This is a genomic window from Geodermatophilus sp. SYSU D00867 (assembly GCF_054050315.1).
On sequence record NZ_JBJGZC010000021.1, the window covers coordinates 1 to 55,728 of the forward strand.

Genomic DNA, 55,728 nt, shown 5'->3' on the forward strand with positions numbered 1-55,728 from the left:
CGCCGCCGACGAGGCAGCCCCCACCACGAGCGCCGCGGGGGGCCCCCCCACGCCCCCCCCCCCCCCCCCCCCCCCCCCCCCCCCCCCCCCCCCCCCCCCCCCCCCCCCCCCCCCCCCCTCCCGTGTGCGGACGGCTAGCGGCGGGAGGACCGCTCGGCCTCGGCCAGCCACTCGCGGCGGGTCTCCAGGTCCGCCCGCGCCCGGGAGATCCGCTTCGCGTCCCCGGAGGCCTCGGCCTTGGCCAGCTGCTCCTCGGCCTTGGTGACGGCGGCCCGCATCGAGGCGACCATCGGGTTCTCCGGCGCGGTGCGCACCCGGCCGGCGGGGGGGGGGGGGGGGGCGGCCGGCGCGCCCCCCCCCCGCCCGCCGGCCCCCCCCCCCCCCCACCCCCCCCCCACCTCCCGCCCCCCCCCCGCCCCCCCCCCCCCCCCCCCCCCCCCCCCCCCCCCCCCCCGCTGCTCGACGGCCTGCATGCGGTCCTCCAGCGAGCGCATCGCGCCGCGCGGCACGTGGCCGATGGCGTCGTAGCGCTCCTGGATCCGGCGCAGCGCGGCCTGGGCGCCGCGCAGGTCGGTCGACGGGTCGAGCTTCTCGGCCTCGGCCAGCAGCTCCTCCTTCGCCTGCTGGTTGGCCAGCTGCTCGGAGTTGCGCGCCTTGTCCGACTCCGCGCGGGCGGTGAAGAAGACGTCCTGCGCGGCGCGGAACTGCTTCCACAGGTCGTCGTCGCCGTCGCGGCCGGTGCGCGGCACCGCCTTCCAGCGGTCCATGAGCGACCGCATCGCGGCGCTGGTCGGGCCCCAGTCGGTCGACGTCGACAGCCGCTGCGCCTCGGCGATGAGCTCCTGCTTGGCCGCGCGCGCCTCGCCGCGCTGGGCGTCGAGGGCGGCGAAGTGCGCGCCGCGGCGGCGGCCGAAGGCGTCCCGGGCGGCCGCGAAGCGCGACCACAGCGCCTCGTCGGTCTTCCGGTCGATCCCGCGGATGGTCTTCCACTCCTCGACGATCGCCTTGAGCCGGTCGCCGGCGGCCTTCCACGACGTCGACTCCGCGGCGATCTGCTCCGCCTCGGCGGCCAGCGCCTCCTTGCGGGCGACCTGCGCGGCGCGGGCGGCGGCCTTCTCGGCGCGCGACTCGGCGGCGGCTGAGTCGGCGGTGTCGACCATCGCGCGGGCGCGGGCGGCCAGCCCGTCGAGGTCGCCGACGGCGGTGGCCGCGGGGATGGTGTCGGCCAGCGCCTGCGCCTTGGCCTTGATCTCGTTCGGGTTGCCGGTGTGCGCCTTCAGCCGGGCCTCGAGCAGCCCGACCTCGGTCGCCAGGTCGTCGTAGCGGCGGGCGAAGTGCGCCAGGCCCGCGGCCGGGTCGCCGGCCTGCCAGGAGCCGACCGCGCGCTCGCCGTCGGCGGTGCGCACGTAGACGGTCCCGTCCTCGTCGACCCGGCCCCACTGCGCGGGGTCCGACGCCGCCTCGGCGGCCGGCGCGGTCACCACCCCGGCGGGCGGCGCGGCCTCGGGGGCGGCGGCCTCGGGGGTCGCGGTCTCGGCGGCGGGGGTCTCGGCGGCGGGGGTCTCGGCAGCGGGGGCCGCGGCGGCGGGGGTCTCGGCGGCGGGGGCCTCGGCCTCGGGAGCGCTCCCGCCCGCCGCCGGGTCGGCCAGCGCCGCCGCGTCGGGGGTGGGCGCGGCGGGCGTCCCGGCCTCCGGGGTGACCGCGTCGGGACCCGCCGTCTCGGGCGTGGGGACCTGCTGCGACCCGTCTCCGGGGTTCGTCGTGCTCGACACGCACCGCAGTGTCCCACGCCGCATCGGCGAGACTGCTCCGGTGAGCAGCAGTCCCGCCGCAGCCGTCCCGGTCGCGTTCTGCCCGTGCCCGCCGCTGCTGCTCCCCGAGGTCGCCGGACGGGCCGCCGCGGACACCGCCGCGCTGCGCGCCGCGTGCACCGACGCGGTCGCCGCGCTGGTGGCGGCCGCACCGGGCCCGGTGGTCATCGTCGGCCCCGACGCGGAGGGCCGGCACGGCCCGGGCGACGCCGGGGACCTGCGCGGGTTCGGCGTGGACGTCGAGGTGCCGCTGGACGGGGAGGTGCGGCCTGGCGGCCGGCGGTTGCCGCTGTCGCTGACCGTCGGCGCGTGGCTGCTGCGCCGCGCCGGGCACCCCGGCCCGCGCGTCGGCGTCGGCCCCGGCGACCTCGCCGCCGCCGTCGCGGAGCTGCCTGGTGCCGGCCTGCTGGTCATGGGCGACGGCTCCGCGCGCCGCAGCGAGAAGGCGCCCGGCCACCTCGACCCCGCCGCCGCGCCCTTCGACGCCGCCGTCGCCGCGGCGCTGGCCGCCGGGGACGCCGCCGCGCTTGCCGCGCTGGACCCGGCCGAGGGGGAACGGCTGCTGGCGGCCGGCGTGCCGGCCTGGCGGGCGGCCGGCGCGCTGCTGGCCGGCCGGGACGTCGCCGCCGAGCTGCGCTTCGACGACGCCCCGTTCGGCGTGGGCTACCTCGTGGCGTCCTGGACGGCCGCCGGGACCACCCCGTGACGGCGCCGCCCGTCGTCGCCGTTGTGGGGCCGACGGCGACCGGCAAGACCGCGCTCGCGGTGACGCTGGCGCAGCGGCTCGGCGGCGAGGTGGTCAACGCCGACTCGATGCAGCTCTACCGCGGCATGGACATCGGCACCGCCAAGCCCGACCTCGCCGAGCGGCAGGGCGTGCCGCACCACCTGCTCGACGTCTGGTCCGTGCGGCAGGCGGCGTCGGTGGCCGAGTACGCGCGGCTGGCGCGGGCGGAGGTGGACCGGCTGCGGGCTCGCGGGGTGCTGCCGCTGCTGGTCGGCGGGTCGGGGCTGTACGTGCGCGCCGTCCTCGACGACCTCGACATCCCCGGCACCGACCCCGCCGTGCGGGCCCGGCTGCAGGCGGAGCTGGAGGAGTCCGGCCCCGCCGCGCTGCACGCCCGGCTGGCCGCGGTCGACCCCGCCGCCGCGGCGGCGGTCCTGCCGTCGAACGGGCGGCGGATCGTGCGCGCGCTGGAGGTCGTGGAGATCACCGGCCGGCCGTTCCGCGCGACGCTGCCCGAGCCGCGGCCGCACTACCCGGCGGTGGTCGTCGGCCTGGACCGCGAGCCCGCCGAGCTCGACGAGCGGGTCGCCGCCCGGGTGGACCGGATGTGGGCCGCCGGGTTCGTCGCCGAGGTCGAGGCGCTGGTGGCCGAGGGTCTGCGCGAGGGCCCCACCGCCTCCCGGGCGCTCGGCTACGCGCAGGTGCTCGCCCAGCTCGACGGCGCGCTCACGGCTGACGAGGCGCGCGAGCGGACGGTGGGCACCACCCGCCGCTTCGTCCGCCGGCAGCGCTCCTGGTTCCGCCGGGACGCGGCGACGACGTGGTTCGACGCCGCCCGCCCCGACCTCGCCGACGCCGTCGGGGCGCTGCTCGCCGGCCGTACGATCGGGCGGTGAGCGACCGGTTCCTCCTCGGGCACGGCACCGAGAACGACTTCGTCGTCCTGCCCGACCCCGACGGGGACCGCTGGCCCGAGGCCCGCCTCGACGCCGCCCTCGTGCAGCGGCTGTGCGAGCGCCGTGCCGGCCTCGGCGGCGACGGCGTCCTGCGGGTCGTGCGCAGCCGGCACGTGCCCGACGCGCCCGCCGTCCTCGGCGACGCCCTCGACGCCTGCGAGTGGTTCATGGACCACCGCAACGCCGACGGCTCGCACGCGGAGATGTGCGGCAACGGCATCCGGCTGTTCCTGCACGCGCTGGTCACCGAGGGCCTGCTCGACCGCGCCGCCTGCGCCGACGGCGTGCTGGTCGGCACCCGGGGCGGCCCGCGGCGGGTCGGCGCGGGCGCCGACGGAACCTACTGGGTCGACATGGGCCCGGCCCGGCCGTTCGGCCGCGGCGAGGCCACCGTCGGCGGCCAGGCGTTCCCCGGTCAGGCGGTGTCGATGGGCAACCCCCACCTGGTCTGCCTGACCGACGCCGACCTCGACGCCCTGGACCTCGGCCGGCAGCCGGACTTCGACGCGGGCCTGTTCCCCGAGGGCGTCAACGTCGAGTTCGTGCGGGTGCTCGCGAGCCCGGCCGAGGGCGCCGACGCGCACGTGCGGCTGCGGGTGCACGAGCGCGGGGTGGGGGAGACCCGCTCCTGCGGCACCGGCGCCTGCGCCACGGCGTACGCGGCGCTGGCGGCGGGCGCGGACGACGCCGCGGTGCGCGGCACCGTCGTCGTCGACGTCCCCGGCGGCCGGCTCACGGTGGACGTCTCCCCGGAGACGACGGTGCTGCGCGGTCCCGCCGTCGTCGTCGCCTCCGGCGAGCTGACCCGGGAGTGGCTCGGCGCCTGACTAGGGGGTGTCCGGGGTGTCGGCGCGCGTCTCGGGCTCGTCGGTCGGCGCCTCGGGCTTGTCGCCGGGGCCCACGTTGCCGGTGCCGCGCGGCTTGCCGGCCCCGGTGTCCTGGTCGGCGCCGCCGAAGGGGTTGCGCGGCACCTCGAGGCCGGCGGGGTCGCGGCCGGGGTCGTCGGTGCCGGCGTCGCTGCTGGTGCTCACGGGAGTTCCTCCTCGGCTGTGGTGTCCGTCCCGCCCTACCCGCCTCCCGGCGGGATGCACCTGACCCGTTCCGGTGTTGTAGGGGACGTATGACGACTGCAGAGACGACAACCCAGGTGACCGGCGCGGCCTCGCGTGTCACGCTGGACGTGATGACGACCGCCCCCGAGAGCACCCCGCTCGACGACGACACGCTCGCCGAGACCCGTCCCGCGCCGGCCGGCCAGTGGGACGAGGACGACGACACGACCGGCTCCTACGCCCTCGAGGCCCGTGGCGCACTGCGCCGGGTCGCCGGGCTGTCCACCGAACTCGCCGACGTCACCGAGGTCGAGTACCGGCAGCTGCGCCTCGAGCGCGTGGTGCTCGTCGGCGTGTGGACCGAGGGCACCCAGGCCGACGCCGACCGCTCGCTGGCCGAGCTGGCCGCGCTCGCCGAGACCGCGGGCTCCCAGGTCCTCGAGGCGGTGAGCCAGCGGCGGGACAAGCCCGACGCCGGCACCTACGTGGGCTCGGGCAAGGCGAACGAGATCCGCGACATCGTGGCCGCGACCGGCGCCGACACCGTGATCTGCGACGGCGAGCTGACCCCCGGCCAGCTCAACGCGCTGGAGAAGATCCTCAAGGTCAAGGTGGTCGACCGGACCGCGCTGATCCTCGACATCTTCGCCCAGCACGCCACCAGCCGGGAGGGCAAGGCCCAGGTCGAGCTGGCGCAGATGCAGTACATGCTGCCGCGCCTGCGCGGGTGGGGTGAGTCGATGTCCCGGCAGGCCGGTGGGCGTGTCGCCGGCGGTGGCGGCATCGGTACCCGCGGCCCCGGTGAGACCAAGATCGAGACCGACCGGCGGCGGATCCGGTCCCGGATGAGCAGGCTGCGCCGGGAGATCACCGGCATGGCCACCGCCCGGGTCACCCAGCGGCAGTCCCGCAGCCGCAACGCCGTCCCGAGCGTGGCGATCGCCGGGTACACCAACGCCGGCAAGTCCAGCCTGCTCAACCGGCTGACCGGCGCGGGCGTGCTCGTGGAGAACGCGCTGTTCGCCACGCTCGACCCGACGGTGCGCCGCGCCATGACGCCCGACGGCCGCGAGTTCACGCTCACCGACACCGTCGGCTTCGTGCGGCACCTGCCGCACCAGCTCGTCGACGCCTTCCGCTCCACGCTGGAGGAGGTGGCCGGCGCCGACCTGCTGCTGCACGTCGTCGACGGCTCCGACCCCGACCCGCTCGGCCAGATCGACGCGGTGCACGTGGTGCTGCGGGAGATCGACGCCGCGGCGGTGCCCGAGCTGATCGTCGTCAACAAGGTCGACGCCATGACCGAGGACGACGTGCTGACCCTGCGCCGGGCGCTGCCCGGTGCCGTCTGGGTCTCCGCGCGCACCGGTGAGGGCCTCGAGCAGCTGCGCGAGGTCGTGGCCGCCCGGCTGCCGCACCCGGACGTCGAGGTCGAGGTGCTCGTGCCCTACGACCGCGGCGACCTGGTCGCCCGCGTGCACCGCGACGGCGAGGTGCTCAGCGAGGAGCACGAGGCCGCCGGCACCCGGCTGACCGCCCGCGTCGACGGCGGGCTGGCCGCCGCGCTCGAGCGGTTCGCCGTCCCGGTCGGCTGACCGCCACTGCACCCAGGGCCGCCCGGGTGCCCGGCTCCGCGCCGGGTGCCCGGGCGGCTCGCCGTTCCGGCCCGCCGAGGTCACGGACGGGTCACGGCCCGGTACCGTGATCCGGTGACCAGCGGCGTGGTGCGGCGCACTCCCGGCGCGCCGGCCGGGCGCCCGGAGCGGACCGCCCGGCCGCCCGCCGTGGTGCGTGCCGGGCGCCCGCCGTGGTGGCTGCTGGTCGTCGCGTTCGCGGTCACCGTCGGGGTGACCGTCGACCTGCTCAGCCGCGGGGTGCTCGAGCGGCTGGACCTCGAGGTCTCCGAGGTGGTCAGCGCCTGGGACCTGCGGAACTCCCCGGCCTACTGGCCGGTCTGGGCGGTCACCCAGATCGGCGGCCGCGGGACGATCCTCATCGTGCTCGCCGCCCTGGTCGGCTGGCTGTGCCTGCGGGAACGGACGCTGCTGCCGCTGGTGCGGGTGGTCACGGCGCTGGCGCTGCTCACCGTCGTCGTCTACGCGTTCAAGTTCGGCACCGGCCGCACCGCGCCCGCCTATCCCGGCTCCTTCTTCCACCGCGACGGCGCCAGCTACCCCTCCGGGCACGTGGCCAACGCGGTGCTCATGTGGGGCGTGGCGCGCTGGCAGGCGGTCGAGTACGGGCTCGGGCCGCGGGTGCAGCGCACGCTGTGGTGGCTGGCCGTCGTCGGGCCGGTGGCCACCGGGATCGCGATGGTCTCGCTGGACTTCCACTGGGTCACCGACGCCGTGGTGGGCGCGGCCGTCGGGCTGCTGCTGCTGGGCGTGGTCCACGCACTGGACGCGCTGGTGCTGTCACGCTGGGCGAGTGCCCGAGCCGGCCGCCCGTCCGCGTAGCGCCGCCCGGCGGGCACCGGCCGTCCTGCTGACCGCGGGCCTGCTCGCCCTCCCGGCGGCCCCGGCCGGCGCCGAGGAGCCGGCCGCCCCGTCGGTCCGCTGCCAGGTGACCGACCCGCGGCTGGCCGAGCTCTCCGGCCTCGTCGACGTCGGCGACCGGATGCTCGCCGTGGTCGACGGCGGGGACCAGGTGGCCGTGTACGTGCTCGACGACGCGTGCCAGGTGGTCGACGTGACCACCGCGCCGGTGGACCCCTACGACCCCGAGGACCTCGGCGTCGGTCCCGACGGCACCGTGTGGCTGGCCGACACCGGCGACAACACCACGGTCCGGACGACGGTCGCGCTCGTCGCGCTGCGCCCCGACGGCGGGACGGCGCTGTACCGGCTGACCTATCCCGACGGCCCGCACGACGCCGAGGCGCTGCTGCTGGCCCCCGACGGCACCCCGTACGTGGTGACCAAGGAGGTGCTCGGGGCCAGCCACGTCTACCGGCCCGCCGCTCCGCTGGTCGACGGCGGCACGGTCGCGCTGGCCGACGTCGGCACGGTCGCGTTCACGCTCACCGGCACGCCGGGCGGTCCCGTGGGCCGGGCCGGTCAGCTGCTGGTCACCGGCGGGGCGGTCGCCCGCGACGGCAGCCGCATCGCGCTGCGCACGTACACCGACGCCTACGTCTGGCCGCTGACCGGTGCCGACGTCCCGGGGGCGCTGGCCGGCGAGCCGGTGCGGATCGCGCTGCCCGAGGCGCCGCAGGGGGAGGCGGTGTCGTTCACCGCGGACGGCCGCGCGCTGCTGCTGGCGGGCGAGGGCGTGCCCGGGGACGTCACCGCGGTACCGGTCCCGGCGGGGTCCGCGCCGCCCGCGCCGGCAGGGTCCGACGCCGCCGACACCTCGCCGTCGGCGCTGCTCGGGGGGGACCCCGCGGGCCTCTCGCCGGTGACCGCGGGCGTGGCCGCCGCCGTCGTCGCGACCGCGCTGGTGTGGATCGGCGGGCGACTGCGCCGCCGCCGGTCCGGTGGTCCGCCCGCCGGCGCCTGAGCTCCGGCGCCGGCGGGGGACCTGCGGCTCAGACCCGCCGCAGGACCGTGACGACGCGGCCGAGGATGGTGGCCTCGTCGCCGGGGATCGGCTCGTAGGCCGGGTTGTGCGGCAGCAGCCAGACGTGCCCGTCGCGGCGCTTGTAGGTCTTCACGGTGGCCTCGCCGTCGAGCATCGCGGCGACGATCTCGCCGTTCTCGGCGGTGGGCTGCTGACGGACGACCACCCAGTCGCCGTCGCAGATGGCCGCGTCGACCATCGAGTCGCCGGCGACGCGCAGCATGAACAGCGTGCCCTCGCCGACGAGCTCGCGGGGCAGCGGGAAGACGTCCTCGACGGCCTGCTCGGCGAGCACCGGGCCACCGGCCGCGATCCGCCCGACCAGCGGCACGTAGGTCGGGGCGGCCGAGCCGTCGGCGGCCGCGGCGGGTGCCGCCGGGGCGGCCTCGCCCGCGGTCTCGCCGGGCAGCCGCACGTCGAGCGCGCGGGGCCGGTTGGGGTCGCGCCGCAGCCAGCCCTTCTTCTGCAGCACCGACAGCTGGTGGGCGACCGACGACGCCGACGACAGGCCGACCGCCTCGCCGATCTCGCGGACCGAGGGCGGATAGCCCCGCCGCTCGATCGAGTCGCGGATGACCTCGAGGACCCGGCGCTGGCGCTGGGTCAGGCCGTCACCGGCCTCCCCGCGGTCGGGGAAGGTGCGCACGGCGCCCGTGCCGTCCGTGCCGGCGCCGCGCTCCGCGGCCGGACGGCGGGTCGCCGTGCCGCCGCCCCGGGTGCCCTGGCCGGTCCCGCTCGTGCCCGCCACGTCTCCTCCTCGCCGGCCGCGTCCCCGCGGCCCGTCCGTCGCCCTCCCGGCCCGGGGGCCGGTCGGCGGGCGGTGCGCCCGCACGGACCGTAGCGCGCCGGCGCCGCAGGTTCAAACGTGTGTTCGAAGGACACGCCGCGCCGCTCTCGCACTCGTCGGACCCGTGCGGTAGACATCCGGACAGACGTTCGATCGAACACGCGTTCGAAGCGTTCGACCCGATCAGGAGGAGCGGTCATGGGCAGCGTGCGGCAGGCAGTGCTCGAGTTCGACGCGGCGGTCCGGGTCCCGTGGCGGCCGCCGCTCCGCGGGGAGGTCGCGACCGCGTCCGCCGGCGCACGCCGGTCCGCGTCCCCGGGTGGCGCCGGCCGGCCGGCGCAGCGCGCCGCCCTGCCGGGCTCCGGTCCCCGCGTCACCGGGCACCTGCGGCCGGTGCCCGACCGTCCCGCCGCGGCTCCCGCGCGCACCGCCGGCCCGGCCGCCGAGGGGCCGCGCACCCGCCGCGACCCGGCCCGCCCGAGCGGGCGGCCGGTGCGCTCGGAGCCCGCCCGGGCCGCCGTCCGCGCGCGGTGCGCACCGGCCCCGGCGCCGGTGCGGCTGACCCGCCGCGGGCGCCGCCTGGTCACCGTGCTGGTCCTCGCCGCCGGCGTCGGCGGCGCCGCCCTCGGCTGCGGATTCCTCGCTCCCGACGACGGCCTGCGCCTGGCCGGCGAGAGCAGTGTCGTGGTCGAGAGCGGTGACACGGTGTGGTCGATCGCCGCGGAGGTCGCCGGCGCCGGCCAGGACGTGCGCGCGGTGGTCGACGCGATCCAGGCGCTCAACGACCTGGAGGGGGCGGTCGTCGTCCCCGGGCAGGTGCTGCGCCTGCCGTAGGCGCTCCGCCCGGCGTCGTCGTCACGAGAAGTGACGAGAGCGCGCCGGTGACTTCGTCAACCCTCCGGGCCCGGTCGTTGACGGTCCGGAGTCATCAGGACACTTACGGTCAGGAGCGTGTCAGCAGCCGTGGACAGCAGCGCAGCGGTGACCTTCCGCTCCCCGCAGGACGTCGAGGTCCTCGTGGACGGCGCCTGGGTGCCGGGCGCCATGCTCGGCTGGCGGCACGACGCGACCGGCGGCTGCGAGGCCCGGGTCCGGCTGCGCGACGCCGGGGTGGCCGTGGGGGAGCAGGACGCCTGGGTGGACCTGGTCGCCGTCCGGCTGCCCGAGCGGCACCTGACGCTGGCGTCCGGCCGCGCGAACGGTGCCGCCGACGCGGCGGGGACGGTCGTGATGCCGGCCGTCGGCCCGCGCGCCGTCGTCCCGGGGGCGCGCCCCGCGCGCCGGGGCGTCCGCCGGCACGGTGGCGACGTCACCGCCGAGCAGCCCGCCGTCGCCCCGTCCGCCGTGGGCCGGCACCGTGCGCCCGGCGGTTCGGGCCGGCACCGCGCGGCGACCGCCGAGATGCCGGTCGTCACCTGCCCGGCCCCGGCCGGCGGTGCGGTCGCCGACGAGCCGGACATGCTGACCCGCCCGATCCGGCTCGGTGACCTGGTGCCCCACCCCCGCGGCGGTCGTCCCGCCGTCCGCCCCACCGCCTGACCCGTCGCCGGGGCGTGTCCCCGGCGGTCCTTCCGGCACACCTCCACCGGCGTCCCCGGGAGGCGCCTGCGCGCCCTCCGGGTGCCCGCCCGCGTCCTGCCGGCTGCGGCCGGGTACACCCGCACGACCCCTCCCGCGCGCCGACACGCGCGGTACCCCGGCGTGTCGTGTGACGGGAGGGGTCCCTGCTCGCGCCTGGTCACCACGGGGTCACGGCCGGATCTCGGTGGAAGAGACACGCGGGTTCTCGTCTTGCAGATGTAGTGGAGCGCGGCCTACTGTCCCCCTACATCTAGTAGTTGCACCGATGGAAGTCCTCCACAGGCCGTCCTCAGGACCTCCACGGGGTGTCCACCGGATGTCCCCAGAGGGGTCCACAGACAGACGCAGGCGGGCGGGTCCGGCAGGACCGGACGAGCCCGCCGGCACGAGCCGCCCGAACCGGGTCCCCGGTCCGGGCGGGTCTTCCGCGGAGGGAGGTGAACCGCAGTGCGCTGCCCGTTCTGCCACAACCCCGACAGCCGCGTGATCGACTCGCGCGAGGCCGACGAGGGGGCCACCACCCGTCGCCGCCGCTCGTGCCCGGCCTGCGGCCGCCGGTTCACCACCGTCGAGGAGGCGGTGCTCGCCGTCGTCAAGCGCAGCGGGGTGAGCGAGCCGTTCAACCGGACCAAGGTCGTCGCCGGCGTGCGGCGTGCCTGCCAGGGCCGGCCGGTCGACGAGGACCAGCTCCAGCAGCTGGCCCAGCAGGTCGAGGACGCCATCCGCGCCAGCGGCGTGGCCGAGGTCCCCAGCCACGAGGTGGGGCTGGCCATCCTGCAGCCGCTGCGCGAGCTCGACGAGGTCGCCTACCTGCGCTTCGCCAGCGTCTACCGCGCCTTCACCTCGGTCGAGGACTTCGAGAAGGAGATCACCGAGCTGCGGGCCCGCCACCACCGCGGCGGCACCCCGCCGCTGCCCGGGCTGCAGATCGAGCCGCCGGCGCCGCGCCGCCGGGGCTCCGCCCGCACCCCCTCCACCGCCCGCGACGGCTGACCGCCGCCCGCGCGACCAGACGTGCGCCGGCAGCGTCGCCGGCCCTCTCAGCACCACCGGAACCGTCAGCAGGACCAGATAGGAACAGGGTGGCTCTCTTCCCCAGCCGCCCGTACCACTCACCGAGGGAGAGCTCGTGACCGAGATCGAGGACCGCCCGGCAGGCCGTACGCGCCGGGCCGCCAAGGCGCCGACCAGGGGGAAGGGCCTGAAGGTCAAGCGGGTCTACACGACCGCCGGCGTCCACCCGTACGACGAGGTGACGTGGGAGCGTCGCGACGTCGTCATGACCAACTGGCGTGACGGCTCGATCAACTTCGAGCAGCGCGGCGTCGAGTTCCCCGCCGAGTGGAGCATCAACGCCACCAACATCGTCACCACGAAGTACTTCCGCGGCGCCGTCGGCACCCCGCAGCGGGAGACCAGCCTGCGTCAGCTCATCGACCGGGTGGTGCTCACCTACGGCGCGGCCGGTCGCGAGCACGGCTACTTCGCCACCGAGGGCGACGCCGAGGTCTTCGAGCACGAGCTGACCTGGATGCTGCTGCACCAGGTGTTCAGCTTCAACAGCCCCGTGTGGTTCAACGTCGGCACGAGCGCGCCGCAGCAGGTCAGCGCCTGCTTCATCCTCGCCGTCGACGACACGATGGACTCGATCCTCAACTGGTACCGGGAGGAGGGGCTGATCTTCAAGGGCGGCTCCGGCGCCGGCCTGAACCTCTCCCGCATCCGCTCGTCCAAGGAGCTGCTGTCCTCCGGCGGCACCGCCTCCGGCCCGGTCAGCTTCATGCGCGGCGCCGACGCCTCCGCCGGGACCATCAAGTCCGGTGGCGCCACCCGGCGCGCGGCCAAGATGGTCGTCCTCGACATCGACCACCCCGACATCGAGGAGTTCATCGAGACCAAGGCGCGCGAGGAGGACAAGATCCGCGCGCTGCGGGACGCCGGGTACGACATGGACCTCGGCGGCAAGGACATCACCAGCGTCCAGTACCAGAACGCCAACAACTCGGTCCGGGTCTCCGACGAGTTCATGCGCGCGGTGGAGGACGGCACCGACTTCGGCCTGCGCGCCCGCCTCGACGGCTCGGTCATCGAGGAGGTCGACGCCCGGGGCCTGTTCCGCAAGGTCACCCAGGCCGCCTGGGAGTGCGCCGACCCCGGCATCCAGTACGACGACACCATCAACGACTGGCACACCAACCCCGAGACGGGCCGGATCAACGCGTCCAACCCCTGCTCGGAGTACATGAGCCTGGACAACAGCTCGTGCAACCTGGCGTCCCTGAACCTCATGAAGTTCCTCAAGGACGACGGGACGTTCGACGCCAAGACCTTCGTCAAGGCCGTCGAGCTGGTCATCACGGCGATGGACATCTCGATCTGCTTCGCCGACTTCCCGACCGAGCCGATCGGTGAGACCACCCGCGCCTACCGGCAGCTGGGCATCGGCTACGCCAACCTCGGCGCGCTGCTGATGGCCACCGGCCACGCCTACGACTCGCGCGGCGGCCAGACCCTGGCCGCGGCCATCACCTCGCTGATGACCGGCACCGCCTACCGCCGCTCGGCCGAGCTGGCCGGCATCGTCGGCGCGTACGAGGGCTTCGCCCGCAACGCCGACGCGCACGCCCGGGTGATGCGCAAGCACGCCGCCGCCAACGACGCCATCCGCCCGGTCGGCGCCGACGACGCCGACGTGCTGCGGGCCGCCACCGCCCAGTGGCAGGAGTGCCTGGAGATCGGCGCGGACAACGGCTGGCGCAACGCGCAGGCCTCGGTCCTCGCCCCCACCGGGACCATCGGCTTCATGATGGACTGCGACACGACCGGCATCGAGCCGGACTTCTCGCTGGTCAAGTACAAGAAGCTGGTCGGCGGCGGGTCCATGCAGATCGTCAACCAGACGGTTCCGCGGGCGCTGAAGAGCCTCGGCTACCAGGACGAGCAGGTCGAGGCGATCGTCGAGTACATCGCCGAGCACGGCCACGTCGTCGACGCCCCGAGCCTGCGCCCGGAGCACTACGAGGTGTTCGACTGCGCCATGGGCGAGCGGGCTATCTCCCCGATGGGCCACGTCCGCATGATGGCCGCGGTGCAGCCGTTCATCTCCGGCGCGATCAGCAAGACGGTCAACATGCCGGAGACGGCGACCGTCGAGGACGTCGAGAACATCTACTTCCAGGGCTGGAAGCTCGGCCTCAAGGCACTGGCGATCTACCGCGACAACTGCAAGGTCGGCCAGCCGCTGTCCGACGCCAAGGCCAGGAAGACCACTGCCGACGGTGGGGCCAAGGCCGAGGTGGAGGCCGCCCCGGTCGCCGCGACGTCGCACCCGGTCCGCCGCCGGCTGCCGAAGAAGCGGCAGAGCATGACGACGTCGTTCAGCGTCGCCGGCGCCGAGGGCTACATGACCGCCGGGATGTACGAGGACGGCAGCCTCGGCGAGGTGTTCCTCAAGCTCGGCAAGCAGGGCTCGACCCTGGCCGGTGTCATGGACGCCTTCTCGATCGGCATCTCGATCGCGCTGCAGCACGGTGTGCCGCTGGAGACCTACATCCAGAAGTTCACCAACATGCGCTTCGAGCCGGCCGGCATGACCGACGACCCGGACATCCGGATCGCCCAGTCGGTGATGGACTACATCTTCCGTCGCCTGGCACTGGACCACCTGCCGGTCGAGACGCGCGCGACCCTCGGCATCTTCACCGCCGAGGAGCGGGCGGCGCAGGTGTCGGGCACCTACGGCGGCTCCGCCTCGACGGCGGAGGTCGTCGAGGAGGAGGAGGTCGACGTCGAGGCGCTGCGCGGCTCGGTGCCGACCGAGGCGCCCGCCAAGCCGGAGCCGGCCGCCGAGAAGCCGGTGAAGGAGGCCCACTCCTCGGCCGAGCTGCTCGAGCTGGTCACGGGCAACGTCACCGACGCGCCGCTGTGCATGACCTGCGGCACGAAGATGCGTCCCGCCGGCAGCTGCTACGTCTGCGAGGGCTGCGGCTCCACCAGCGGCTGCAGCTGACCTGACCGGTCAGCGACGTCCCGCACCAGGCGGCAGGACGTCGGTGACCGATGACCGACCCGTCCACCGGCCCGGTCCCCTCGCGGGGCCGGGCCGGTGGCGTTCCGTGGGTCCGAGGACCGCTGGGAGCGAGGTGGACCGGGTGCTCCGTCCCGCTCGGCTGGGAAGGCGAGCGGGCCGGAGGCTCCGCACGGGCACCACCCACCGCACGGCAGGTCTCCGGCATGACCAGGCGGCGCGCTGGGCCAGCCACGGGTCACCACACGCCGGGACCCGCCGGTCGACCGGGGGTCCGGGGGAACACGCACCGGTGTCCGGCCGCGGATCACGTGCGACGGTGCTCCATCGCTTCCCAGCGGTCACGGACCACCGGAGGCGATCTCGAGTCCGCAGGGAGTCACCATGCCGCTCGACCATGCTGTCCTCACCCGCCTGGCCCGGTCCGTCGCCGGTGAGGTGCTGCGACCGGCCGACCCCGGGTTCGCCGCGGCACGGTCCGGGGCCGTCTGGAACGGCGCCATCACGCGCCAGCCGGCGCTGATCGTGCGGCCTACGTCGGCCGAGGAGGTCGCGCGGACCCTCGCTGTCGTGCGCGAGGAGGGGGTGGACCTGACCGTGCGCGGTGGCGGCCACAGCGGAGCCGGGAACGCCGTGGCCGAGGACGCCGTCATGATCGACCTGTCCCGGATCGCCGGCGTCCGGGTGGATGCGGAGGCCCACCGGGTCCACGTGGGAGGCGGCGCGACGTTGGCCGCCGTCGACGCCGCGACCGCGCCGCTCGGACTGGCCGTGGCCGGCGGCACGGTCAGCCACACGGGCGTCTCCGGCCTCACGCTGAGCGGCGGACTGGGCTGGTTGACGTCCCAGCAGGGGCTGGCGTGCGACAACCTGGTGGCCGCCACCCTGGTCACCGCCGACGGGCGCACCGTGACCGCCTCCGAGGACACGGAACCCGAGCTGTTCTGGGCACTGCGCGGCGCCGGCACCAACTTCGGGATCGTGACCGAGCTCGTGTTCGCCCCGCACGAGCTCAACCCCTTGGCGAACGTGGGCATGTTCTTCTGGCGACCGGACGACGCCCTCGAGCCGCTGCGCTTCCTCCGTGAGTACCTGTTCGACCTCCCGGCCGGGATCACCGGTGCCGTGGTCGGGATGTCCGCGCCGCCGGAGCCGTTCGTGCCCGAGGAGCACCGCGGCGAGCGTGGCGTCGCGGTGATGGTCGCCGGCTGGGGCAGCGTCGAGGAGCACGCCGCGGCGATCCGGCCGCTGCGGGAGCGCGACCCGCTGTTCGAGATGGTCACCCCGATCCCGCACGTGGCGCTGCAGCAGATGCTCGATGACGCCAACCCGTGGGGCATCCGCTCCTACGACAAGGGGCTGAACCTCGACCACCTGGGCGATGACGCGCTCGCGGTCATCCTGGAGCGGCTCCCCCTCATGCGCTCGCCGCTCTCCTACGTGCCGATGTTCCCGCTCACCGGCCGGTACAGCGAGATCTCCGACGACGCGACGGCGTGGGGCAGCCCCCGACGTCCGCACTGGGCGCTGGCTCTCCTCGCCATGGCCCCCGACGACGAGTCCTATGCGGCCGACCGCGTCTGGGTCCGCGACCTCTGGAACGCCTTGCGCCCCTACGCCCCCGACGACGGGACGTACCTGAACTTCGAGGCCGACACCGACGACCGGCGGGTGCGAGCCTCCTACGGGGAGCGCAAGTACCGCCGCCTCGCTGAGCTCAAGGCCGTGTGGGACCCGGACAACGTCTTCCGGCACAACCCCAACATCCCGCCCGCCCCGGCCGGCATCCCCTCGCCCCGCGAGGCCGTGCCGGCGCGGACCGGCGGGACCGTCCGCTGACCCCGGCGGCGCTCGTCGTCCGGCACGTCGGATGGGGATCGTTCCGGACGGCGCTCCACGCGGTGACCGACGCCGCTCCCGGGTCCCGTCCTCCGGGCCCTCCGGTGGGTCCGTCCGGTCAGGGCAGCCGCGCGAGCAGCGCCCGGGCGAACGCCTCGGCCGCCGGGTCGGCCGGCTCGTGCGTCGCCGCGGCGCGCAGCCAGCCCGCGAGCGGCGCGGCCAGCGCGGGGGAGAGAGCCGCGATCCACGCGCCGGTCCCGGCCCGCGCCTCGGCCACGTGCTCGGTGCTCCCGTCGGGGAGGTGTGCGACCACCTCGGGGCGGGTCGCCAGCAGTCCGCCGGTCCGCCAGTCGCCGGGGGTCGTCCGGGCGGCGAGCGCCTCGAGGCGGTCGGCCGCCGTCCGCAGCAACTGCTCGGGGTCCACGGCCGGATGGTGCCCGACGCTGCGACCGGGGGGCCCGGGACCAGGGTCTCCTGCTCCGGCCGGGCGCCGGGTCTCGACTCCCTGGGCGCCGCCGGGCCGGACCATCGCCGAGCGTCTGGACAGCCCACACCCGGCGGCGGTGCACTACCGGTCCGCACAGGAGGCGCCATGACTGCGGAGCACGTCGTCGAGCCCGCCCGCGCCGGTGCACGCGGCGCCGCGGACTCCCTCGGATCCCCTCACGTCGCCGGCGGCACCCGGAGCTGAGGCTCCACGCTCACCGACAGGAGGACGTCCCGTGGACACCTTCCTCTCCACCGACCTCACCGACCTGCCCGAGGCCGTCGCGCCCGAGGTGATCGAGCTGCGGAACGGCGAGGAGCTGCGGCTGCGCCCGGCTCCGGTCGCCAAGCGGATCGGGAACAGCACGGTGCGGATGCTGGCCTACAACGGCTCGATCCCCGGTCCCACGCTGAGGGTCCGGCAGGGCTCGGAGGTCGTCGTGCACGTCGTCAACGGCACCGACCTCGACACCACCGTGCACTGGCACGGGCTGCGCCTGGAGAACCGCTACGACGGCGTGCCGCACGAGACGCAGACCCCGATCCCGCCGGGCGGGGAGTTCAGCTACCGCATCCAGTTCCCCGACCCGGGCCTGTACTGGTACCACCCGCACGTCCGCGAGGACGTCACCCAGGAGCTGGGTCTCTACGGCAGCATCCTGGTCGACCCGGCCGAGCCGGACTACTGGCCGCCGGCGCACCGCGACGTGGTGCTGACCCTCGACGACCTGCTGCTCGAGGACGGCGCGATCGCCCCGTTCAGCCGCACCGAGACCAACTACGCGGCGATGGGCCGCTACGGCAACGTGATGCTCACCGGCGGGGAGACCGACCCGGCGTTCACCGCACGGACCGGCGAGGTCGTCCGGCTGTGGCTGACCGACACGGCCAACAGCCGGGTCTTCCGGGTGGCCGTGCCCGGTGCCCGGATGAAGCTCGTCGGCGGCGACAGCGGCCGGGTGGAGCACGAGGAGTTCGTCGCCGACGTCGTGCTGGCCCCGTCGGAGCGGGCGGTCGTGGACGTGCTGTTCGACCGGGCGGGCGAGTTCGCACTGGAGCACCGCACCCCGAACCGGACCTACCGGTTGGCGACGATCACCGTCACCGGCGAGGTCGCCGAGCCGCCGCTGGCCGAGCGGTTCGAGGCGCTGCGGACTGCGCCGGAGCTGGTGGCCGAGCGGGAGCAGCTCGGTGCGTGGCTGGCCGCGGCGCCCGACGAGGTCCTCGCGATCGTCGCCGAGATGGACGACCGGGCCGCGCCCGCGACGGCGGGACCGGCGACCTACGCCTGCCCGATGCACCCCGAGGTGGTCAGCGACCAGCCGGGGCGCTGCCCGAAGTGCGGCATGAAGCTGATGGCGACCGCCTCGGGCGGGAGCCACGGTCACGACGCGGGCCACGGTCACGACGCGGGCCACGGTCACGACGCGGGCCACGGCGCCGACGCCGCGGAGACGTCGGCGACGGGTCACGACGCCGCGCACACCCACCACCCAGGTCCCGCCCCCGCCGACGGGATCGAGTGGGAGGACGAGATGGCCGAGACGAACCGGGCCACCACCACGGAGACGATGCGCTGGAAGCTGCTGGACCGCACCGCCGGCCGCGACGGGCTCCCCGTCGACTGGCACTTCACCGTCGGTCAGCGGGTCAAGATCCGGCTGGTCAACGAGATGGACTCCGACCACCCGATGCACCACCCGTTCCACGTCCACGGCGCCGGCCGCTTCCTCGTCCTCGCCCGGGACGGGACCCCCGAGCCCAACCTGGTGTGGAAGGACACCGTGCTCATCCCGACCGGTCAGACCGTCGACCTCCTGCTCGACGTCACCAACCCCGGCCTGTGGATGGCGCACTGTCACATCGCCGAGCACATGCACGCCGGGATGATGTTCAGCTTCACCGTGGACCGGGGAGCGACGCCGTGACGGCGCCGACCGAGCCGCTCGACGTCGTCGTCGTGGGCGGCGGTCAGGCCGGCCTGGCGGCCGCCTGGCACCTGCGCGAGCGGGGACTGCGCTTCCTGGTCCTGGAGGCCGCGGCGGAGATCGGGCACACCTGGCGCACGCGCTGGGAGTCGCTGCGGCTGTTCACCCCGGCCGAGCACGACGCGCTGCCCGGCCTGCCGTTCCCGGCACCGGCCGGCACCTACCCGGGCAAGGAGGCGGTCGCCGACTACCTGCGCGACTACGCCGCCGCCTTCGACCTGCCGGTGCGGCTGGACGCGCGGGTGACCGGGCTGCAGCGCACCGGTGCCGGGTTCCGGATCAGCACCGCCGCGGGGACCTACAGCGCCCGGCAGGTCATCGTGGCCACCGGACCGTTCCAGACCCCGTTCGTCCCGCCGCTGTCCGCCGGGCTGGACGGGTCGGTGACCCAGCTGCACAGCTCCGGGTACCGCAGCCCCGACGCTCTGCCCGAGGGGCCCGTGCTGGTCGTCGGCGGCGGCAACTCCGGCTTCCAGATCGCCGAGGAGCTGGCCCGGACCCGGCCGGTGCAGCTGTCGGTCGGCGCGGCGTACCCGGCGCTGCCGCAGCGGCTGCTCGGCCGCGACCTGTTCTGGTGGCTGACCCGGCTGCGGCTGATGCGGGTGCCCGCCGGTTCCCGGCTCGGCCGGCGGATGCAGTCCCGCGGCGAGTTCCTGATCGGCAGCAGCCGGCGGGGCCTGCTGCGGGCGGGTGTCCGGTTCCGGCCGCGGCTGGCCGACGCCGCCGGCCGCACGGTGCGGTTCGCCGACGGCACCAGCGGGGAGGTGGGCGTCGTCGTGTGGGCGACCGGCTACCGGCCCGACCACTCCTGGATCGACGTCCCGGGAGTCCTGCGCGACGGCCGTGTGGTCCACACCCGCGGGATCACCGACGTCCCCGGGCTGTACTTCCTCGGCCTGTCCTGGCAGCACACCCGCGGCTCGGCGCTGCTGGGCTTCGTCGCCGACGACGCCGCCCACGTGGTCGACGCCGCCGCGAGGAGCAGCGCACCCGTACCCGGGCCACGCGGTGCGCCCGACGCGCAGGCGACCCCCCACGACGTCCGGCACTGAACGCCGAGCACCGGGAGGAGACCGCCATGTCCGGCACGGAGGAGGTCCTCGCGTTCCCGGTCCACCCCGGCGTGACGCCGCTGGACCTCATCGGCCCGCTCACCGTGCTGAAGACCCCCGGCATCGGGGGCGCGCGGTACCGCACCGTCGTGGTCGGCGAGTGCGCCGAGCAGCTGGCCACCGACACGCCGCTGGGGCTGCTGCCGGCCGCCACCTTCGCCGAGGTGCCGGACCCGTGGGCGGTGATCGTGCCCGGTGGCGGGGCGAGCACCCTCACCGCGACGGAGGACGAGGCGCTGCTGTCCTACGTCCGCTCGGCCGCCGTCGGGGCGGAGGTCGTCGGGTCCACCGGCAACGGGGCGCTCGTGCTGGCCGCCGCCGATCTGCTGCGCGGCGCGCGGGCGGCCGTGCACTGGGCCTACCGGGAGCCGCTGGAGAAGGTGGGCGCCATCGCCGCCCGGCAGCGGTGGCTCGTCGACGGCCGGCTGCACACCGCCGCCGGCGGCACCGCCGGCATCGAGCTGGCGCTGCTCCTGCTGGCCCGGCTGCGCGGCCGGGCGATCGCACGGCTGGGCCAGCTGTCCGCGGAGTACGACCCGCAGCCGCCGTTCGGCCGGGTGGGGCCGGATCTCGCCGACGACGACCTCGCCCGGACGCTGCGCGACCCCGGTGGCGCCCCCACCGGCGGACCCGCGCCGGACGAGCGGCTCATCGCCTTCGTGCTCCACCCGGGGCTGACCGTGCTCGACCTCGTCGGTCCGCTGCAGGTGCTGACCGTGCTGCAGGGGTTCGCGCCGGGCCACCGCCCCGTGACCGTGTGGGCCCGTCGCGAGCCCGTGCCCACCGACGCAGGGGTGGCGGTGGTGCCCGACCGGACGTTCGGGGAGGTCCCGCACCCGGCGATCGTGCTCGTGCCCGGCGGCGCGCTGCCCACCATCCGCGCGATGAGCGACCCGCGGGTCCGCGACTACGTGCGTTCCGCCGCCGCCTCGGCGGAGCTGGTCACCTCGGTGTGCACCGGCTCGCTGATCCTCGGCGCGGTCGGGCTGCTGGAGGGGCGCGACGCCACCACCAACTGGTTCTACTCCGGGATCCTGGAGCGCCTGGGTGCCACGTACCACCAGCGGAGGTGGGTCGAGGACGGCGACCTGGTCACGTCCGCCGGCGTCTCCGCCGGCATCGACATGGCACTGCACCTCGCCGCCCGCCTGACCGACGAGGCCACCGCCCGCCGGGTGCAACGAGCCGTCGACTACGACCCGCGACCACCCTGGGGCGGCATCGACTACGACCGGATCCCACGTCTCCCCCGCGCCGTGCGCGGCGCGATCGGGCTGACCGCGCCGGTGGTCGCCGGGCGCGCCAGGCGGCTCACCCGCGCCGGACGCTGACCCGCGGTCGGACCGGCGTCGCGTCAGGGAGGGGAGGACGGCGTGACCGCCTCCGGGAGCGCGCCGCACGCGCAGCGCCGCAGGGCGACGGCCGCCTGGGTGCGCGCCCTGCGCGCACCGATCGCCTGGGGCGTGGTGTGGGGCTGCCTGCAGGCCGCGTCGCCGCTGGCCTTCCCCTGGCTCGACGACGCCACCGTCTACTCGATGGGGCTTGTCCTGATCGCCGCGGTCTACATCGGGTTCAGCGTGGCCGACGGGCGGGGCAGGGTCGTCGCCGTCGAGACCGTCGTCGCCGGCGTCTTCGTCGTCGTCGCCGCGGCGGGGGTGACCGGCTCGGCCTGGCTGCTCGTGGCCGGCCTGGCCGGCCACGGCCTGAAGGACCTCTGGCAGCACCGCACCGGGTTCGTGGCCGGCACCCGCTGGTGGCCGCCGTTCTGCGCCGCCGTCGACGCCGTCGCCGCCGCGCTCCTCGCCGTCGGGATCGTGGCCGACGTCCACCTCGGGTGGTGAGCCGGCGCGGTGGTGCCGGCGCTCAGGCCGCGGTCGGCACCGTCCGGGCCAGTGCGGCGGTGAGGGTCAGCCGGAGGTCGAGCAGGTCGTCGAGCGCCTGCTGGGCCGCCTGGCACAGCGTGAAGCCCTCGCCGCTCGGGGAGTCGCGGAACCCGTCGCGGGCGGTGCCGAGCTCCTGGTAGGCGACCACGATGCGGCGGTCGACGTCGGGGACCTGGGGACGAGGGAGCGACACGTCGCCTCCTCCTGCGGTTCGGTGGTGCCGGGAGGGGGTTCCCGGTCGTCCGTGCGGCGCTCTACCCACCCGGGGCCGTGCGCACGCACGTTCCGCCGCGCGGGCACCGGGCACCCGGACGGGTGAACGCCGCCGGGGGAGTGTCGGTGCCGTTCCTACGGTGAGGACCGTGACCCGTCGCACCGTCCCGTCCTGCCCCGACTGCGCCGGGTCCCCGCGCGCGGTCCCGCTCCGCTTCGGGCTGCCCTCCGCGGAGGCGTTCGACGCGAGCGACCGCGGTGAGGTCGTGCTGGGCGGGTGCCTGCTGACCGAGGGCGAGCCGCTGCCCGACCGGGCCTGCCCGCAGTGCCGGCAGCCGCTGTCCTGACCGTCGCGGGTCAGCCGATCCCGCACTCGTCGCGCAGGTAGGCCTCGACGTCGTCGCTCGCCGTGTCCAGCCCGTTCCCTGCCTCCTCCAGTGCCGCGACCGAGTCCGCGTCGGTGAGGTCGAGGTCGGCCACCGCGTCGGCCATCCGGTCCAGTCCGGTCCGCATGGTGTCCCAGTCGTCGGCGATCGCCTCCGGCGCGGTGATGTCCCGCATCTCCTCGGCGAGCTGACGGAAGACGTCGGGGACCGAGGTGTCGCCGCCGGCCTCGTCCACGGCCGCCTCGACCCGCTGGTCGAGGTCGGCTGCCCGGGTGCAGAAGTCCTCCCCGGCCGTGTCCTCCGCGGGGGAGCTGGTCGCCGGGGAGTCGGCTGCGGAGCCCCCGCCGTCGCCCGAGCCGCCGTCGTCGCCGGAGCACGAGGCGAGCAGGACGATGCCGAGGACCGCGGCCACCCCGGCCCGGACAGGACGCAGCTTCTGGCGCATGGAGCGACCGTCCCGCGACCGGCGGCCCGGGGGCAGGGTCGAAGGACCGCTCGGGGCGAGCGGGGTCACAGCGAGCGAGGTCACAGGAGGATCACGGCCGATCGGGTTCCGTTGCGGACGGCGGGCGCCGATGACCCGTGCGGTCACCCGTGGATCCGCTCAGTGACGAGGGACCCGGCCCGGTGGAGCGCCGTCTCCCGGCCGGTGGCCGCGCCCCGCGCTCGTCCTCCTGAACGGATCCCCGCACCACCATGCCCGCCGTCCTCGGCATCGTCGCGTCCACCCTCAGCATCGCCGTCGTCTGGCCCCAGGTCCGGCTCGCCTGCCGGCACGGCCGGACCCGGGGACTCTCGCCCACGGGCAGCTGGCTGGCCGTCGCGCTGAACCTGGCCTGGCTGACGTTCGGCCTGCTGGCGCACGACCCGGCCCAGGTGGTCACCAACGCCGTCGTCGGCGCGGGCAACGCCGCGGTGCTCGCCGCCCTGCTGCTCACCCAGCCGGCGCTGCGCACCCGGCAGGTCCTGGCCCGCACCGCCTCCGGCGCCGCCGGGCTGACCGCCGTGGCCGGCGGCTGCCTGGTCGCGGTGGACCTCGGCGCCGCGCCGGCCGCGGCCGCCGCCGTCCTCGCCTCCGTGGCCGCGGTCGTCGGAGTCGCCGCCGCGGTGCCGCAGCCGCTGGGCCTGCTGCGCGACCGCACGCAGGACGTCTCCGGGCTCTCGCCGGTGCGGTGGTGGCTCGGCGCCGGGTCCTGCGCCGCGTGGACCGGCCACGGCCTCGCGGCAGGGCAGGTGGCCGTGGCGCTGTCGGCCGCGGTCGGGCTCGCGTGCGCCCTCGTCACCTGCGCGGTGCTCGCCTCCCGCCGGACGCCGGCGCCGGTCGTCCCGCTGCCGGTCCGCCGCCCGGTCCGCCCCGCCGAGGCGCGCCCGGTACTGGCCGCCGCGGCCCGAGGACGCCGCCCGGGCGAGGATCGGGCGACGTCCGCACCCACCCCGAGGAGTCGCGTTGAGCCCGAGCCCCGTCGCCGTCACCGGCTCGACCGGACAGGTCGGGGGCCGGGTCGCCCGCCGGCTGTCCGCCGCCGGCGTCCCGCAGCGCCTGCTGGTCCGCGATCCGTCCCGCGCGCCGCGGTTGCCGGGCGCGACCACCGTCGTCGCGCCGTACGCCGACGGCGACGCCGTCCGCCGGGCGCTGGAGGGCGTGGGGACCGTGTTCATGGTGTCGGCGTCGGAGTCCGCCGACCGGGTCGACCAGCACCGCGCCTTCGTCGACGCCGCCGCGGCCGCCGGCGTGCGGCACCTCGTCTACCTGTCGTTCCAGGGCGCCGCCCCGGACGCGACCTTCACCCTCGCCCGCGACCACTGGGCCACCGAGGAGCACGTCCGCGCCCGCGGGCTGCGCTCCACGTTCCTGCGCGACGCGCTCTACGCCGACTTCCTGCCCGGCCTGGTGGGGGAGGACGGCGTGATCCGCGGCCCGGCCGGCGACGGGCGGGTCGCCGCGGTCGCCCAGGACGACGTCGCCGACGCCGCGGTCGCCGTGCTCCGCGAGCCCGCCGCCCATGCCGGGCGTACGTACGACCTCACCGGTCCGGAGGCGCTCACCCTCGCCGAGGTCGCGGCCACGATCACCGCCGTCACCGGCCGCCCGGTCCGGTACCACGCGGAGACCGTCGAGGAGGCCTTCGCCTCCCGCGCCTCCTACGGCGCTCCGGACTGGCAGGTCGAGGCGTGGGTGTCGACGTACACCGCGATCGCGGCCGGGGAGATGGCCGCCGTGAGCAGCGCCGTCCCCGGCCTGACCGGTCATCCGGCCACGCCGTTCGAGCAGCTGCTGCGGGCCGGCGACCGAGCCGCCCGCGCCATTCCGCCGACAGCGGAAGAATTGCGCGAATGGTGAAACGGGACCATTCGGGGGCGCATTCCTGCTGCGTTCCCGATTGACTGCGGCCGTCCGACCCCGGCGGCCCAGGAGGTACCGACCGTGCAGACCCCGACCGGCTCCCCGTCCTTGCACGACGCCGTCGCCGACCGCCTGCTCCGCGAGCGCATCGTCGTGCTCGGCAGCGAGGTGGACGACGACGTCGCCAACCGCCTGTGCGCGCAGATGCTGCTGCTCGCGGCCGACGACCCGCGACGCGACGTGCACCTCTACGTCAACTCACCCGGCGGCTCGGTGACCGCCGGGATGGCCGTCTTCGACACGATGCAGGCGATCGGCTGCGACGTCGCCACCTACGCGTTCGGGACGGCGGCCTCGATGGGGCAGTTCCTGCTGACCGCCGGCACGCCGGGCAAGCGGTTCACGCTGCCGCACACCTGGTTCCTCGTGCACCAGCCCTCGGGCGGGCTCGGCGGCACGCAGTCCGACGTCGCCGTCCAGGCCGAGGCGCTGCGCCGGCTGAAGCGGGACCTCGACGAGCTGCAGGCGCTGCACACCGGGCAGACCGTGGAGCAGATCGAGCGGGACTCCGACCGGGACCGCTGGTTCACCGCGCAGGAGGCCGTCGCCTACGGGCTGGTCGACCACGTCGTCGCCTCGGCCGCGGCGCTGCCCGGCCCGGCGCTGGTCCCCACCGGGTGGGGCGCGCCGTGACCGACTGGCTCACCGCGACCCTCGACGGCGCCCGCGCGGCCGAGCTCCGGCGGTCGGTGCGGCACCACCGCCGGGTCGCCGCCGCGGCCCGCCGACGCCGCGCCCGCCGGCTGGCCGCCCGTGCCGCCGCTCTCGCCGAGCGCTCCGCCGTCCTCGCCGCCCGGGCGGCGCTGCTGTCGCCCGGATCCCGTGCGGATGCGCAGCCGGGGCGCGGGGCGGACCGACGGGCGGTCGTCTGACCTGCGCTCTCCCCTGTAGATGCGTTGCCGCCCACGTCCTGCGGCACCGGCCTCATCGCGACGACCACCCCACCGCCCCACCAGGCGGGGCCGGGAATGTCCCGGCGGACGGTGCGTTGGAGAGGGTGCCGGTCCGGTCCATGCCCCCGGGCCTCACCTCCTGCCGCTGCGAGCGGCCACTCGCCGAGAGGCGGCTGTCGGGCCGGCGCTGCACGATCCGGCCGTCCGGTCCACCAGGACCGGGCGGCCGTCCGCGTCCGGGGACCGGCCGAGGACGTGCCAGGGTGGCGGGCGTGCGTGTCCTCGTCACCGGGAGCTCCGGCCACCTCGGCGAGGCGCTGGTCCGCGTGCTGCGCGACGCCGGGGACGACGTCGCCGGCCTGGACCTGCTGCCCTCGCCGTGGACCGACGTCGTCGCCTCGGTCACCGACCGCGCCGCGGTCCGGGACGCCCTCGCCGGCGCCGACGCGGTGCTGCACACCGCCACGCTGCACAAGCCGCACGTCGGCACGCACGGCCGGCAGGCGTTCGTCGACACCAACGTCACCGGCACCCTGGCCGTCCTCGAGGAGGCGGCGGCCGCCGGTGTCGGGCGGGTGGTGGTCACCAGCACGACCAGCGCCTTCGGCCGCGCGCTGACCCCCGCGCCCGGCGAGCCCGCCGCGTGGGTCACCGAGGCCGTGCCGCCGCGGGTGCGCAACGTCTACGGCGCCACCAAGGTCGCCGCCGAGGACCTCTGCGAGCTCGTCGCCCGCGACACCGGCCTGCCCGTCGTCGTCCTGCGGACCTCGCGCTTCTTCCCGGAGGGCGACGACAGCGACGACGTCCGCAGCGCCTACGCCGACGACAACGCGAAGGTCAACGAGCTGCTGCACCGGCGGGTGGACCTCGCCGACGTCGTCTCCGCCCACCGCGCCGCCCTCGACCGCGCGCCGGCGCTCGGGTTCGGCCGCTACGTCGTCAGCGCCACCACGCCGTTCGGCCGGGACGACCTGGTGCAGCTGCGCACCGACGCCCCGGCCGTCGTCGGACGGCTCTTCCCCGACGCCCCGGCGCTGTACGAGCGGCTGGGCTGGCGGCTGTTCCCGTCGATCGACCGGGTCTACGTCAACGCCGCCGCCCGCGCCGACCTCGGCTGGACGCCGGAGTGGGACTTCCGCGCCGCCCTCGACGCCCTCGCCGCCGGGCGCCCGCCGCGCAGCGAGCTGGCGCGGACGGTCGGCGCGAAGGGCTACCACGCCGTCCCGACCGGCCCCTACACCGCCCGCTGACCGGGGGACTCCAGCACCACGACGTCGTCCTCGTGCAGGCCGGAGGCCACCAGCGTGCCGCCGCGCTCGGCGACCGCGGTGACGAAGCCGTAGCCGGCGTCGGTGGCGCGCAGGTCGTGCACCCGGCGGCCGTCGGCCGGGTCGAACGCCATCACCCAGGCGATCGGCGTCGCCTCCGGCCGCACCCGCTCCGGCACGTTCCACAGCAGCAGCCGCAGCACGCCCGGCAGCGGCAGCAGCCGGTCCAGCAGCGCGTTGCGCGGCGCGGCGATCGCCACCCACAGCAGCCCGTCGCTGCCGAGCGAGGCGTTGTCGGGGAAGCCGGGCAGGTTCTCCACCAGCGGCTCGGTCGTGCCCGCGCGCTCCCCGGTCAGCCAGTGCCGCAGCACCCGGTAGCGGGAGGTCTCGGCCAGCAGCAGGTGCGAGCCGTCGGGCGCCCGCACCAGCCCGTTGGCGAAGCCGAGCCCGGACAGCACCGTGGTCACCGTGCCGTCGGGGTCCCGCCGCACCAGCCGCCCGGTGGCCGAGTGCTCGAAGAAGTCACCGAGGTGGTGCTCGACGTCCCACCGGGTGGTCGACGTCGTGAACCACACCGTCCCGTCGGGCGCCGCGACGACGTTGCTCGCGAAGGTCACCGGCTCGCCGTCGACCTCGGACACCAGCACCTCCACCTCGCCCGAGGCGCCCACCCGCAGCAGCCCGAGGTCGTGGTCGCAGACGAGCACGCTGCCGTCGGCGCGCGGCTCCACCCCGAGCGGGCGGCCGCCGGTCCGGCCGACCGGCGTCCGCTCGCCGGTGACCGGGTCGATCCGCACGACGCTGCCGTCGCGCAGCCCGGTGACCACCAGGCCGGCGTCGTCGAAGAGCACGTCCTCGGGGCCGGAGTCGCCGGTCGGCAGCCGGCGGGCGACGCGCAGCGGCGCGGTCGGGCCGGGGTCGGCGAACGCCGGCGGCGTCCACCGGCGCGGCCGGATGCGGCGGCGGGTGAGCAGCGGACTGCCGACCTGCGCCGCGGCGCGGTCGGGCGTGAGCCGGCCGGCCCGCCGGATCACCGCCAGGCAGCGCCGCTCGAGCAGCCGGACGGCGAGGCCGAAGGAGCGGAACGCCGGGTTCGTCGTCTGCCCCGCCCGGTAGCGCGCCCACACCTGCTGGGCGATGACCGCGACGCGGAACAGGCCGAACGCCTCGTACCAGGCCCACTCGGCGTTGGTGACCCGCTGCCCGGTCCGCGCGCTGTAGTACGCGACCACCTGCTCGCGGCTCATCATCCCGGGCAGCGTCGTGGGCTGGCGGCTGAACCGGCGCATCAGCGGGCCGTCGTCGGCCTGGATCCAGTAGCCGAGCGCGCTGGCCAGGTCCATCAGCGGGTCGCCGACGGTGGCCAGCTCCCAGTCGAGCAGGCCGACCGGGCGGGTGGGGTCGGCCGGGTCGAGGACGACGTTGTCGAACCGGAAGTCGTTGTGCACCAGCGTGTGCGGCCGGTCGGCGGGCTGGTGCTCGGCCAGCCACGCGGTCACCCGGGCGAAGGCGGGCACGTCCCGCGTGCGGGCCCGCGCGTACCGCTTCGTCCAGTTCTCCACCTGGCGGCGCACGTAGCCGGGGCCGCGGTCGAGGCCGGCCAGCCCGGCGGCCCGCACGTCGACCGCGTGCAGGTCGACCAGCAGGTCGACGACGTTGCGGCACAGCCGCGCGACCTGCTCCCGGTCGAGGTCCACGCCCGGCGGCAGCGAGCGGCGGGGGATCGGCCCCTCGACCCGCCGGACGACGGAGAACGGCGTCCCGACGACGGCGGTGTCCTCGCACAGCGCGACGGTGCGCGGCACGTGCGGGAGGACCCGGCCCAGCGCGTCCTGGACGCGGTACTCGCGGGCGACGTCGTGCGCGGTGCCGGCGTGCTCCCCGCGCGGCGGGCGGCGCAGCACCAGGTCGCCGTCGGGGTAGCGCAGCAGGTAGGTCAGGTTGGAGACGCCGCCGGCGAACTGGCGCACCTCGGGGACGGCGGACAGGTCGACGCCGGCCCGCGCGGGGTCGGCGTGCGCGGCCAGCCAGGCGGCGACGGCGGGGACGTCGAAGGCGTCCTCGGCCCGGACCGGGCGCGCGTCGGTGGCGGTCACGAGAGCCGCCGGACGACGGAGAGCGGCAGCACCCGCATCGCGACGCCGATCGGCACCCACGGCCAGGCCGGCACGTACGCCTTCGCCCTGCGCGCCTCGATCGCCTCGACCATCGCGCGCACGCCGGTCCCGGTGTCCACCATGAACCGGGTGGCCTGCTGCACGTGCTCGTTCATCTCCGACCGGATGTAGCCCGGGTACACCACGGACACGTCGACGCCGGGGATGCGCTCGGAGCGCAGCCCCTCGGCGAGTGCCGCCACCCCGGCCTTGGTGGCCGCGTAGGTGGTCGTGCTCCTCCGCATCCCGCGCAGCGCGGACATCGACGAGACGAGCACCAGGTGGCCGCGGCGCTGCCGGCGGAACACCTCCAGCGCCGCCTCGCACTGCGCCAGCGCGCCGACGAAGTTGGTCATCGCCGTCTCGCGGTTGGCGTCGGCGCGGCCGGTGCCGAGCGGGGCGCCCTTGCCCAGGCCGGCGTTGACGACCACCCGGTCGAGCCCGCCGAAGGCCTCGTCGAAGCGGCGGAACACCGCGGGCACGGCGTCGGCGTCGGTGACGTCGAGCGCCGCCGTCTCCACCCGCCGGCCGCTCGCCGTCCGGATCCCGTCCGCGAGGGCGTCCAGCCGGTCGGTCCGGCGGGCGCACAGCGCGAGGTCCCAGCCGCGGGCGGCGAACTGGCGCGCCATCTCCGCGCCGAGCCCGGAGCTCGCCCCGGTGACCAGGACGACACCCCTGCCCGGGCGGGCCTGGGGGGAGGACGGACCGGGACCGGGGGAGGAGGAGGGCACCCGGGCACGCTAGATCCGGCCGGTGCCGGCCCGGTGCCCGGGGGCCCGGCGGCCTCAGGCCCGGACGGCGGGACGCACCTGCGCCAGCACGAAGGCGGCGACGACGTCGTGCACGGCGTCGCGGTCGTGCTCGTTGAGGACGTCGTGCAGGTCGCCCGGGAAGGTGCGCAGCGTCGCCCGCGGCAGCCGCGCGACCAGCGCCCGGGAGTTCTCCAGCGGGACGACCGGGTCGTCCTCGCCGTGCAGGACCAGCGTCGGGACGTCGGGCCGGCCCCGGGTGAGCCCGTCGGCCACCGCGGCCCACGAGCGGACCACCGCCTCCAGGGTCTGCCGGGGCACCGGCCCGCGGTTCACCAGCGGGTCGGTGCGCAGCGCCTCCAGGTAGCCGGGGTGGGTGCTGAACACCTCCGCCGGGTCCGGGGGCTCGACCTCCCCGGCGTCCTCGGCGAGCATCGCCTCGATCACCGGCACGGGGAGGGCGGGCGGGTCGGAGACGACCAGCGCCTCCGCCAGGTCGGGGGACCGCTGGGCCAGCAGCAGCGCGGCCACGCCCCCGCCGGAGTGGCCCGTCAGCACCAGCGGCCGGCCGGGGTGCCGGGCCCGGGCGATCGCGGCCAGCGTGCGGAGGTCGTCGGCCTGGTCGTCCCGGCTGAGCATCAGGTCGCGCGCGCCGTCGCTGCGGCCGTGGCCGATCGCGTCCAGGGCGTGCACGGCGATCCCGTCGGCGGCCAGCCGCCGGCCGAGGGGCGCGTAGAGGCCCAGGTGCTCGCCGAAGTCGCCGTGGTGGAGGACGACGACGGCGCGGGCCTCGCCGTCGGGGAGCCAGGCGTCGTGGTGCACGCGGCCCCGGGTGCCGTCGAAGAAGGGCATCGCGGCCCCTCCCTCCGGGTCGGGCGGACGGGCCCCCGCGCCGGTGATCGTCCTCGCCGTCGCCCCGGTGCAGCCGGGTCCCGCCCCCTCCCGGGGGAGGGCCCGGCGCTGCGTCACCCGGGGCGCCCGGTTCGGCTCCCCGCGTGCCGGGCAGGATCGTCGTCATGACGTATGCCGCAGCCGAGGGACGCTACGACTCGATGACCTACCGCCGGACCGGCCGCAGCGGCCTGGACCTCCCGGCGATCAGCCTGGGGCTGTGGCACAACTTCGGCGACGACGTGCCGCTGGACCGCCAGCGCGCCATCCTCCGCCGGGCCTTCGACCTGGGCATCACGCACTTCGACCTGGCCAACAACTACGGCCCGCCCTACGGCAGCGCGGAGACCAACTTCGGCCGCCACCTGCGCGACGACTTCCGCCCCTACCGCGACGAGCTGGTGCTCTCCACCAAGGCCGGCTGGGACATGTGGCCCGGCCCCTACGGCCAGGGCGGCGGCTCGCGGAAGTACGTGCTCGCCAGCCTCGACCAGTCGCTGCGGCGGATGGGCCTGGACTACGTCGACGTCTTCTACTCGCACCGGCCGGACCCGACGACGCCGCTCGAGGAGACGATGGGGGCGCTGGACACCGCCGTCCGGTCGGGGAGGGCGCTCTACGCCGGCATCTCCTCCTACTCGCCGGAGGACACCGCGAGGGCCGCCGCGATCCTCGCCGACCTCGGCACGCCGCTGCTGATCCACCAGCCCAGCTACTCGATGCTCAACCGCTGGATCGAGACCGAGGGCCTGCTCGACACCCTCGCCGACGTCGGCGCCGGCTGCATCGCGTTCTCGCCGCTGGCGCAGGGGATGCTCACCGACAAGTACCTCGGCGGCATCCCCGAGGGCTCGCGGGCCAGCCAGGGCAAGTCGCTGTCGCCGGACCTGCTCACCGACGAGGCGATCACGCACGTCCGCGCGCTGGGCGAGCTGGCGGCAGAACGCGGGCAGTCGCTGGCGCAGATGGCGCTGGCCTGGGCGCTGCGCGACCCGCGGGTGACCAGCGTGCTCATCGGCGCCAGCAGCGTCGCCCAGCTCGAGCAGAACGTCGGCGCGCTCGAGCGGCGGGACTTCAGCGACGAGGAGCTCGCCCGCATCGACCGGCACGCCGTCGACGCCGGCATCGACCTGTGGGAGGGCGCCCGCACCGCCTGAGTCCGTCGGTGGCCGGGCCTAGCCTCCGCGCATGGACCCCCGGGTGGTGGCGTGGCGGCGGACCGACGAGGACGCCGGGCACAGCCTGGCCCGCGTCGAGCGGCGGGACGGCGGCTGGCTGCTCCACGGCACCGAGGTCCTCGCGGGCCCGGGGACCGTCCTCGCCTGCACGTTCCGCGTGCGGCTCGACGAGACGTGGGCCACCCGCGCGGTCGAGGTCTCGTCGGTGTCCGCCGCCGGAGAGCGCCGGCTGGCCCTGTCGGCGGACGACCACCGCCGGTGGACCGTCGACGGCGAGCGCGCCCCGGAGCTCGACGGGTGTGTGGACGTCGACGTCGCCGCCACTCCGTTGACCAACACCTTCCCGATCCGGCGGCTGGCGGGCCTCGGCGTCGGCGAGGAGGCGACGACGCCGGTCGCCTGGGTCGACGTGCCGGCGCTCGGGGTGACGCGGGTCGACCAGACCTACCGCCGGCTGGGCCCGCTGCGGTGGCGGTACTCCGACGACGCGCACGGCGCCTTCGAGCTCACCGTCGACGGCGACGGCCTGGTCGTCGACTACACCGGCATGGCCACCCGCGTCGCCGGCTGACTCCGCGGCGGCCGCGGACTCACCGGTCCCGGCCGCGCGCCTCCGCCGCCGCCAGGCCCGTGGCCAGGCGGCCGTCCGGGTCGAGCCGTTCCAGGAGCGCCCCGGCGACGTCGGCGAGCTGGCCGACCTGCTCCGGCGTCAGCGCGTCGATCACGTGCTCGCGCACCGTCGCCAGGTGCCCGGGCGCGGTCTCGCGGACCTTGGTCCAGCCGGCGTCGGTGAGCCGGGCGTTGGTGGCCCGCCCGTCGGAGGGGCACGGCGCCCGCTCGACCAGGCCGCGCTCCTCCAGCCGCCGCACGACGTGCGACAGGCGGGGGAGCGTGGCGTTGGTGCGGGTGGCCAGCTCGGTCATCCGCAGCGTGCGCTCCGGCGCCTCGGACAGCATCGCGAGCACGTGGTAGTCGAAGTGGGTCAGCCCGGCGTCGCGGCGGAGCTGGCCGTCCAGCACGCCGGGCAGCAGCTCGACGACGGCGACCAGGCGCAGCCAGGCCCGCATCTCGTCGTCGTCCAGCCACCGGGGTCCCACGACGACATCGTCCCACCCGGGTGCTTGTCGCTTCAACCAACGGGGACTAGGGTCATCGGTTGTAGGTACAAGTGACGTGGAGGCCGCAGTGACCCTCTCCCTCGACCCGGACCTGGTGTCCCCGGTCCCCTCGGCGACGGTGCGCACCCGGGTGACCGTGCCGCTGCGCTTCGCCGACGGGTACGCCACGACGGCCGAGGTGGTGACCTTCGACGGGCTGGCCGACGGCCGGGAGCACCTGCTGCTGGGTCTCGGCGACTGGCGCGGCGCGCTGACCCGCTCGGCGGCCGGCGGGCAGGCGCCGCTGGTGCGCCCGCACAGCGAGTGCCTCACCGGCGACGTCCTCGGCTCGCAGCGCTGCGACTGCGGCCCGCAGCTTCGCGAGGCCGCCGAGCGGATCGCGGACGAGGGCGGCTTCCTGCTGTACCTGCGCCAGGAGGGCCGCGGCATCGGCCTGTACGCCAAGCTCGACGCCTACGCGCTGCAGGACGCCGGCCTGGACACCTACGAGGCCAACCGGGCGCTGGGCCGCGGCGAGGACGAGCGCGACTACACGGCCGCCACGCAGATGCTGCAGGCGCTCGGCGCCGACCGGGTCAGGCTGCTGTCGAACAACCCCGACAAGGCCGCGCAGCTCGAGCTGCTCGGCGTCGCGGTCACCGAGCGGGTGCCCACCGGCGTCCACCTGTCGGCGGCCAACGCCCGCTACCTCGCCGTCAAGCGCGACCACACCCAGCACACCCTGGACCTGCACACCCTGGACCTGCACACCCTCGACCTCCCGCTGGCGGGCTGACCCGTGCACCCCACCGCCGCCGCGGACGCGCTCGTCGACCCCCGGCACCCCTTCGCCGCGCACCTGCGGCACGTCGCCGGGCTGGGGCAGCACCGCCCCTGGACGCCGGACGACGGCCCGCTGCCGGCGCTCTACCTCAGCCACGGCGCGCCGCCGCTGTTCGAGGACGCCGCCTGGATGCGCGAGCTGGCCGCCTGGGCCCGGGCACTGCCCCGGCCGCGGGCGGTGCTCATCGTCAGCGCGCACTGGGAGTCCGACTCCCTCGGCATCACCAGCACCGTGCCCACCGAGCTCGTCTACGACTTCGGCGGGTTCGACCCGATGTACTCGCGGATGCGCTACGACACCCCGGAGTCCGGCGAGCTGGCGCGGCAGCTGCTCGCCGTCCTGCCGGAGGCGGCGCACGTGTACGAGCACCGCGGCCGGGGCCTCGACCACGGCGCGTGGGTGCCGCTGAAGGTCATGTACCCGGAGGCCGACGTCCCGGTGCTGCAGCTGAGCCTGCCGACGCACGACACGGCGACGCTGCTGGCGCTGGGGGAGCGGCTGCGGCCGCTGCGCGAGCAGGGCGTGCTGGTGGTCGGGTCGGGCTTCATGACCCACGGCCTGCCGTACCTGACCCGCGAGATGCTCGGCGGCGCCGTCCCCGGCTGGTCGGCGGACTTCGACGCCTGGGCCGCCGACGCGCTCGCCCGGGGCGACGTCGAGGAGCTCGCCCGCTTCCGGCTCCGGGCGCCCGGCCTGCGCTACGCCCACCCGACGGTCGAGCACTTCACGCCGCTGTTCGTCACCCTCGGCGCCGCGACCGATCCGACGGCCGGCGTCACCACCGCGATCGACGGCTTCTTCATCGGCCTCGCGAAGCGCTCGTTCCAGGTGGCGTAGCGCCCGGTCGTCGCCGAGTGGCCGGTCGCCGGGGTCATCGGGCACCGGAGACCCCCGTCGCTGACCACTCGCGCACCCGGTGTCGACCTGCTGCCGTCTCGGCGCCCCGGAGACGGCAGCAGGTCGTCGACCGGCGGGGTCAGGCCCGCTGGGCGCCCAGCTCGGCGAAGGTGTCGGCCACCCAGTCGGCGATGAAGGTGCTCACGAACGGCAGGTGGTCCAGGCCGATGTGCTCGGTCGCGCCCTCCTCGGGCGTGAACACCCGCAGCTCCCGCTTGGGCGAGTTGACCGCCTGGTCGTGGGACCGGTGCGCCATCTCCAGCGGGATCTGCCGGTCGTTGGCCCCGTGCGCGACGAGGAACGGCACGCGGATCCGCTCGACGACGCCCTCGAGGGTCACCTGGTCGGCGAAGTCGAGGAACGCGTCGAGGTGGTCCTCGTCGCCGTCGACGCCCCACACCCACAGGACGTGCTCCCAGTAGTGCGGCACCGGCCGCTCGCCCTCGCGCTGACGGCGGCGCCGCTGCACCGCGCCCCAGTCGTGGTTGGCGCCCCACGCCACGCACAGTGCGAACCGCGGCTCGAACGCGGCGGCCCGCGGGGCGTAGTAGCCGCCCAGCGACCAGCCGACGATGCCGATGCGGGAGGCGTCGACGTCGGACCGCTGCTCCAGCCAGTCGACGGCGGCGCCGGCCCACGCCTCGGTGTCGACCCGCGCGGTGAGCCCCTGCAGGCGCAGCGCCTCGCCGGTGCCGGGCTGGTCGAGCATCAGGCAGGAGATGCCGCGCGCGGCCAGCTCCTCCCAGTGGTTCGAGGCGTACATGTGCTCCTTGGTGGAGTCCAGCCCGTTGACCAGCACCACCACCGGGACCGGGCCGTCGTCGGCGGCCGGCGCCTGGGAGAAGTAGGCCGGCAGCGTCGTCCCCTCGTAGGGGACCGCGACGCGGGAGACGCGCGGGCTGTGCGTGTCGAACGCCTTCTGCGCGATCTCCAGCATCCGCCGGTAGGTGGGCACCCGGTTCGGGTCGGAGTGGGCGAGCATCCGCTCGGCCTGCGCGAGGTAGTTGCTGGCGCGGAACCACAGCTGCCCGGCGGTGCGCACGTGCCCGGCCTTCTCGGCCGCCTCCGCCTGGCCGACGAGCTGGTCGGTCAGCGCGGTCCAGGCGCGCAGGAAGTCCGGCGTCCCGGCGTCCTCGCCGGCGTTCGCGGCGTCCTTGATCGGCCGGCAGGCGCGGTCGACCTCGTCGATGAGGCCGCCGGAGTTCAGCGTGGCGACGACGCCGAGGTTCCAGGTGTAGGGACCGGTGGGGAAGTACTCGAACACGGGGCGGTTCCTCTCAGGATGCGGCCGGCGCCGCGGCGGACACGGCGTCGCTGATCGACTTCACGCCGCCGTGGGCGGTCATCCCGCCGTCGACGGGGATCTCGGCGCCGGTGATGAACGAGGCGCCGTCGCCGAGCAGGAAGGCGACCAGCGGCGCCACCTCGTCGACGGTGCCGGTGCGGCCGAGCGGGGTCTCGGCGACGTTGGCGGCGCGGAAGGCCGGCGCCGCCGAGGCGGTCATCGGCGTCTCGACGTAGCCGGGGTGGATCGTGTTGACCCGGATGCCGCGCGGGCCGAGCTCCAGGCAGGCCGCCTTGGCCAGCCCGCGCAGCGCCCACTTGGACGCGGTGTAGGCGACCGGGAAGTGCCCGGTCAGCGCGGCCACCGAGCCGACGACGACGACCGAGCCGCCGCCGGTCATCAGCGGGGTGAGCGCCTGGATGCCGAGCAGCGTCCCGGTGACGTTGACCTCGCACACCCGGGCGAGGTCGGCGGGGTCGAGGTCGGCCAGCCGCGCCCGCCAGGTGACCCCGGCGTTGGCGACCAGCCCGTGCACCCGGCCGTGCTCGGCGCGGAGGTCCCCGGCCAGCGCGGCCCAGCCGGCGGCGTCGGTGACGTCGAGCCGCCGGTAGGCCGCCCCGCCGAGGTCCTCGGCGGGGCCGTCCTGCACGTCGGTGGCGACGACGGTCGCGCCCTCGGCGGCCAGCAGCCGGGCCTCGGCCGCGCCCTGCCCCTGGGCCGCGCCGGTGACGACGACGACCCGGCCGGTCAGGCTCACGCCGGGCGCTTGCGGGTGCGCGGCCGCGGCCGGGCGGCCGGCACCGGCGGCAGGTCGACGCCCTCGACCACCCGGTTGCGGATGGTGCCGATGCCCTCGACGGTCATCTCCACGACGTCGCCGGGCCGCAGCGGCGGGGGAGCGGCCTCGCCGCGGCGGCCCCACAGCTCGGCCAGGCAGCCGCCGTTGCCGCAGGTCCCCGAGCCGAGCACGTCGCCGGCGCGGACCTCGGTGCCGCGGGAGGCGTAGGAGACGAGCTCCTCGAACGGCCAGCCCATGTTGGACAGCAGGTCCTGGCCGACCTCGGTGCCGTTCACCGACACCCGCATGTCCAGCGCGAGGAAGCCCTCGTCGTCCCGGAAGGGCTCCAGCTCGTCGGCGGTGACCAGCCACGGGCCGAGCGTGGTGGCGGAGTCCTTGCCCTTGGCCGGGCCGAGGTTGACCTTCATCTCCCGGGCCTGCAGGTCGCGCGCGGACCAGTCGTTGAGCACCGTGTAGCCGAAGACGTGCTCGCGGGCCTGCTCCGGCGTCAGCGAGGCGCCGTCCCGGCCGACGACGACCGCCACCTCCAGCTCAAAGTCGAACCGCTGCGAGCCCGGCGGCACCGCGACGTCGTCGTGCGCGCCGACCAGCGCGTACGGGTTGGTGAAGTAGAACGTCGGCGCCTGGTACCACTCGTCGACCACGCCGGCGACGCCGTCGATCGCCTTGCGCACGCCTTCGACGTGCTCCTCGAACGCGACGAAGTCGCGCACGGTCGGCGCCTCCAGCGGCGGCAGCAGGCGGACCGACCCCAGCGGCACGGCCGGGCCGCGCAGCGCCTCCTCGCCGGCCGACAGCGCGGCGGGCAGGCCGGCGCGGACCAGGTCGAGGACCGTCGTCCCCTCCGGCAGGGCGTGCAGGCCGGCCGTGCCGTCGGGGAGGTCGCTGACGACGCCGGCCCGCACCGCGCCCCCGGAGGACCAGGTGGCGAACCGCATCAGACCGGGGGAGCGACGAACAGACCCTTGTCGGGGTCGTTGAACGACTTCCTCGCGACGAACTCGTTCATCGCGTTCGCGGTGCCCCACTGGTCGCTGACCTCGGGGTTGCTGAAGTCGTAGACGTGCGGGTGCCAGGTGTCCTCGTCGAGGACCTCGAGCTCGGTCGTGTACTCGACGGTGTTGCCGTGCGGGTCGAGGAAGTAGGAGAAGGTGTTGTTCCCGGCCAGGTGGCGGCCCGGGCCCCAGATCTTCTCCACGCCTTGGCGCAGCAGCCGGCCGGTGCCGCGCATGTACTCGTCGAGGCCGCGCAGCTCGAACGAGGCGTGGTGCAGCGAGGCGTGCGGACCGCGGGCGATCGCCATCGAGTGGTGCCAGGCGTTGGTCCGCATGAACCACATCATGTTGCCCATCCGCGGGTGCATCAGGGTGTCCGACAGCGAGAACGCCAGGTGCTTCTCGTAGAAGGCCAGGGTGCCCTCGGGGTCGGCGGAGTTGACGACCACGTGGGACAGCCGCACCGGGATCGACTCGCCCTCCTCGACCGCGCGGTGCTGCCGCACGGCGACGTCGGCGCTGACCTCGATCGTGCGGCCCTCGTTGTCGAAGAACCGGAAGCCGTAGCCGCCGCCGGGGGTCTGCAGGTCGGTCGGCTCGTGCACCAGCTGGACGCCGTCGCGGGCCAGGTTCCCGGCCAGGGTGTCGACGTCGGCCCGGTCCTTGGCGCCGAAGCTGATCAGGTCGATCCGCTTGTCGGTGGCCTCGCGCAGCCGGACGACGTACTGCTCCGGGCTGCCCTCGGCGGCGAGGAAGGCCAGGCCCGAGTCGGAGTGCTCGGCCGTGAGGCCCCAGGTGCCGGAGAAGAAGTCGAGCTGCTTGGCGAAGTCGGGCACGGCCAGGTCGACGTGCCGCAGGTGGGTGATCAGGCGCTGGGTCATGGGGTCTCCCTGGGTTACGCGGGCTGGGCGACGAGCTGGGCGATCGAGCGCATGAGGCCCGGGATGTCGCCCTGCACGTGGTCGAGCTGCCACTGGGCGAGCTGGTTGGAGGCGTCGACGACGGTCTTCGCGCGGTCGAAGCGGCGGGCGGTGAAGGCGTCCCACAGGTCCTGGTCCAGCGCGGACCGGGTGAGCAGCAGGTCGGTGAGCGCGTAGGCGTCCTCGAGCGCCTGCGCGCCGCCCTGGGCGATGGTGGGCGGGCAGGTGTGCGCGGCGTCGCCGACCAGCACCACCCGGCCGCGGTTCCACGGGGCGGGCAGCACGTGGGTCTCGAACCAGGTGTAGTTCACCCGGGACGGGTCGGTGAGCGTCTCGCGGACGTCGTCCCACGGCCCGTGGTAGGCCGCGGCGAGCTCGCGCATGGTGGCCAGCTGCTCCTCGGGCGTGAGCGTCGAGCGGTCCTGCGCCGGCTCCACGATGTAGGCGTAGAGCGAGTCCTCCCCGGTCGGGCAGTAGCCGGCGATGAACGACGGCCCGCCGTAGTACAGGTCGGTGCGGGTCACGCTCGCCGGCCGCGGGCCGAACGCGCGCCAGATGCCCATGCCGACCGGCCTGGTCTCCAGCTCGATGCCGAGCGCCCGGCGGGTCCACGAGCGCAGGCCGTCCGCGCCGACGACGAGGTCGTACCGGCCGGTCGAGCCGTCGGCGAAGGCGACGTCGACGCCGGTCGCGTCCTGGCGCAGCTCGGTGTGCGTCGTCCCGAACCGGACCTTGACGCCGACCTCGGCGGCGCGGTCGGTGAGGATGCGCGCCAGCTCCGGGCGCGACATCCCCATGACGGCGGGCAGGTCCGGGCCGCCCGTCTTCGCGTCGGGGACCTCCGCGACGACGGTGCCGGCCGGGTCGGGCGCCCGGATGCCGGTGACGTCGAAGGCGTACCCGGCGGCGGACACCCGCTCCCACACGCCGAGGGTGCGCAGCTCGCGCAGCGCGTTGCCCTGCAGCGTGATGCCGGAACCGAGGGCGGTCACCTCCGGCTTGATCTCGACCAGCTCGACGGCGACGCCGGCCTCGGCCAGGCGGATGGCGGTGGCGGCGCCGGCGAGGCCGGCACCGACCACCAGGACGTTGCTGACGGCGGGCATCGGGGGCCTCCTACTTGACGGCGATCGGGTTGACGGGGGCGCCGACGGCGCCGGTCACGGGCAGGGGGGCGGCGGCGAGGAAGAACTCCCAGACGCCGTCGGCGGCGCAGTCGGCCGCGAGGGCGTCGAGGTCCCACAGCTCGCCGAGGAACAGCCCGGTGTTCGGGATGCACACCTGGTGCAGCGGCTGGAAGGCGACGTCGAACTCGTTGGGCCGCACCTCGAAGCCCCAGGTGTCGGTGGCGACGCCGGCGATCTCGGTGGCGTGCAGCCAGTCGGCGGTGGTGAAGCTCAGGCCGGGCGCGGGGCCGCCGGCGTAGTCGCCCCACCCCTGCCCGGCGGCGACCGAGCGGCGGGCCCGGGTGAGCTGGCCGGTGCGCACCAGCAGCAGGTCGCCGCGGCCGACCCGGGCGGACCCGCCCTGGGCGGCGATGGTGGCCTCGAGGTGGTCGGGGGTGATGGCGAAGCCGTCCGGCAGCTCGCCGTCGGTGTCGATCGCGCGGCCGACGTCGAGCAGCACGCCGCGGCCGGCGATCCGGTCGGCGACGGTCTCGATGCCGGTGACGGCGTCGCCGAGGCTGGTGACGACGTCGCCGGCGCGGCGGCCGTTCCAGGCGTTGCCGTGGTCGAAGATGTGGCCCAGGCCGTCCCACTGGGTGGAGGCCTGCAGCGGCATCGCGATCACGTCATCAGCGCCGCCGATGCCGTGCGGGAAGCCCTGCACGCCGCGCTCGGCGTCGGTGCCGGTGTCGAGCATCGTGTGCACCGGGTTGGTGCGCCGGCGCCAGCCCTTCTGCGGGCCGTCGGCGTCGAACCGCTGCGACAGCGAGAAGCTCACGCCCCGGCGCACGAGCGCGGCACCCTCGCGGCGCTTGTCCTCGGTGAGGAAGTTGAGCGTGCCGAGCACGTCGTCGGCGCCCCAGCGGCCCCAGTTGGAGCACCGCTCGGCAGCGGCCTTGATCGCCGTCTCGGGGTCGGTGCGGTCGAGCTCGGCGGGGTCCAGCCAGGTGCGGTCGGGCACGGTCGCGTCTCCTTCGTCGTGACGCGGACCACGGTCCGTCACCCCGGGTGGGGGAGGGAAGACGAGATGTCTGATGGGGGTCATAGACGGCGCCGATACCGTCGGCGTCGTGAACCTCGCGAGCCTGGACCTCAACCTGCTCGTGTCCCTCGACGCCCTGCTCCAGCAGCGCAGCGTCACCCGGGCCGCGGCGCAGATGGGGCTGTCCCAGCCGGCGCTGTCGGCGTCGCTGGCCCGGCTGCGCCGCCACTTCGGCGACGAGCTGCTCACCCGGGTCGGCAACGAGTACCGGCTCACCCCGCTGGCCGTGCAGCTGCGCGAGCTGGTGCGGGTGGCGCTCAGCGGCGTCGAGCGGGTGTTCACCGCCCAGCCCGGGTTCGACCCCGCGTCGTCGACCCGAGAGTTCTCCGTGCTGGTGAGCGACTACGTCGTCGTCGTCCTCGGCGACACCATCGCCGCGCTGCTCGCCGAGGAGGCGCCGCACACCCGGCTGCGGCTGACCCCGCACTCGCCGGCGATCGTGGAGACCGCGTCCTCGGCGCTGCTCACCACCGACCTCATGCTGCTGCCGCACGGGTTCGCCGCCGACCTGCCGCACCGCGACCTCTACCGCGACGAGTGGGTGTGCGTGGTCGCCGCCGACAACCCCGTGACCGAGCGGGGGCTCACCGTCGAGGACCTCGAGGAGCTGCCGTGGGTGGCGACCTACCACGGGCAGACGGCGTCCACCCCCGCCGCGCGGCAGATGCGCCAGCTCGGCATCGAGCCGCGGGTGCAGGTGGTCAACGAGAGCTTCCTGACCGTCCCGGCGCTGGTGGCCGGCAGCGACCGGATCGCGCTGCTGCAGCGCCGGCTGGTCGACCTGCTGCCGCTCGGCTCGGGCATCCGGGCGCTGCCGCCGCCGTTCGAGGCCGGGCCGCTGGTCGAGGCGATGTGGTGGCACCCGGTGTACGACGACGACCCCGAGCACCGGTACCTGCGCGACGTCGTCTCCCGGGCGACGGAGCTCGCCGTCCCACCGGGCGGGCGGGAGGGCATCGACCTGGCTGATACGGCACCCCGGGAGAAGTGATCTCCGCTCCGGGCGGGCGGTACCGACACCCGCCGTCCCGTGACGCCGGTCACGGGACCGGCGCCCGTCCTCCCCGGAGACGCCCGTGTCGGTCCACAACGCCGGACCCCTCACCGACGAGGTGGCCGTCGACCCCGCCACCGGCCGCCCGGCCGGCCGCGCGCAGGCCCCGGTCCTGCCGTGCATCCAGGACGCCTTCGCCGGCACGTCGGGCGTCGAGACGCTCACCCCGGTGGTGCTCACCGCGCCGGCGCTGGTCATCGGCCTGACCGCGAGGGTCGCCGGCCGGATCGTCGACCGGGTCGGGCGCGAGCGGCTGCTGGTCGGCGCGCTGCTCGCCGACTACTCCTCGGGCCCGCGGCAGGAGCGCTGCTCCGGCCTGCAGGTCGTGTTCACCACCGTGGCCGCCTGCTGTTCCTCGCCCTCGGCGGCGCGCCCGGGTCGCACTCGTGGCGGACGCCGTTCCGGCTCTCCGCCGTCAGCCTGCCGCTGGCCGTCGCGGCGGCGCGGTTCGTCCGGCAGCCCACCCCGGCCGCGCGCTCGGAGAGGCTGCCCGCGCTGCCCTGGGCCCGGCTGGCCGCACCGGTCGGGGTCACCCTGCTCGGCGGGCTGGTGTTCCGCGTCCTGGTCGTCGAGCTGTCGTTCGAGCTCGACGCGATCGGCGTGACCGCCACCGGCACCATCGGAGCGGTCGGCGCGATTAGCTCGCTCGGCACCGCGGTGGCCGCGCGCACCGACCGGCCCGCCCCGGCACCGCCCCCGCACCCCTGGACCTCCGGGGTGCGGGGGCGGTGCACTGGGCGCCCCGCGCCCGAGGAGGTCCCCGTGGACGTCACCGTCGTCTCCGTGCCCGTCACCGACCAGGACGCCGCGCTGCGCTTCTGGACCGGCCAGGTCGGCCTGGCGGTGCTGCGCGACGCGGAGTTCGCACCCGGCATGCGCTGGGTGCAGGTGGGCACGCCGGGCTCGGGCACCTCGCTGACGCTGGTCACCTGGTTCGACCGGATGCCGCCGGGCTCGCTGCAGGGCCTGGTGTTCGAGGTCGACGACGTCGACGCCGAGTACGCGCGGATGGCCGGTGCGGGCGTCCCGTTCGAGGGGCCGCTGACGACCGAGGCGTGGGGCCGGCAGGCGGTGTTCGCGGACCCGGACGGCAACCGGTTCGTGCTGAGCAGCCGCGCCCGGGTGCCGGCCTGAGGCTCAGCGGCGGGTGCGCTCCCGCATGCCGAGGGCGGCGGTGACGAGCAGGAGCCCCAGGCCGACGAGGACCAGCCAGAACAGGCCCTCGACGACCCACCCGACGATCGTCACGACCAGCCAGACGACCAGCAGCAGACCGAGCAGACGCAGCACGGGGACCTCCGGGGGACGGCTGTGGCCAGCCTAGGCCCGGACCGGGGCAGGATGGCCGGGATGGACGACGACCCGTGGGACCTCCTGCTCGCCGGCCTGCCGCCCGCCACCGCCGACCTCGTCCGCGCCGCGGACGCCCTCGTCCGCGAGGCCGACCCCGGCGTCGTGCGGGTGGTGTGGCCGCGCCAGCGCACCGTCGGCTACGGCGTGGGCCCGCGGAAGAACTCCGAGCACTACGCCTACCTCGACGTCTACGACCGGCACCTCAACCTCGGCTTCAACCGCGGCGCGGCGCTGGCCGGCGCCGGCCTCGACGGCGGGCTGCTCGAGGGCACGGGGACGTCGTTCCGCAAGGTCGCCGTCCGGGACGCCGCCGTCCTCGCCGACCCGCGGCTGCCCGGCCTGCTGCGGGCCGCCCGCGAGGAGCGGCTGGCCGCGCTCGGCCGGTGAGCGGTCCTACTCGCGCAGCAGGGTGACCTCCTCCAGGTCCATCTCGTGCTGCACGCGCCGGAACACCTCGTCGTCGATGCGCCGCGCGTCGCGGTACCGGACGAACACCTCGCGCTCGGCCTCGAGCATGGCCCGGCGCATCCGCCGGTAGACCGCGCTCGGCGTCTCGCCGCCGCCGGCGACGGGGCCGCCGAGCCGCTCCCACGCCGCGTTGGTGCGCGCCTCCATCCGCTGCCGCAGCTCGGCGACGGTGGCGGCGTGCAGCGGGTCGCCGTCGTCGAGGCTGTCGAGCCGGGCCACGGCGGCCCGGCCGGCGTCGTTCTGGGCCTGCGCCTCGGCGAGGGCGTCGGCGGCCTCGTCCGAGGCCTGCACGCCCAGCCGCCGGATCACGGCCGGCAGCGTCAGCCCGTGCAGCAGCAGGGTGCCCACGGTGACCACGAAGGTCAGGTAGACGATCTCGTCGCGCCCGGGGAAGGGCGCGCCCGACAGCGTGGTCAGCGGGATCCCGGCCGCCGCGGCGAGCGAGACCACGCCGCGCATCCCGGCCCAGGAGATGACGGCGGGGTACGTCCACGGCGGCGGGGTCCAGTCCGGGCGGCGGCGGGCCAGCGGCCGCAGGTAGGTGGTGGGGAAGACGAACACGACCCGGGCGGCCAGCGCGACGAGCACGAGGAACAGGCCGACCGCCGTCAGCGCGCCCACCGACGGACCGACGCCGGTGACCACCGCACGCAGCTGCAGGCCGATCAGCGCGAAGACCGTCGCCTCGAGGACGGTGTCGGCCGCCTGCCACACCGCCCGGTCCTGCAACCGGGCGACCGGGTGCGCCGCGGGGGAGCGGTGCCCGAGGTAGAGGCCCGCGAGGACCACCGCGAGGACGCCCGAGGCGTGCACCTCCTCGGCGACGGTGAAGCCGATGAACGGGACGAGCAGGCCGAGCGCGCTCTCCAGCACGCCGTCGCGCAGCAGCCGGCGGATGCGGTGCACCAGCCAGCCCAGCGCCCAGCCGATCGCGGCGCCGCCGGCGGCGGCGAGGACGAACACGCCCACGCCCTCGGCGATGCCGTAGCCGGCGCCCGCGGCGACCGCGACGGCGACCCGGTACACGGTGAGCGCGGTGGCGTCGTTGACCAGGCTCTCGCCGCCCAGGATGGTCATGACCTTCCGCGGCAGGCCCAGCCGGCGGCCGACCGAGGTCGCCGCGACCGCGTCCGGCGGGGCGACGACGGCGCCGAGCACCAGCGCCGAGACCAGCGGCAGGCCCGGCACCAGCCACCACGCGGCCAGCCCGACGGCGACCGTGGTGAGCAGCACCGCCCCGACGGCGAGCATGCCGATCGCGCGGAGGTTGGCCCGCAGCCGCAGGTAGGAGCTGTCCAGCGCCGCGGAGTACAGCAGCGGCGGCAGGACAAGCGTGAGGATCAGGTGCGGGTCCAGCGCGTAGTCGGGCACGCCCGGCAGGAAGGACACCGCGAGCCCGACCAGCACCAGGAGCAGCGGCGGGGAGATCCCCAGCCGCCGGGCCAGCGCACTGACGGCGAAGGAGCCGGCGAGCAGGCCGACGAGGGGCAGTTCCATCACACCAGCGCCTGGTCGACGTAGCACCAGCGCCAGTCCTCGCCCGGCTCGACCGAGCGGACGATGGGGTGGCCGGTGGCGCCCGCGTGCGCGGTGGCGTGCCGGTTCGGGGAGGAGTCGCAGCAGGCCACGTGCCCGCAGGACAGGCACATCCGCAGGTGCACCCACCGGCTGCCGATGGCCAGGCAGTCGCCGCAGCCCTCGTCCGAGTCCGGCGAGACGTCGCGGATCTGGTCCAGGTGCCCGCACGTCGTCATCACGGTCCCCCTCTCGTCGCGGCTGTCGCCGGGAGTCGACCACCCGCGCGACGCGGGCGGCAACGTCCCCCGGCCGGTCCGCTCTTCCCGTGGCAGGGTCGGCGGCGACCGTGCGAGCCGGGAGGAGGCGCCGTGGACCTCGACGAGGTCGCCGAGGAGCTCTACGCGGTGCCGCCCGGGCAGTTCGTGGCCGCCCGCACCGAGGCCGCCCGCCGCGCCCGGGCCGCCGGGGACCGGGCGCTCGCGCGGGAGATCGGCACCCTCACCCGGCCCACGGCCGCGGCGTGGGCCTGCAACGTCCTGGTGCGCGAGCAGCCCGACGAGATCGCCGGTCTCGTGGAGCTCGGCGACCTGCTGCGCGAGGCGCAGCAGACCCTGGCCGGCGACGAGCTGCGGCAGCTGGGCACCCAGCGCTCCCGGCTGCTGGCCGCGCTCACCCGCCGGGCCCGGGCGGTGGCCACGCGCCGCGGCACCCCGCTCAGCGACGCCGTCGCCGACCAGGTGGAGGAGACGCTGCGGGCCGCGCTGGCCGACCCGGACGCGGGGGAGGCGCTGCTGGGCGGCCGGCTCACCGCGCCGCTGTCCTCCCGCGGCCTCGGGCCCGGCTTCGGCACCCGCCCGGACCTGCGGGTGGTGCCCCCGCCGCGGACCGGGCGCACCGCGCCGGCACCGGAGCGGAACGCCCGGGCGGACGCCGCCCGGCGCGCGGCGGAGGAGCGGCGGCGGGCCGCGCAGGAGCGGCGCGAGCGCGAGCTGGCCGTGGCCCGCGAGGAGGCGGGGACCGCGGAGCGGGAGGCCGCGGAGGCGGAGGAGGCCGCCCGGGCCGCGCACGAGCGGGCCGGGCGGGCCGCCCGCCGGCAGGAGGAGCTCACCGCCCGCGTCGGGGAGCTGGAGGCCGAGCTCGAGCGGGTGCGTGCCGACGCGGAGGCGGCCGGGGCCGAGGCGGCCCGGACCGGCCGGCGGGCGGCGGCGGCCGACCGGGCGGCGCGGCGGGCGGCCGCCGACCGCGACCGCGCCGCCGACCGCGTCACGGAGCTGGAACAGGCGCCGCTGGAGGCCTGACCCGTCAGCCCGTCGTCTTCTGCCCGTCGAGGGACTCGCGCAGGACGTCGGCGTGCCCCGCGTGCTGCGCGGTCTCGGCGATCACGTGCAGGAACACCCGCCGCGCCGACCGCACCGCGCCCGGCGCGAACCACGGCACCTTCGCCCACCGGCCGATCCGGCGGCGCACCTCGTCGGCCGGGGCGGCGACGTCGGCCCGTGACCGGGGAGCGCCCGGGCGGCTGCCGGGTGCGCGTCGACGGCGACGACCTCGACCGGGCAGCGTGCGCGCTGGTCGTCACGGGTGCGCCGTCCACCGTCCTGGGCCCGCCGGAGTTCGCCGCGCACCTGCGGGAGGTGGCCGCCCGCTGCACCGCCGCCGCGCGGGCCCCTGACGCCGCCCCCAGCATGGGGGCATGACGGAGTCAGCGGGCCGCGTCGCGGTCGTCACCGGGTCGGAGTCGGGCATCGGGCGGGCGGTCGCGGTCGCGCTCGCCGAGCAGGGCTGCGACGTCGGCATCACCTGGTACCGCGACGAGGCGCACGCGCAGGGCACCGCCGACGAGGTGCGGGCCCGCGGGCGCCGGGCCGAGGTGCGCCACGTCGACCTCACGCAGCTGCCGGGCGCCGCCGCCGTCGTCGACGACCTGGCCGACGCCCTCGGCGGCGTCGACGTCCTGGTCAACGACGCCGGCACCGGCCACTCCACGCTGGTCCTGGACACCGACTACGAGACCTGGCGCGAGGTGCTGGCCACCGACCTCGACGCGGCGTTCCTCTGCCTGCAGCGCGCGGCCCGTCGCATGGTGGCCGCCGGGCGGGGCGGGCGGATCGTGAACGTGACGAGCGTGCACGAGCACCAGCCGCGGGTCGGCGCGGCCGCCTACTGCGCGGCCAAGGGCGGGCTCGGCCTGCTCACCCGGGTCGCGGCGATCGAACTGGCCGAGCACGGCATCACCGTCAACGCCGTCGCGCCGGGGGAGATCGCCACCCCGATGACCGGCCAGGAGGACGAGGACCCGACCGCGCCCGGCCACGAGCGCCCCGGCGTCCCGGTCGGCCGGCCCGGGGACGCGCACGAGGTGGCCGCCGTCGTCGCCTTCCTCGCCTCGCCCCAGGCGTCCTACGTGACCGGCTCCTCGTACGCCGTCGACGGCGGCATGCTGCAGATGGGCCCGATGGCGGGCTCGCACCTGACCGGCGACGACTGGCGCCGTCCCTAGGCGGCCAGCAGCTCCAGCAGCCGGGCGCGGTCGGGGCCGGGGAACGGCCGCGGCGGGTCGGGCACCGCCGCGGCCACCCGCTCGCGGACCAGCGGCACGGCCAGCAGGTCGGCCAGCGGCGCCATGCACAGCCGGTACTCGAGCATCGCCCGGAACACGTCGGCGTCGCGCATCGCGACCCCGAGGAAGGCCGCGAGCTCCGGGTACAGCGGCGGCTCGGGCGCCCCGCGCCGGGCGGCGTCCATCTGCGCCAGCCGGGAGCGGTCCTCGGCCAGCTGGTCGGTGACGAACGGCCCGACCCGCCGCTCGGTCGCCGCGTCGAAGGCCGCGGCCAGGTCCGCGGGCCGGTCCAGGTCGCGGGCGACCGCGGCGCGCAGCAGCGCGGCGTGCGCGATGCCGACCGACAGGCCGCGGCCGGCCGACGGGTTGGTGCACGCCCACGCGTCCCCGACGGCGGCGAAGCCGGTCACCACCGGCCGGCCGTCGACGGTGAAGCGGCGGCTGCGGTCCAGGCCCCCGGCCATCGCCGTGACCCCGCCCAGCGGCCGCCCGTCCAGCCAGTGCGCCTGCAGCGGGCAGGCCGCGACCACCCGGTCGAACACGGCGGGGTCGCGCAGCTCGCGCAGCGGCCGGTCGCCGGTCTGCCCGAACACGGTGACCGACCAGGTGTCGTTGTCGCCGTCGAGGGTGAGCAGCGAGACGCTGCCCAGCGGCATGAGCCCGGGACCGCGGCGCACCGGCCGGTCGGGGCCGGTGAAGTAGCGCGTGTAGTAGACGAACCCCGAGGCCTGCGCGCGCTGCTCCGGCGGCCGGGCGCCGAGGTCGGCCAGCCACTGCGCCGAGCGGGTGCGCCGGCCGGTGGCGTCGACGACGAGGTCCGCCCGCAGCTCCTCGCCGGCCGCCGTCCGCACCCCGCCGGTGTGCGGGACGCCGCCGGTCGCGGACGGGCCGGGCAGGAGGCCGGCCACCTGCACGCCGCGGCGGACGGTGACCCGCGGGGTGTCCTCGGCGGCGGCCGCCACGGTGGACTCCACCACCGGCCGGCGCCCGGTGACGAAGCGCAGCCGCTCGTCGGCCTCCCGGGGCGCGCGGTCGGCGATCCCCGGGGGCAGCAGCGCCGTGTAGTCGACCCACACGCAGCCGGCGGCCAGCAGCCGGTCGGTGAGGCCGGGGAGCTCGTCGTCGGCGACCGCGCGGAACCGGGCGAAGAGGTTGTGCGGCTGCCGGAACTGCGCGACCCCGGTGCGCCGCCAGGACTCCCACGCCTCGGCGGGCGTGGTCGGGGCGCCGTCGGGGTCGGACTCGAGGACGGTGACGTCGTGCTTGTCGGCCGCGAGCATCATCGCGGCGCACAGCCCCACCACGCCGCCGCCGCACACCACCACCGAGGCCATGGCCGCCCCCTCGCGCCCGGGACGGCGCGCGCGACCGGTCGCCGGGCGGGCCCAGGGTGGCACCGGCGGCGCCGCCCTGGCGGTGCCGCGGTCGGGCGGCGGCGGGGTCCGTGGCGCGTCGGCACCGAGGGGTGCCGGGCCGACGCGGGAGGTCAGCCGGCGGCCGAGTGGCGGGCGCGTTTCTCCCGGTACAGCGCGGCGTCGGCGCGGGCCAGCGTCGCGGCGAGGTCCTCGCCGGGCCGGGCGCCGGCCGCCCCCGCCGACCACGCCCCGACCGAGACGGCGCGCAGCCGGTCCAGCAGCTCGGCGGCGCGGTCGGTCCCGGTGCCGGGCAGGCAGAGCACGAACTCGTCCCCGCCGAGGCGGCCGAGCAGGTCGGAGCGGCGCAGCTCCCGGCTCCAGGCCGAGGCGAGCGAGCGCAGCAGCGCGTCGCCGGCGGAGTGGCCCCCGGTGTCGTTGACGGCCTTGAACCCGTCGAGGTCGAGGACGACGACGGTCAGCGGCTCCCCGGTGCGCTGCGCGTGGGCGAGCAGCCGGGCGGACTCGGCCTCCCAGGCGCGGCGGTTGGCCACCCCCGTCAGCGGGTCGGTGCCGGCCGCGCGGCGCAGCGCCCCGGACTGCCGGATCTGCGCCTCGGTGAGCACCGCGACCGTGGCGACGGCGGCCAGCCAGGCCGAGAGGAACCCCTCCGGCGCCGCGGCGAGCGCGCCCGCGGTGACGACGGCGACCCCGCCCCCGACGTGCAGCCGCGCCTGCGCGGGCGGCAGCACGTGCCCGGCGAGCACCCCGAGCGCCACCACGACCGGGCCGAGGCCGACGACGCCGACCGCGGTGACCGAGTGCCAGGCGAGCACCGCGGTGAGCAGGGACAGCAGCGCCAGGGCGGCGTGCACGACGGCCATGGGGGAGCGGCCCGTCGGCGCGTGCTCGCGCACGTGCCACAGCGCCGCGGAGCCGAGCCCGCCGACGACCGCGAGCGCGGTCAGCAGGACGACCGGTGTCCGGGGGTGCATCGGCCACAGCGCACCGGCGGCGCACAGGACGGCGGCGCAGCCGTACAGCAGCGCGAGCAGGCCCAGCCCACCCCTGCGGTCTCCGTGCACGGGTCCTCCCTCCGTCGCGGACGACATCGTCACCCGTCACGCCGGTCCTGAGCGCGACGACGGCCGTCCCCCTCGGAGGGAGGGCGCCGGGGAGGGTCAGCCGGTGAGCTCGGTGGGCACCGCGATGACGTCGACCATCGCCCCGAGCCGGTACACCGTGACCGGCAGCGGCCGGCCGATCGCCTCGGCGAACAGCAGCCGCTGCAGGCTCTGCGCCTCGGCCACCGGCGCCCGCCCGGCCTCCAGCACCAGGTCGCCGGCGCGCAGCCCGGCCCGGTCGGCCGGCGACCCCGGGACGACGTCGACCACCCGCAGGCCGCGGCGCCGGCCGGTGCGCTCGGCCAGCGGGGCCGGCAGCGGCGCGGGGCTGCTGACCAGGCCCAGGTAGGCGCGGCGCACCCGCCCGTCGCGGACCAGCGCGTCGACGATGCGGCGGGTGGTGGCGTTGACCGGCACCGCCAGGCCCAGGCCCCACCCGGCGACGGCGGTGTTGATGCCGACCACCCGGCTGGCCGAGTCGGCGAGCGCGCCGCCGGAGTTGCCGGGGTTGAGCGCGGCGTCGGTCTGGATGACGTCCTCGACCACCCGGGCGGTGCGCCCGTCGCGGGTGGGCAGCGAGCGGCCCAGGCCGCTGACCACGCCCGCGGTCACCGACCCGGCCAGCCCGAGCGGGTTGCCGACGGCGACGACGAGCTGGCCCACCCGCAGCTGCGCGGCGTCGCCGAGCTCGGCGGGCTCGGGCGCGCCGGCGGTCGCCCGGACGACGGCGAGGTCGGACAGCGGGTCGGTGCCCACCACCTCGACGGGCGTCTCGGTGCCGTCGCCGAACACCGCGCGCCCGCTGCGCGCCCGGCCGACGACGTGCGCGTTGGTGAGCATCAGCCCGTCACCGGGGACGACGACCGCGGAACCGGCGCCGCCGCCGCGGCCGTCGGGCGAGGTCACCTGCAGGGCGGCGACGTGCGGGGTGAGGTCGGTGGCGACCGCGGTGACCACCTGGGAGTAGGCGTCCAGGGCCGCGTCGGTGTCGGGTCGGGCCACGGTCCACCTCCGGTCGTGATTACAGCGTTGCACCGACCAGTGGACGCCTCCCCGGGCCGCCCTGCCACCCCCTCCGTTGCGCCCACGGTGAACGACGGGAGGTGTCCCGCGCGCACTCGTGCTCTGCCCACTCCTGCGGGCAGAGCACGAGCGGCCACGGCGGCACCTGCGGCGTCCCCCTTCGTGCTCTGCACACGTGGGTGTGCAGAGCACGAGCGTGCTGGTCAGCAGGTGCGGCGGGGCCCCGGCGGCCGTAGCGTCGGCCTGCCCGGCGTCCGGACCGGCACCGAGGAGGGGCGTGCGCACCGACGGCCTGCAGACCGAGGGCGGTGCGGTCGGGCGCACCCTCGGCGTCGAGGAGGAGTTCCACCTCGTCTCCCCGGACACCCTGGAGCTGACGCCCGGCCCCCGGGCGTCCGCGGCGGCGCTGGCCGGCGAGGCGGGGGAGCGGGTGCACCCGGAGATCGCCACCACGCAGCTGGAGATCGCCACCGGCGTGTGCACCACGCTCGAGCAGGTGCGCGCGGAGCTGGTGGCCGCCCGCACCGAGGCGGCCGCCGCGGCCGAGCGCGACGGCCTGCTGCTCCTGCCCGCCTCCACCCACCCGTGGGACTCCTGGCACACCATGCCGGTCACCCCGGGCGAGCGGTACGAGGCGATGGTCGACCGCTGGGCCGGGCTCGCGCGCCAGCAGGACATCTGCGGCTGTCACGTGCACGTCGGCGTCCCCGACCTCGACACCGCCGTCGCCGTCCTCGACCGCACCCGCCCCTACCTGCCGGTGCTGCTCGCGATGACCGGCAGCTCGCCGTTCCACGACGGCGTCGACACCGGCTACGAGTCCTGGCGGACGCTGTGGTGGACCCGCTTCGCGCACGCCGGTGCGCCCGAGCCGCTCGGCGACGCCGACGGCTACCGCCGGGTGCTGTCCGCGCTGGTCGCCTCCGGCGTGGTGGCCGACGGGTCGCACCTGTACTGGGACGTCCGTCCCTCGGCGCGGCTGCCCACGATCGAGTTCCGGCTGGCAGACGTCTGCACCACCCTCGACGACACCGTCCTGCACGCCGCGCTGGTCCGCTCGCTGGTGCGCGTGCTCGCCGGGCGGGCGCAGCGCGGCGAGCCGGTGCCGGAGCTGCGCCCGGAGGTGCTGCGCGCGGCGCGGTGGCGGGCGGCTCGCTCCGGGCTCACCGGCCCGCTGTTCGACCCGCTGCGCGAGGAGCTGGTCGACGCCCGCACGGCGGTGACCGGGCTGCTGGCCGAGCTGGAGGAGGACCTGACCACGGCGGGGGAGTGGGACGAGGTGACCGCCCGGGTGCAGGACCTGCTCGGCCGGGGTACGTCGGCGGCGCGGCAGCGGAGCACCTGGCTGCGCACGGGCGACCGCCGGGCGGTCGCGGAGTGGGTCGTCCGCGAGGGGGCGGCCGGGAGGTCCTGATGGACGGCTTCGGGGATCTGGCCCGCCCGCTGCGCGACGACGCCGACCTCGACCCGCTGCTCGAGCGCATCGGGGAGGCGCGCGTGGTGGCGGTCGGCGAGGCCAGTCACGGCACCCACGAGTACTACGCCTGGCGCGCCGCGCTGACCCGCCGGCTGGTCGGGGAGCGCGGGTTCGGGCTGGTCGCGGTCGAGGGCGACTGGCCCGACTGCGCCCGCGTCGACCGCAGCGTGCGGCTGCGGCCCCGGGGCGCCGAGGACCCGCGGACGGCGCTGGACGCGATCGACCGCTGGCCGACCTGGATGTGGGCCAACGACGACGTCGTCGACTTCTGCCGGTGGCTGCGCGGGGTCAACGCGGGCCGCCCCGAGGCCGCGCGGGTGCGCTTCGCCGGCCTCGACGTCTACAGCCTCTGGGACTCGATGCACGAGCTGCTGGCCTGGGTGCAGGAGCACGAACCCGGCCACGTCGAGGCCGCCCGGCAGGCGCTGCGCTGCTTCGAGCCCTTCGGCGAGGACGGCGTCGAGTACGCCTTCGCCCAGCGGTTCGCCCCGGCGGCGTGCGAGGAGACCGTCGTCGCGCTGCTGCGGCGGCTGTGCGAGCAGCGCGGCGCGGACGACGACCCCGACGACCGGTTCTCCGCCGAGCAGAACGCCGCGGTGGTCGTCGGCGCGGAGCGCTACTACCGGGCGATGGTCGGTGGCTCCGCGGAGTCGTGGAACGTCCGGGACGTGCACATGGCCGACACCCTCGACCGGCTGATGGGCCACACCGGCGCGAAGGCCGTGGTCTGGGAGCACAACACGCACGTCGGCGACGCCCGGGCCACCGACATGGCCGACGCCGGCATGACCAACGTCGGCCGGCTGCTGCGCGAGCGGCACGGCGCCGGCGACGTCGTCCTGGTGGGGTTCGCCGGCCACCGCGGCGGCGTCGTCGCCGGGCGGGAGTGGGGCGCGCAGATGGAGCGGATGACCGTGCCGCCCGCGCGCGAGGGGAGCCTCGAGGACCTGCTGCACCGCGAGGTCGGGCACGACGCGCTCGTCGTCGTCCCGCCCGGGGAGCGCCCCGACTGGCTGGACCGGCGGCTCGGGCACCGGGCGATCGGCGTCGTCTACCGGCCCGAGCGGGAGCGCTGGGGCAACTACGTGCCCACGGTGACGGGCGACCGCTACGACGCCCTGCTGTACCTGGAGGAGACGACGCCGCTGCAGCCGCTGCACCTCGAGCGGCCGGACGAGCACGTGCCGCCGATGGCACACGCGGTGTAGTCCGGTGGCACTGCCCGCGGCCGGTGCCGGCCGCCTCGACGCCCGCCCCGGTGCGCAGCCCGCCGGGCCACCGCTGCCGGCCGGCACGACCGCGCTGGAGCTGGGCGGCCCGGAGGCGCTGGTCGCCGTCCCCGGCGGCCCGCCCGGCCCGCGCCCGCTGCTCGTGTTCTGCCACGGGGCGGGCGGGACGGCGGACCAGTCGCTGGCCGCGGTGGGCGACGTCGCCACCGCCCGCGGGGTCGCCGTCCTCGCGACCTCCTCGGTCGCCTCGACCTGGGACCTGCTCGCCGGCGGGCTCGGCCGGGACGTGGCGGTCCTCGACGCGGCGCTGGAGCGGGTCGCCGCCGGCCTCGCGGTCTCCCGGGCCGCGCTCGGCGGCTTCTCCGACGGCGGCTCGTACGCGCTGTCGCTCGGGCTGGCCAACGGCGACCTGTTCGAGGCGCTGCTGGCGTTCTCACCGGGCTTCGTCGCCCCGCCGGGCCGCACCGGCCGGCCGCGGATCTGGATCGCCCACGGCACCCGCGACCGCGTGCTGCCGGTGGCGCGCTGCGGCCGCCGGGTGTCCCGGGACCTCGCCGCCGCCGGTTACGACGTCACCTACGACGAGTTCGACGGCGGCCACGTCGTGACCCCGGACCTCGTGACCGCGGCGCTGGACGCCTGGCTGCGCTGAGCCCGGACGCGCGACGGCCCGGCCCCCTCACCGGGGGTCCGGGCCGTCGGGACGTGCGGGGTGGCTAGGCGGTGCGGCGGCCGACGAAGTCGTGCTGCTGCTCGGCGTTGACCTCGTCCGGCGTGTGCGGGTGGTCCTTCGGCCCGCCGGTCTTCGACGCCTCGAAGCCGGGGCCGAGCTTCTCCAGCGCCAGCCGGCCGTAGACCTGCTGCTGGGTGGCCACCCGCTGCGACCGGCCGCGGCCGAGGAAGCTGACCATCCAGTGCAGCACCGTGGTGACCCGGCTCTTGAAGCCGATGATGTAGAAGAGGTGCACCACCAGCCAGATCACCCAGGCGATGAAGCCCTCGAACTTCATCTTCTTGATGTCGGCGACCGCGGAGAACCGCGAGATGGTCGCCATGTTGCCCTTGTCCCGGTACCGGAACGCGCCGCGCGGCTCCCGGCCGGCGAGCCGGCGCTTGATCTGGTCGGCGGCGTAGCGCCCGCCCTGGATGGCCACCTGGGCGACGCCGGGCAGCCGGTCGGGGTGGTTGGCCATGTCGCCGACGACGTGGATCTCCGGGTGGCCGGGCAGCGTCAGGTCCGACTGGACGGCGATGCGCCCGGCGCGGTCGACCTCGGCGCCGGTCTTCTCGCCCAGCAGCCGGCCCAGCGGCGAGGCCTGCACGCCGGCCGCCCACACCTTGGTGGCCGCCGAGATGCGGCGCAGCTGGCCGTCGGAGTCCTTGACGGTGAGGCCGTCGGCGTCCATGTCCGTGACCAGCGCGCCGAGCTGGACCTCGACGCCGATCTCGTTGAGGTGCCGGCGGGCCTTCTCGCCCAGCTTCGGCCCGAACGGCGGCAGCACCTGCGGCGCACCGTCGAGCAGGATGATGCGGGCCCGCTGCGGGTCGATGTTGCGGAAGTCGCGGCGCAGCGTGCGGTG

General features: G+C 76.3%; 57 protein-coding genes and 1 pseudogene (1 of these 58 only partly in view). 34 read left to right on the forward strand and 24 right to left on the reverse strand.

Annotated elements, in window-relative coordinates:
* Positions 1–134 precede the first annotated feature (134 nt).
* The gene (locus ACI8AK_RS18505; protein WP_456957451.1) at positions 135–1,772 is read right to left on the reverse strand and encodes a DUF349 domain-containing protein; all 1,638 of its coding nucleotides are present in this window, start codon (positions 1,770–1,772) and stop codon (positions 135–137) included.
* A 40-nt stretch (positions 1,773–1,812) separates the two neighbouring features.
* Between ACI8AK_RS18505 and ACI8AK_RS18510 the strand changes: the two genes are divergently transcribed.
* Genes ACI8AK_RS18510 through dapF form a run of 3 tightly spaced genes read left to right on the forward strand, consistent with a single transcriptional unit; the run spans position 1,813 to position 4,321 of the window.
* Entirely contained in the window at positions 1,813–2,517 is a 705-nt protein-coding gene (locus tag ACI8AK_RS18510; protein ID WP_456957453.1) for a hypothetical protein, read from the forward strand.
* Positions 2,514–3,434: a tRNA (adenosine(37)-N6)-dimethylallyltransferase MiaA gene (gene miaA / locus ACI8AK_RS18515; RefSeq protein WP_456949364.1), complete on the forward strand. Its 921-nt coding sequence runs from the start codon at positions 2,514–2,516 to the stop codon at positions 3,432–3,434. The genes ACI8AK_RS18510 and miaA overlap by 4 nt, the downstream gene beginning before the upstream one ends.
* Positions 3,431–4,321 (forward strand): diaminopimelate epimerase, encoded by an 891-nt coding sequence (gene dapF, locus ACI8AK_RS18520; RefSeq protein WP_456949365.1) that lies wholly within the window; start codon positions 3,431–3,433, stop codon positions 4,319–4,321. The genes miaA and dapF overlap by 4 nt, the downstream gene beginning before the upstream one ends.
* On the opposite strand, the gene ACI8AK_RS18525 is transcribed toward dapF, so the two are convergent.
* Positions 4,322–4,525: a hypothetical protein gene (locus tag ACI8AK_RS18525; RefSeq protein ID WP_456949366.1), complete on the reverse strand. Its 204-nt coding sequence runs from the start codon at positions 4,523–4,525 to the stop codon at positions 4,322–4,324.
* Positions 4,526–4,677: 152 nt separating this feature from the next.
* On the opposite strand from ACI8AK_RS18525, the gene hflX reads away from it, so the two are divergent.
* From hflX to ACI8AK_RS18540, 3 genes are all read left to right on the forward strand, one after another.
* Entirely contained in the window at positions 4,678–6,141 is a 1,464-nt protein-coding gene (hflX, locus tag ACI8AK_RS18530; RefSeq protein WP_456949367.1) for a GTPase HflX, read from the forward strand.
* Between the two features lie 114 nt (positions 6,142–6,255).
* Positions 6,256–7,002, forward strand: coding sequence for a phosphatase PAP2 family protein (locus ACI8AK_RS18535; protein WP_456949368.1), 747 nt, complete (start codon positions 6,256–6,258; stop codon positions 7,000–7,002).
* Entirely contained in the window at positions 6,974–8,044 is a 1,071-nt protein-coding gene (locus ACI8AK_RS18540; protein WP_456957454.1) for a hypothetical protein, read from the forward strand. The genes ACI8AK_RS18535 and ACI8AK_RS18540 overlap by 29 nt, the downstream gene beginning before the upstream one ends.
* Positions 8,045–8,072: 28 nt before the next feature.
* On the opposite strand, the gene lexA is transcribed toward ACI8AK_RS18540, so the two are convergent.
* Positions 8,073–8,852 carry a transcriptional repressor LexA gene (gene lexA, locus ACI8AK_RS18545; protein ID WP_456949370.1) on the reverse strand — a complete coding sequence of 260 codons (780 nt, stop codon included), beginning with the start codon at positions 8,850–8,852 and terminating at the stop codon, positions 8,073–8,075.
* A gap of 237 nt (positions 8,853–9,089) precedes the next feature.
* Between lexA and ACI8AK_RS18550 the strand changes: the two genes are divergently transcribed.
* From ACI8AK_RS18550 to ACI8AK_RS18570, 5 genes are all read left to right on the forward strand, one after another.
* Entirely contained in the window at positions 9,090–9,725 is a 636-nt protein-coding gene (locus ACI8AK_RS18550; RefSeq protein WP_456957455.1) for a LysM peptidoglycan-binding domain-containing protein, read from the forward strand.
* A gap of 117 nt (positions 9,726–9,842) precedes the next feature.
* The gene (locus tag ACI8AK_RS18555; RefSeq protein ID WP_456957457.1) at positions 9,843–10,430 is read left to right on the forward strand and encodes a hypothetical protein; all 588 of its coding nucleotides are present in this window, start codon (positions 9,843–9,845) and stop codon (positions 10,428–10,430) included.
* Between the two features lie 489 nt (positions 10,431–10,919).
* Positions 10,920–11,465, forward strand: a complete 546-nt coding sequence (gene nrdR / locus ACI8AK_RS18560) for a transcriptional regulator NrdR (protein WP_387992657.1) — start codon at positions 10,920–10,922, stop codon at positions 11,463–11,465.
* Between the two features lie 136 nt (positions 11,466–11,601).
* Positions 11,602–14,481 (forward strand): vitamin B12-dependent ribonucleotide reductase, encoded by a 2,880-nt coding sequence (locus ACI8AK_RS18565; RefSeq protein ID WP_456949373.1) that lies wholly within the window; start codon positions 11,602–11,604, stop codon positions 14,479–14,481.
* A 402-nt stretch (positions 14,482–14,883) separates the two neighbouring features.
* Positions 14,884–16,338: an FAD-binding oxidoreductase gene (locus tag ACI8AK_RS18570; RefSeq protein WP_456957459.1), complete on the forward strand. Its 1,455-nt coding sequence runs from the start codon at positions 14,884–14,886 to the stop codon at positions 16,336–16,338.
* A 118-nt stretch (positions 16,339–16,456) separates the two neighbouring features.
* On the opposite strand, the gene ACI8AK_RS18575 is transcribed toward ACI8AK_RS18570, so the two are convergent.
* A complete protein-coding gene (locus ACI8AK_RS18575) occupies positions 16,457–16,762 on the reverse strand; it encodes a hypothetical protein (RefSeq protein ID WP_456957461.1) in 306 nt (101 codons plus the stop codon).
* A 298-nt stretch (positions 16,763–17,060) separates the two neighbouring features.
* Between ACI8AK_RS18575 and ACI8AK_RS18580 the strand changes: the two genes are divergently transcribed.
* Genes ACI8AK_RS18580 through ACI8AK_RS18595 form a run of 4 tightly spaced genes read left to right on the forward strand, consistent with a single transcriptional unit; the run spans position 17,061 to position 21,765 of the window.
* Entirely contained in the window at positions 17,061–18,752 is a 1,692-nt protein-coding gene (locus ACI8AK_RS18580; RefSeq protein ID WP_456957463.1) for a multicopper oxidase domain-containing protein, read from the forward strand.
* Positions 18,749–19,864, forward strand: a complete 1,116-nt coding sequence (locus ACI8AK_RS18585) for a flavin-containing monooxygenase (protein ID WP_456903493.1) — start codon at positions 18,749–18,751, stop codon at positions 19,862–19,864. The genes ACI8AK_RS18580 and ACI8AK_RS18585 overlap by 4 nt, the downstream gene beginning before the upstream one ends.
* A 26-nt stretch (positions 19,865–19,890) precedes the next feature.
* Positions 19,891–21,255 carry a DJ-1/PfpI family protein gene (locus ACI8AK_RS18590; RefSeq protein ID WP_456957465.1) on the forward strand — a complete coding sequence of 455 codons (1,365 nt, stop codon included), beginning with the start codon at positions 19,891–19,893 and terminating at the stop codon, positions 21,253–21,255.
* Positions 21,256–21,297: 42 nt separating this feature from the next.
* Positions 21,298–21,765 carry a hypothetical protein gene (locus tag ACI8AK_RS18595; protein ID WP_456957467.1) on the forward strand — a complete coding sequence of 156 codons (468 nt, stop codon included), beginning with the start codon at positions 21,298–21,300 and terminating at the stop codon, positions 21,763–21,765.
* 22 nt (positions 21,766–21,787) lie between these two features.
* Here ACI8AK_RS18595 and ACI8AK_RS18600 read toward each other — a convergent pair whose 3' ends face one another.
* On the reverse strand, positions 21,788–22,000 hold the full coding sequence (locus ACI8AK_RS18600) for a hypothetical protein (protein ID WP_387992680.1): 213 nt from the start codon (positions 21,998–22,000) through the stop codon (positions 21,788–21,790).
* A gap of 169 nt (positions 22,001–22,169) precedes the next feature.
* Between ACI8AK_RS18600 and ACI8AK_RS18605 the strand changes: the two genes are divergently transcribed.
* Positions 22,170–22,367, forward strand: coding sequence for a hypothetical protein (locus ACI8AK_RS18605; protein WP_456957469.1), 198 nt, complete (start codon positions 22,170–22,172; stop codon positions 22,365–22,367).
* 10 nt (positions 22,368–22,377) lie between these two features.
* Here the strand turns inward: ACI8AK_RS18605 and ACI8AK_RS18610 are convergent, their stop codons facing one another.
* The gene (locus ACI8AK_RS18610) at positions 22,378–22,851 is read right to left on the reverse strand and encodes a hypothetical protein (protein WP_387992686.1); all 474 of its coding nucleotides are present in this window, start codon (positions 22,849–22,851) and stop codon (positions 22,378–22,380) included.
* Positions 22,852–23,102: 251 nt separating this feature from the next.
* On the opposite strand from ACI8AK_RS18610, the pseudogene ACI8AK_RS18615 reads away from it, so the two are divergent.
* The 5 genes and pseudogenes from ACI8AK_RS18615 to ACI8AK_RS18635 form a co-directional block, all read left to right on the forward strand.
* Positions 23,103–23,690, forward strand: a pseudogene (locus tag ACI8AK_RS18615) (SemiSWEET transporter); the annotation flags it as partial.
* Positions 23,691–23,853: 163 nt separating this feature from the next.
* Entirely contained in the window at positions 23,854–24,747 is an 894-nt protein-coding gene (locus tag ACI8AK_RS18620; protein WP_456957471.1) for an SDR family oxidoreductase, read from the forward strand.
* Between the two features lie 39 nt (positions 24,748–24,786).
* On the forward strand, positions 24,787–25,443 hold the full coding sequence (locus ACI8AK_RS18625; RefSeq protein ID WP_456957508.1) for an ATP-dependent Clp protease proteolytic subunit: 657 nt from the start codon (positions 24,787–24,789) through the stop codon (positions 25,441–25,443).
* Positions 25,440–25,682, forward strand: a complete 243-nt coding sequence (locus ACI8AK_RS18630) for a hypothetical protein (protein ID WP_456957473.1) — start codon at positions 25,440–25,442, stop codon at positions 25,680–25,682. The genes ACI8AK_RS18625 and ACI8AK_RS18630 overlap by 4 nt, the downstream gene beginning before the upstream one ends.
* A 293-nt stretch (positions 25,683–25,975) precedes the next feature.
* Complete coding sequence (locus tag ACI8AK_RS18635) at positions 25,976–26,953, forward strand: NAD-dependent epimerase/dehydratase family protein (protein WP_456957474.1); 978 nt, start codon at positions 25,976–25,978, stop codon at positions 26,951–26,953.
* Here the strand turns inward: ACI8AK_RS18635 and ACI8AK_RS18640 are convergent.
* The 3 genes from ACI8AK_RS18640 to ACI8AK_RS18650 are packed head-to-tail and all read right to left on the reverse strand — an operon-like array spanning position 26,938 to position 30,728.
* Positions 26,938–29,067 carry a phosphotransferase gene (locus ACI8AK_RS18640; protein WP_456949383.1) on the reverse strand — a complete coding sequence of 710 codons (2,130 nt, stop codon included), beginning with the start codon at positions 29,065–29,067 and terminating at the stop codon, positions 26,938–26,940. The genes ACI8AK_RS18635 and ACI8AK_RS18640 overlap by 16 nt on opposite strands.
* Positions 29,064–29,858 (reverse strand): SDR family oxidoreductase, encoded by a 795-nt coding sequence (locus tag ACI8AK_RS18645; RefSeq protein WP_456957476.1) that lies wholly within the window; start codon positions 29,856–29,858, stop codon positions 29,064–29,066. Before ACI8AK_RS18645 ends, ACI8AK_RS18640 begins: the two co-directional genes overlap by 4 nt.
* Before the next feature lie 54 nt (positions 29,859–29,912).
* The gene (locus ACI8AK_RS18650) at positions 29,913–30,728 is read right to left on the reverse strand and encodes an alpha/beta fold hydrolase (RefSeq protein WP_456957478.1); all 816 of its coding nucleotides are present in this window, start codon (positions 30,726–30,728) and stop codon (positions 29,913–29,915) included.
* Positions 30,729–30,892: 164 nt separating this feature from the next.
* Between ACI8AK_RS18650 and mgrA the strand changes: the two genes are divergently transcribed.
* The gene (mgrA, locus tag ACI8AK_RS18655) at positions 30,893–31,924 is read left to right on the forward strand and encodes an L-glyceraldehyde 3-phosphate reductase (protein ID WP_456949386.1); all 1,032 of its coding nucleotides are present in this window, start codon (positions 30,893–30,895) and stop codon (positions 31,922–31,924) included.
* Positions 31,925–31,955: 31 nt separating this feature from the next.
* Entirely contained in the window at positions 31,956–32,516 is a 561-nt protein-coding gene (locus ACI8AK_RS18660) for a putative glycolipid-binding domain-containing protein (protein WP_456949387.1), read from the forward strand.
* Positions 32,517–32,535: 19 nt separating this feature from the next.
* Here the strand turns inward: ACI8AK_RS18660 and ACI8AK_RS18665 are convergent, their stop codons facing one another.
* On the reverse strand, positions 32,536–33,042 hold the full coding sequence (locus ACI8AK_RS18665; protein WP_387992716.1) for a MarR family winged helix-turn-helix transcriptional regulator: 507 nt from the start codon (positions 33,040–33,042) through the stop codon (positions 32,536–32,538).
* 88 nt (positions 33,043–33,130) lie between these two features.
* Between ACI8AK_RS18665 and ACI8AK_RS18670 the strand changes: the two genes are divergently transcribed.
* Entirely contained in the window at positions 33,131–33,838 is a 708-nt protein-coding gene (locus ACI8AK_RS18670) for a GTP cyclohydrolase II (protein ID WP_456957480.1), read from the forward strand.
* A 3-nt stretch (positions 33,839–33,841) separates the two neighbouring features.
* Complete coding sequence (locus tag ACI8AK_RS18675; protein ID WP_387992722.1) at positions 33,842–34,723, forward strand: dioxygenase family protein; 882 nt, start codon at positions 33,842–33,844, stop codon at positions 34,721–34,723.
* Between the two features lie 139 nt (positions 34,724–34,862).
* Here ACI8AK_RS18675 and ACI8AK_RS18680 read toward each other — a convergent pair whose 3' ends face one another.
* From ACI8AK_RS18680 to ACI8AK_RS18705, 6 genes are read right to left on the reverse strand one after another with little or no spacing between them, the layout of a single operon-like run.
* On the reverse strand, positions 34,863–36,047 hold the full coding sequence (locus ACI8AK_RS18680; RefSeq protein WP_456949391.1) for an alpha/beta hydrolase family protein: 1,185 nt from the start codon (positions 36,045–36,047) through the stop codon (positions 34,863–34,865).
* A 13-nt stretch (positions 36,048–36,060) separates the two neighbouring features.
* A complete protein-coding gene (locus ACI8AK_RS18685) occupies positions 36,061–36,825 on the reverse strand; it encodes an SDR family NAD(P)-dependent oxidoreductase (RefSeq protein ID WP_456957481.1) in 765 nt (254 codons plus the stop codon).
* Positions 36,822–37,805, reverse strand: coding sequence for a fumarylacetoacetate hydrolase family protein (locus tag ACI8AK_RS18690; protein WP_456949393.1), 984 nt, complete (start codon positions 37,803–37,805; stop codon positions 36,822–36,824). The genes ACI8AK_RS18685 and ACI8AK_RS18690 overlap by 4 nt, the downstream gene beginning before the upstream one ends.
* Complete coding sequence (locus ACI8AK_RS18695) at positions 37,805–38,743, reverse strand: VOC family protein (protein ID WP_456949394.1); 939 nt, start codon at positions 38,741–38,743, stop codon at positions 37,805–37,807. Before ACI8AK_RS18695 ends, ACI8AK_RS18690 begins: the two co-directional genes overlap by 1 nt.
* 14 nt (positions 38,744–38,757) lie before the next feature.
* Positions 38,758–39,888: an FAD-dependent oxidoreductase gene (locus ACI8AK_RS18700; protein WP_456949395.1), complete on the reverse strand. Its 1,131-nt coding sequence runs from the start codon at positions 39,886–39,888 to the stop codon at positions 38,758–38,760.
* Between the two features lie 10 nt (positions 39,889–39,898).
* Positions 39,899–40,909, reverse strand: coding sequence for a cyclase family protein (locus ACI8AK_RS18705; protein ID WP_456957483.1), 1,011 nt, complete (start codon positions 40,907–40,909; stop codon positions 39,899–39,901).
* 109 nt (positions 40,910–41,018) lie between these two features.
* On the opposite strand from ACI8AK_RS18705, the gene ACI8AK_RS18710 reads away from it, so the two are divergent.
* Together ACI8AK_RS18710 and ACI8AK_RS18715 are read left to right on the forward strand one after the other, a co-directional pair.
* Entirely contained in the window at positions 41,019–41,981 is a 963-nt protein-coding gene (locus ACI8AK_RS18710) for a LysR family transcriptional regulator (RefSeq protein ID WP_456957485.1), read from the forward strand.
* Positions 41,982–42,593: 612 nt separating this feature from the next.
* Positions 42,594–43,178, forward strand: a complete 585-nt coding sequence (locus ACI8AK_RS18715) for a VOC family protein (RefSeq protein WP_456957486.1) — start codon at positions 42,594–42,596, stop codon at positions 43,176–43,178.
* Positions 43,179–43,181: 3 nt separating this feature from the next.
* On the opposite strand, the gene ACI8AK_RS18720 is transcribed toward ACI8AK_RS18715, so the two are convergent.
* Positions 43,182–43,334 (reverse strand): hypothetical protein, encoded by a 153-nt coding sequence (locus tag ACI8AK_RS18720; RefSeq protein ID WP_387992749.1) that lies wholly within the window; start codon positions 43,332–43,334, stop codon positions 43,182–43,184.
* A 60-nt stretch (positions 43,335–43,394) separates the two neighbouring features.
* Here ACI8AK_RS18720 and ACI8AK_RS18725 point away from each other — a divergent pair, with 60 nt between their 5' ends.
* Complete coding sequence (locus tag ACI8AK_RS18725) at positions 43,395–43,784, forward strand: hypothetical protein (protein WP_387992752.1); 390 nt, start codon at positions 43,395–43,397, stop codon at positions 43,782–43,784.
* Between the two features lie 6 nt (positions 43,785–43,790).
* On the opposite strand, the gene ACI8AK_RS18730 is transcribed toward ACI8AK_RS18725, so the two are convergent.
* Positions 43,791–45,362 carry a Na+/H+ antiporter gene (locus tag ACI8AK_RS18730; protein WP_387992755.1) on the reverse strand — a complete coding sequence of 524 codons (1,572 nt, stop codon included), beginning with the start codon at positions 45,360–45,362 and terminating at the stop codon, positions 43,791–43,793.
* Positions 45,362–45,619: a ubiquitin carboxyl-terminal hydrolase 14 gene (locus ACI8AK_RS18735; RefSeq protein WP_387992758.1), complete on the reverse strand. Its 258-nt coding sequence runs from the start codon at positions 45,617–45,619 to the stop codon at positions 45,362–45,364. Before ACI8AK_RS18735 ends, ACI8AK_RS18730 begins: the two co-directional genes overlap by 1 nt.
* 132 nt (positions 45,620–45,751) lie before the next feature.
* Between ACI8AK_RS18735 and ACI8AK_RS18740 the strand changes: the two genes are divergently transcribed.
* Positions 45,752–46,681, forward strand: a complete 930-nt coding sequence (locus ACI8AK_RS18740; protein ID WP_456957488.1) for a hypothetical protein — start codon at positions 45,752–45,754, stop codon at positions 46,679–46,681.
* A gap of 4 nt (positions 46,682–46,685) precedes the next feature.
* Here ACI8AK_RS18740 and ACI8AK_RS18745 read toward each other — a convergent pair whose 3' ends face one another.
* Positions 46,686–46,943, reverse strand: a complete 258-nt coding sequence (locus ACI8AK_RS18745) for a mycothiol transferase (protein WP_387992871.1) — start codon at positions 46,941–46,943, stop codon at positions 46,686–46,688.
* Between ACI8AK_RS18745 and ACI8AK_RS18750 the strand changes: the two genes are divergently transcribed.
* Both ACI8AK_RS18750 and ACI8AK_RS18755 read left to right on the forward strand, forming a co-directional pair.
* The gene (locus ACI8AK_RS18750) at positions 46,880–47,080 is read left to right on the forward strand and encodes a hypothetical protein (RefSeq protein ID WP_456957489.1); all 201 of its coding nucleotides are present in this window, start codon (positions 46,880–46,882) and stop codon (positions 47,078–47,080) included. The two genes, ACI8AK_RS18745 and ACI8AK_RS18750, sit on opposite strands and share 64 nt — an antisense overlap.
* A complete protein-coding gene (locus ACI8AK_RS18755; RefSeq protein WP_387992767.1) occupies positions 47,077–47,883 on the forward strand; it encodes an SDR family oxidoreductase in 807 nt (268 codons plus the stop codon). The genes ACI8AK_RS18750 and ACI8AK_RS18755 overlap by 4 nt, the downstream gene beginning before the upstream one ends.
* Here the strand turns inward: ACI8AK_RS18755 and ACI8AK_RS18760 are convergent.
* From ACI8AK_RS18760 to ACI8AK_RS18770, 3 genes are all read right to left on the reverse strand, one after another.
* On the reverse strand, positions 47,880–49,277 hold the full coding sequence (locus tag ACI8AK_RS18760; RefSeq protein ID WP_456957491.1) for an FAD-dependent oxidoreductase: 1,398 nt from the start codon (positions 49,275–49,277) through the stop codon (positions 47,880–47,882). The genes ACI8AK_RS18755 and ACI8AK_RS18760 overlap by 4 nt on opposite strands.
* Positions 49,278–49,429: 152 nt before the next feature.
* Positions 49,430–50,380 carry a GGDEF domain-containing protein gene (locus ACI8AK_RS18765; RefSeq protein ID WP_456957493.1) on the reverse strand — a complete coding sequence of 317 codons (951 nt, stop codon included), beginning with the start codon at positions 50,378–50,380 and terminating at the stop codon, positions 49,430–49,432.
* A gap of 96 nt (positions 50,381–50,476) precedes the next feature.
* Positions 50,477–51,421, reverse strand: coding sequence for a S1C family serine protease (locus tag ACI8AK_RS18770; protein ID WP_387992776.1), 945 nt, complete (start codon positions 51,419–51,421; stop codon positions 50,477–50,479).
* Between the two features lie 298 nt (positions 51,422–51,719).
* Between ACI8AK_RS18770 and ACI8AK_RS18775 the strand changes: the two genes are divergently transcribed.
* Genes ACI8AK_RS18775 through ACI8AK_RS18785 form a run of 3 tightly spaced genes read left to right on the forward strand, consistent with a single transcriptional unit; the run spans position 51,720 to position 54,800 of the window.
* Positions 51,720–52,856, forward strand: a complete 1,137-nt coding sequence (locus ACI8AK_RS18775; protein ID WP_456903509.1) for a carboxylate-amine ligase — start codon at positions 51,720–51,722, stop codon at positions 52,854–52,856.
* Positions 52,856–54,127, forward strand: coding sequence for an erythromycin esterase family protein (locus ACI8AK_RS18780; protein WP_456957495.1), 1,272 nt, complete (start codon positions 52,856–52,858; stop codon positions 54,125–54,127). The genes ACI8AK_RS18775 and ACI8AK_RS18780 overlap by 1 nt, the downstream gene beginning before the upstream one ends.
* A gap of 4 nt (positions 54,128–54,131) precedes the next feature.
* Complete coding sequence (locus ACI8AK_RS18785; protein ID WP_387992785.1) at positions 54,132–54,800, forward strand: alpha/beta hydrolase; 669 nt, start codon at positions 54,132–54,134, stop codon at positions 54,798–54,800.
* 64 nt (positions 54,801–54,864) lie between these two features.
* On the opposite strand, the gene ACI8AK_RS18790 is transcribed toward ACI8AK_RS18785, so the two are convergent.
* Positions 54,865–55,728, reverse strand: partial view of an NAD(P)/FAD-dependent oxidoreductase gene (locus ACI8AK_RS18790; protein WP_387992788.1) — the 3' portion only. The gene runs 582 nt beyond the window's last position; only the last 864 of its 1,446 coding nucleotides appear in the window; the start codon falls outside the window, past its right edge; its stop codon occupies positions 54,865–54,867.

What these genes read in the sequence shown, in the direction of transcription:
- hflX (WP_456949367.1), top strand. Translation starts at nt 4,678, where the DNA reads ATGACGACCGCCCCCGAGAGCACCCCGCTCGACGACGACACGCTCGCC.
- ACI8AK_RS18550 (WP_456957455.1), top strand. Translation starts at nt 9,090, where the DNA reads ATGGGCAGCGTGCGGCAGGCAGTGCTCGAGTTCGACGCGGCGGTCCGG.
- ACI8AK_RS18570 (WP_456957459.1), top strand. Translation starts at nt 14,884, where the DNA reads ATGCCGCTCGACCATGCTGTCCTCACCCGCCTGGCCCGGTCCGTCGCC.
- ACI8AK_RS18590 (WP_456957465.1), top strand. Translation starts at nt 19,891, where the DNA reads ATGTCCGGCACGGAGGAGGTCCTCGCGTTCCCGGTCCACCCCGGCGTG.
- ACI8AK_RS18610 (WP_387992686.1), bottom strand. Translation starts at nt 22,851, where the DNA reads ATGCGCCAGAAGCTGCGTCCTGTCCGGGCCGGGGTGGCCGCGGTCCTC.
- ACI8AK_RS18650 (WP_456957478.1), bottom strand. Translation starts at nt 30,728, where the DNA reads ATGCCCTTCTTCGACGGCACCCGGGGCCGCGTGCACCACGACGCCTGG.
- mgrA (WP_456949386.1), top strand. Translation starts at nt 30,893, where the DNA reads ATGACGTATGCCGCAGCCGAGGGACGCTACGACTCGATGACCTACCGC.
- ACI8AK_RS18660 (WP_456949387.1), top strand. Translation starts at nt 31,956, where the DNA reads ATGGACCCCCGGGTGGTGGCGTGGCGGCGGACCGACGAGGACGCCGGG.
- ACI8AK_RS18690 (WP_456949393.1), bottom strand. Translation starts at nt 37,805, where the DNA reads ATGCGGTTCGCCACCTGGTCCTCCGGGGGCGCGGTGCGGGCCGGCGTC.
- ACI8AK_RS18695 (WP_456949394.1), bottom strand. Translation starts at nt 38,743, where the DNA reads ATGACCCAGCGCCTGATCACCCACCTGCGGCACGTCGACCTGGCCGTG.
- ACI8AK_RS18700 (WP_456949395.1), bottom strand. Translation starts at nt 39,888, where the DNA reads ATGCCCGCCGTCAGCAACGTCCTGGTGGTCGGTGCCGGCCTCGCCGGC.
- ACI8AK_RS18725 (WP_387992752.1), top strand. Translation starts at nt 43,395, where the DNA reads ATGGACGACGACCCGTGGGACCTCCTGCTCGCCGGCCTGCCGCCCGCC.
- ACI8AK_RS18730 (WP_387992755.1), bottom strand. Translation starts at nt 45,362, where the DNA reads ATGGAACTGCCCCTCGTCGGCCTGCTCGCCGGCTCCTTCGCCGTCAGT.
- ACI8AK_RS18735 (WP_387992758.1), bottom strand. Translation starts at nt 45,619, where the DNA reads ATGACGACGTGCGGGCACCTGGACCAGATCCGCGACGTCTCGCCGGAC.
- ACI8AK_RS18755 (WP_387992767.1), top strand. Translation starts at nt 47,077, where the DNA reads ATGACGGAGTCAGCGGGCCGCGTCGCGGTCGTCACCGGGTCGGAGTCG.
- ACI8AK_RS18760 (WP_456957491.1), bottom strand. Translation starts at nt 49,277, where the DNA reads ATGGCCTCGGTGGTGGTGTGCGGCGGCGGCGTGGTGGGGCTGTGCGCC.
- ACI8AK_RS18780 (WP_456957495.1), top strand. Translation starts at nt 52,856, where the DNA reads ATGGACGGCTTCGGGGATCTGGCCCGCCCGCTGCGCGACGACGCCGAC.